This window comes from Pseudomonas sp. CFBP 5748 (genome assembly GCF_053850495.1).
Window position 1 is genome coordinate 227435 of sequence record NZ_JBSPTN010000002.1, and the last position, 57671, is coordinate 285105.

At 62.4% G+C, this 57671-nt stretch carries 46 protein-coding genes and 1 pseudogene (2 of these 47 running past the window's edge); 21 read left to right on the forward strand and 26 right to left on the reverse strand.

The window, feature by feature from the left end:
- The 6 genes from gspE to gspG all read right to left on the reverse strand — a co-directional run.
- A protein-coding gene (gspE, locus tag ACWNZ1_RS05645) for a type II secretion system ATPase GspE (RefSeq protein ID WP_135845114.1) crosses the window boundary here: on the reverse strand, positions 1 to 604 show its 5' end (the start). The gene continues 815 nt to the left of window position 1, outside the view; 604 of the gene's 1419 nt are visible here — the first part of the coding sequence; it begins with the start codon at positions 602 to 604; its stop codon lies beyond the left edge, outside the window.
- A gap of 139 nt (positions 605 to 743) precedes the next feature.
- Positions 744 to 3107 (reverse strand): type II secretion system secretin GspD, encoded by a 2364-nt coding sequence (gene gspD, locus ACWNZ1_RS05650; protein WP_256452725.1) that lies wholly within the window; start codon positions 3105 to 3107, stop codon positions 744 to 746.
- Entirely contained in the window at positions 3104 to 3679 is a 576-nt protein-coding gene (gspM, locus tag ACWNZ1_RS05655) for a type II secretion system protein GspM (protein WP_456027471.1), read from the reverse strand. Before gspM ends, gspD begins: the two co-directional genes overlap by 4 nt.
- On the reverse strand, positions 3672 to 4853 hold the full coding sequence (gspL, locus tag ACWNZ1_RS05660; protein ID WP_456027472.1) for a type II secretion system protein GspL: 1182 nt from the start codon (positions 4851 to 4853) through the stop codon (positions 3672 to 3674). Before gspL ends, gspM begins: the two co-directional genes overlap by 8 nt.
- Positions 4850 to 5836 (reverse strand): type II secretion system minor pseudopilin GspK, encoded by a 987-nt coding sequence (gene gspK / locus ACWNZ1_RS05665; RefSeq protein WP_456027473.1) that lies wholly within the window; start codon positions 5834 to 5836, stop codon positions 4850 to 4852. The genes gspL and gspK overlap by 4 nt, the downstream gene beginning before the upstream one ends.
- Before the next feature lie 8 nt (positions 5837 to 5844).
- Positions 5845 to 6294 carry a type II secretion system major pseudopilin GspG gene (gene gspG, locus ACWNZ1_RS05670; RefSeq protein ID WP_046062736.1) on the reverse strand — a complete coding sequence of 150 codons (450 nt, stop codon included), beginning with the start codon at positions 6292 to 6294 and terminating at the stop codon, positions 5845 to 5847.
- Positions 6295 to 6443: 149 nt separating this feature from the next.
- On the opposite strand from gspG, the gene gspI reads away from it, so the two are divergent.
- Positions 6444 to 6818 (forward strand): type II secretion system minor pseudopilin GspI, encoded by a 375-nt coding sequence (gspI, locus tag ACWNZ1_RS05675; protein ID WP_135845109.1) that lies wholly within the window; start codon positions 6444 to 6446, stop codon positions 6816 to 6818.
- A 172-nt stretch (positions 6819 to 6990) separates the two neighbouring features.
- On the opposite strand, the gene ACWNZ1_RS05680 is transcribed toward gspI, so the two are convergent.
- Positions 6991 to 7419, reverse strand: a complete 429-nt coding sequence (locus ACWNZ1_RS05680) for a type II secretion system protein N (protein WP_135845108.1) — start codon at positions 7417 to 7419, stop codon at positions 6991 to 6993.
- A 114-nt stretch (positions 7420 to 7533) separates the two neighbouring features.
- Here ACWNZ1_RS05680 and gspH point away from each other — a divergent pair, with 114 nt between their 5' ends.
- On the forward strand, positions 7534 to 7986 hold the full coding sequence (gene gspH / locus ACWNZ1_RS05685; protein WP_135845107.1) for a type II secretion system minor pseudopilin GspH: 453 nt from the start codon (positions 7534 to 7536) through the stop codon (positions 7984 to 7986).
- Complete coding sequence (locus ACWNZ1_RS05690; protein ID WP_256452721.1) at positions 7983 to 8594, forward strand: type II secretion system protein GspJ; 612 nt, start codon at positions 7983 to 7985, stop codon at positions 8592 to 8594. The genes gspH and ACWNZ1_RS05690 overlap by 4 nt, the downstream gene beginning before the upstream one ends.
- Before the next feature lie 84 nt (positions 8595 to 8678).
- Here the strand turns inward: ACWNZ1_RS05690 and ACWNZ1_RS05695 are convergent, their stop codons facing one another.
- From ACWNZ1_RS05695 to ACWNZ1_RS05705, 3 genes are read right to left on the reverse strand one after another with little or no spacing between them, the layout of a single operon-like run.
- Positions 8679 to 9620: a FecR family protein gene (locus ACWNZ1_RS05695; protein WP_256454395.1), complete on the reverse strand. Its 942-nt coding sequence runs from the start codon at positions 9618 to 9620 to the stop codon at positions 8679 to 8681.
- Positions 9621 to 9657: 37 nt separating this feature from the next.
- A complete protein-coding gene (locus ACWNZ1_RS05700) occupies positions 9658 to 10203 on the reverse strand; it encodes a sigma-70 family RNA polymerase sigma factor (protein ID WP_135845105.1) in 546 nt (181 codons plus the stop codon).
- Positions 10200 to 10844 carry a TonB C-terminal domain-containing protein gene (locus ACWNZ1_RS05705; protein ID WP_406550167.1) on the reverse strand — a complete coding sequence of 215 codons (645 nt, stop codon included), beginning with the start codon at positions 10842 to 10844 and terminating at the stop codon, positions 10200 to 10202. The genes ACWNZ1_RS05700 and ACWNZ1_RS05705 overlap by 4 nt, the downstream gene beginning before the upstream one ends.
- A 193-nt stretch (positions 10845 to 11037) precedes the next feature.
- On the opposite strand from ACWNZ1_RS05705, the gene ACWNZ1_RS05710 reads away from it, so the two are divergent.
- Positions 11038 to 11379 carry a hypothetical protein gene (locus tag ACWNZ1_RS05710; RefSeq protein ID WP_256452720.1) on the forward strand — a complete coding sequence of 114 codons (342 nt, stop codon included), beginning with the start codon at positions 11038 to 11040 and terminating at the stop codon, positions 11377 to 11379.
- 71 nt (positions 11380 to 11450) lie between these two features.
- On the opposite strand, the gene ACWNZ1_RS05715 is transcribed toward ACWNZ1_RS05710, so the two are convergent.
- Positions 11451 to 11891 carry a carboxymuconolactone decarboxylase family protein gene (locus tag ACWNZ1_RS05715; RefSeq protein WP_135845103.1) on the reverse strand — a complete coding sequence of 147 codons (441 nt, stop codon included), beginning with the start codon at positions 11889 to 11891 and terminating at the stop codon, positions 11451 to 11453.
- Positions 11892 to 12088: 197 nt separating this feature from the next.
- Here ACWNZ1_RS05715 and pdxR point away from each other — a divergent pair, with 197 nt between their 5' ends.
- The 3 genes from pdxR (at position 12089) to ACWNZ1_RS05730 (ending at position 14592) form a co-directional block, all read left to right on the forward strand.
- Entirely contained in the window at positions 12089 to 13522 is a 1434-nt protein-coding gene (gene pdxR, locus ACWNZ1_RS05720; protein ID WP_135845102.1) for a MocR-like pyridoxine biosynthesis transcription factor PdxR, read from the forward strand.
- Between the two features lie 123 nt (positions 13523 to 13645).
- The gene (locus tag ACWNZ1_RS05725; protein ID WP_135845101.1) at positions 13646 to 13927 is read left to right on the forward strand and encodes an antibiotic biosynthesis monooxygenase family protein; all 282 of its coding nucleotides are present in this window, start codon (positions 13646 to 13648) and stop codon (positions 13925 to 13927) included.
- 260 nt (positions 13928 to 14187) lie between these two features.
- On the forward strand, positions 14188 to 14592 hold the full coding sequence (locus tag ACWNZ1_RS05730; protein ID WP_135845100.1) for a cupin domain-containing protein: 405 nt from the start codon (positions 14188 to 14190) through the stop codon (positions 14590 to 14592).
- A 108-nt stretch (positions 14593 to 14700) separates the two neighbouring features.
- Here ACWNZ1_RS05730 and ACWNZ1_RS05735 read toward each other — a convergent pair whose 3' ends face one another.
- A complete protein-coding gene (locus tag ACWNZ1_RS05735) occupies positions 14701 to 19569 on the reverse strand; it encodes an NAD-glutamate dehydrogenase (protein WP_135845099.1) in 4869 nt (1622 codons plus the stop codon).
- Between the two features lie 444 nt (positions 19570 to 20013).
- Here ACWNZ1_RS05735 and ACWNZ1_RS05740 point away from each other — a divergent pair, with 444 nt between their 5' ends.
- A complete protein-coding gene (locus tag ACWNZ1_RS05740; protein ID WP_256452718.1) occupies positions 20014 to 20367 on the forward strand; it encodes a hypothetical protein in 354 nt (117 codons plus the stop codon).
- Positions 20368 to 20465: 98 nt separating this feature from the next.
- On the opposite strand, the gene ACWNZ1_RS05745 is transcribed toward ACWNZ1_RS05740, so the two are convergent.
- Positions 20466 to 22619, reverse strand: a complete 2154-nt coding sequence (locus ACWNZ1_RS05745; RefSeq protein WP_320109836.1) for a WG repeat-containing protein — start codon at positions 22617 to 22619, stop codon at positions 20466 to 20468.
- 172 nt (positions 22620 to 22791) lie between these two features.
- On the opposite strand from ACWNZ1_RS05745, the pseudogene ACWNZ1_RS05750 reads away from it, so the two are divergent.
- The 10 genes and pseudogenes from ACWNZ1_RS05750 to ACWNZ1_RS05795 form a co-directional block, all read left to right on the forward strand.
- Positions 22792 to 22899, forward strand: a pseudogene (locus tag ACWNZ1_RS05750) (NAD(P)-dependent oxidoreductase); the annotation flags it as partial.
- A gap of 401 nt (positions 22900 to 23300) precedes the next feature.
- Positions 23301 to 24260, forward strand: a complete 960-nt coding sequence (locus ACWNZ1_RS05755; RefSeq protein WP_025213310.1) for an AAA family ATPase — start codon at positions 23301 to 23303, stop codon at positions 24258 to 24260.
- A 9-nt stretch (positions 24261 to 24269) separates the two neighbouring features.
- Positions 24270 to 25214, forward strand: a complete 945-nt coding sequence (locus ACWNZ1_RS05760; RefSeq protein WP_135845095.1) for a DUF58 domain-containing protein — start codon at positions 24270 to 24272, stop codon at positions 25212 to 25214.
- Positions 25211 to 25705 (forward strand): DUF4381 domain-containing protein, encoded by a 495-nt coding sequence (locus ACWNZ1_RS05765; protein WP_135845094.1) that lies wholly within the window; start codon positions 25211 to 25213, stop codon positions 25703 to 25705. Before ACWNZ1_RS05760 ends, ACWNZ1_RS05765 begins: the two co-directional genes overlap by 4 nt.
- Complete coding sequence (locus tag ACWNZ1_RS05770) at positions 25698 to 26777, forward strand: vWA domain-containing protein (RefSeq protein WP_256452716.1); 1080 nt, start codon at positions 25698 to 25700, stop codon at positions 26775 to 26777. The genes ACWNZ1_RS05765 and ACWNZ1_RS05770 overlap by 8 nt, the downstream gene beginning before the upstream one ends.
- The gene (locus tag ACWNZ1_RS05775; RefSeq protein ID WP_456027474.1) at positions 26774 to 28510 is read left to right on the forward strand and encodes a tetratricopeptide repeat protein; all 1737 of its coding nucleotides are present in this window, start codon (positions 26774 to 26776) and stop codon (positions 28508 to 28510) included. Before ACWNZ1_RS05770 ends, ACWNZ1_RS05775 begins: the two co-directional genes overlap by 4 nt.
- A complete protein-coding gene (locus ACWNZ1_RS05780; protein WP_135845091.1) occupies positions 28507 to 30144 on the forward strand; it encodes a BatD family protein in 1638 nt (545 codons plus the stop codon). The genes ACWNZ1_RS05775 and ACWNZ1_RS05780 overlap by 4 nt, the downstream gene beginning before the upstream one ends.
- Before the next feature lie 155 nt (positions 30145 to 30299).
- The gene (locus ACWNZ1_RS05785) at positions 30300 to 31544 is read left to right on the forward strand and encodes an exonuclease SbcCD subunit D C-terminal domain-containing protein (RefSeq protein ID WP_135845090.1); all 1245 of its coding nucleotides are present in this window, start codon (positions 30300 to 30302) and stop codon (positions 31542 to 31544) included.
- Positions 31541 to 35182, forward strand: coding sequence for an AAA family ATPase (locus ACWNZ1_RS05790; protein WP_256452715.1), 3642 nt, complete (start codon positions 31541 to 31543; stop codon positions 35180 to 35182). Before ACWNZ1_RS05785 ends, ACWNZ1_RS05790 begins: the two co-directional genes overlap by 4 nt.
- Positions 35179 to 35781, forward strand: coding sequence for a glutathione S-transferase (locus ACWNZ1_RS05795; RefSeq protein WP_256452714.1), 603 nt, complete (start codon positions 35179 to 35181; stop codon positions 35779 to 35781). Before ACWNZ1_RS05790 ends, ACWNZ1_RS05795 begins: the two co-directional genes overlap by 4 nt.
- A 145-nt stretch (positions 35782 to 35926) precedes the next feature.
- Here ACWNZ1_RS05795 and ACWNZ1_RS05800 read toward each other — a convergent pair whose 3' ends face one another.
- The 7 genes from ACWNZ1_RS05800 to ACWNZ1_RS05830 all read right to left on the reverse strand — a co-directional run bounded on the left by ACWNZ1_RS05800 (position 35927) and on the right by ACWNZ1_RS05830 (position 42284).
- Entirely contained in the window at positions 35927 to 36052 is a 126-nt protein-coding gene (locus ACWNZ1_RS05800) for a hypothetical protein (protein ID WP_003180680.1), read from the reverse strand.
- Between the two features lie 159 nt (positions 36053 to 36211).
- The gene (locus ACWNZ1_RS05805; RefSeq protein WP_018611529.1) at positions 36212 to 36391 is read right to left on the reverse strand and encodes a hypothetical protein; all 180 of its coding nucleotides are present in this window, start codon (positions 36389 to 36391) and stop codon (positions 36212 to 36214) included.
- Positions 36392 to 36547: 156 nt separating this feature from the next.
- Positions 36548 to 37723 carry a lactonase family protein gene (locus tag ACWNZ1_RS05810; RefSeq protein ID WP_256452713.1) on the reverse strand — a complete coding sequence of 392 codons (1176 nt, stop codon included), beginning with the start codon at positions 37721 to 37723 and terminating at the stop codon, positions 36548 to 36550.
- Positions 37710 to 38051: a DUF5629 family protein gene (locus tag ACWNZ1_RS05815; RefSeq protein ID WP_135845086.1), complete on the reverse strand. Its 342-nt coding sequence runs from the start codon at positions 38049 to 38051 to the stop codon at positions 37710 to 37712. The genes ACWNZ1_RS05810 and ACWNZ1_RS05815 overlap by 14 nt, the downstream gene beginning before the upstream one ends.
- A gap of 165 nt (positions 38052 to 38216) precedes the next feature.
- Positions 38217 to 39797: an aldehyde dehydrogenase (NADP(+)) gene (locus tag ACWNZ1_RS05820; protein ID WP_135845085.1), complete on the reverse strand. Its 1581-nt coding sequence runs from the start codon at positions 39795 to 39797 to the stop codon at positions 38217 to 38219.
- A gap of 12 nt (positions 39798 to 39809) precedes the next feature.
- Entirely contained in the window at positions 39810 to 40802 is a 993-nt protein-coding gene (araD1, locus tag ACWNZ1_RS05825; protein WP_135845084.1) for an AraD1 family protein, read from the reverse strand.
- Positions 40803 to 40961: 159 nt separating this feature from the next.
- Complete coding sequence (locus tag ACWNZ1_RS05830; RefSeq protein ID WP_123341408.1) at positions 40962 to 42284, reverse strand: MFS transporter; 1323 nt, start codon at positions 42282 to 42284, stop codon at positions 40962 to 40964.
- A 193-nt stretch (positions 42285 to 42477) separates the two neighbouring features.
- On the opposite strand from ACWNZ1_RS05830, the gene ACWNZ1_RS05835 reads away from it, so the two are divergent.
- The 3 genes from ACWNZ1_RS05835 to ACWNZ1_RS05845 all read left to right on the forward strand — a co-directional run bounded on the left by ACWNZ1_RS05835 (position 42478) and on the right by ACWNZ1_RS05845 (position 50000).
- Entirely contained in the window at positions 42478 to 44214 is a 1737-nt protein-coding gene (locus ACWNZ1_RS05835) for an IlvD/Edd family dehydratase (protein WP_256452712.1), read from the forward strand.
- A 238-nt stretch (positions 44215 to 44452) separates the two neighbouring features.
- Complete coding sequence (locus ACWNZ1_RS05840) at positions 44453 to 45172, forward strand: FadR/GntR family transcriptional regulator (protein WP_135845082.1); 720 nt, start codon at positions 44453 to 44455, stop codon at positions 45170 to 45172.
- A gap of 142 nt (positions 45173 to 45314) precedes the next feature.
- Positions 45315 to 50000 (forward strand): hypothetical protein, encoded by a 4686-nt coding sequence (locus ACWNZ1_RS05845; RefSeq protein WP_456027475.1) that lies wholly within the window; start codon positions 45315 to 45317, stop codon positions 49998 to 50000.
- A 105-nt stretch (positions 50001 to 50105) separates the two neighbouring features.
- On the opposite strand, the gene ACWNZ1_RS05850 is transcribed toward ACWNZ1_RS05845, so the two are convergent.
- From ACWNZ1_RS05850 to ACWNZ1_RS05875, 6 genes are all read right to left on the reverse strand, one after another.
- Positions 50106 to 52481, reverse strand: coding sequence for an efflux RND transporter permease subunit (locus tag ACWNZ1_RS05850; protein ID WP_135845080.1), 2376 nt, complete (start codon positions 52479 to 52481; stop codon positions 50106 to 50108).
- A gap of 43 nt (positions 52482 to 52524) precedes the next feature.
- Entirely contained in the window at positions 52525 to 53577 is a 1053-nt protein-coding gene (locus tag ACWNZ1_RS05855; protein ID WP_135845079.1) for a YCF48-related protein, read from the reverse strand.
- A 255-nt stretch (positions 53578 to 53832) separates the two neighbouring features.
- Positions 53833 to 56490 carry an aminopeptidase N gene (pepN, locus tag ACWNZ1_RS05860; protein WP_256452710.1) on the reverse strand — a complete coding sequence of 886 codons (2658 nt, stop codon included), beginning with the start codon at positions 56488 to 56490 and terminating at the stop codon, positions 53833 to 53835.
- Between the two features lie 13 nt (positions 56491 to 56503).
- A complete protein-coding gene (locus ACWNZ1_RS05865; protein ID WP_135845077.1) occupies positions 56504 to 57334 on the reverse strand; it encodes a DUF2797 domain-containing protein in 831 nt (276 codons plus the stop codon).
- Positions 57331 to 57591 carry a YeaC family protein gene (locus ACWNZ1_RS05870; protein ID WP_135845076.1) on the reverse strand — a complete coding sequence of 87 codons (261 nt, stop codon included), beginning with the start codon at positions 57589 to 57591 and terminating at the stop codon, positions 57331 to 57333. Before ACWNZ1_RS05870 ends, ACWNZ1_RS05865 begins: the two co-directional genes overlap by 4 nt.
- A gap of 45 nt (positions 57592 to 57636) precedes the next feature.
- Positions 57637 to 57671: the final stretch of a rhomboid family intramembrane serine protease gene (locus ACWNZ1_RS05875; protein ID WP_135845075.1), read on the reverse strand. The gene runs 838 nt beyond the window's last position; 35 of the gene's 873 nt are visible here — the last part of the coding sequence; its start codon lies off the right edge, out of view — the gene reads right to left on this strand; its stop codon occupies positions 57637 to 57639.

Sequence of the window (57671 nt, forward strand, 5' to 3'; positions counted from 1 at the left end):
CGCCATGGCCGGTGGGCACCGTCGAGACACGGATGTCGATCGGTCGCCCGGCCACGCGCAAGGCGATGCGCCCGTCCTGGGGCAGGCGTTTTTCGGCGATGTCGAGCTGGGCCATGATCTTGATCCGCGACACCAGCGCGCCGTGCAGGGCCTTGCGTGGCGAAACCACGTCGCGCAGGGTGCCGTCGACCCGGTAGCGCACCACCGAATGGCTTTCGTAGGGCTCGATGTGAATGTCGCTGGCCTCGTCCCGTGCGGCCTGGGTCAGCAAGGCGTTGATCATGCGGATTACCGGCGCGCCGTCCTGGGTATCCAGTAGGTCGGTGATCTCGGGTATGTCCTGCATCAGCCGGTCGAGGTCCACCTCGTTCTCCGCCGCGCCCACCACGGCGGCGGCGCTGCCGGTGTCGGCGTAGGCCGTATTGAGCAACCCATCGAGTTCCTCGTCACGCACCCGCTCCAGGCGTACCTCGCCGAACTGGCGACGTACTTCACTGATGGACCAGCCCGGCGTGGACGGACACACCATCAACACCGCGCCGTCGTCGGACTGACGCAGTACCAGGCGCTGGGCCTTGGCCCAGGCGTATGGGAGGGTGTTCATGCTGACACCTCAGACCCAAGAAACACACATGTCCCCTGTGGGAGCGAGCTTGCTCGCAATAGCGGCGTGTCAGTTTGCATGAATGTTGACTGGGCTGCCGTCATCGCGAGCAAGCTCGCTCCCACAGGATGAGTGTTCATCAGCGAGCGCCTCCTTCGATCGGCACTGCCTTGATCACCGCCCTCGGCGTTTGCAAGCCAACCGGCGCCGCCCCCGGAATCGCCCGGGCCGAGGCCGGCAGTTGCGGCGCCTGCATGTCCGGCATCGCCCAACTGCGATCCGGTTGCAGCAGGCCTTGGGCGCGGCGCATGAAGTCGTAGCGGTTGAGGGTGATGCCGCGTCCCGCCGCCGTGTCGCGGATGATGTACGGCCGCAGGAACACCATCAGGTTGGTCTTGGTGATCTGCCGCCGCTCGTTGCGAAACAGCGCACCGACACCGGGGATGGTCGACAGCCACGGCACCGCGTCATTGCTCTGGCTGTAGCCGTCCTGCAGCAACCCACCGAGGACCATGATCTGCCCGTCGTCCAACAGGATGCTGGTGTCGATGGCGCGCTTGTTGGTGACAATCCCGGTGGTGCTCGAAGCGCGGTTGTCGACGCTGCTGACCTCTTGATAGATATCGAGCTTGACCGTGCCGCCCTCGGAAATTTGCGGCCGGACATTGAGCTTCAAGCCGACCTCTTCGCGGGTCACGGTCTGGAACGGGTTGTTGCTGGTGCCACCGCCACCGGTGACATAGCTGCCGCTGACAAACGGAATGGTCTGGCCGACAAAAATGCTCGCCGCTTCGTTGTCCAGGGTCAGTAGGTTCGGCGTCGACAACACATTGGTGCCGCCCTTGCTCTTCAACGCCCGGGCCAGGACCTTGAGGTCGAGGATCTTGCCGATGCCGGGAATGTCCACGGTGCCGTTGACCACACCGAGGTTCAGGCCCTGGGGCAGCACGTCGATGCTGGTCTTGCCATTGAGATTGAGCCCCGTGCCGCCGAGATTGACCCCACCGATCACGCCGCTGCCGCCCAGGTTACCGCTCTGCCATTGCACGCCGAACTCGCTGGCGTCGTCCTCGCCGACCTCGACGATCAAGCTCTCGATCACCACTTGGGCGCGGCGCTGGTCCAGCAGGTCGATGACTTCGCGCAGGTTGCGGTACAGCGGATCCGGCGCGGAGATCAGCAAGGTGTTGGTGGTGGCGTCGGCCTGGATGGTCACGCCGCCAGCGCTGAAGGCGGTGTTCTGCTCGTTCTGCGTCGAGGCGGAAGTCTGCCCGTTGCCGCTGCCCTGGGCGTAGCCGTTGCCGGTGGTCGAAGCACTGCCGCTGGTGGTGCTACTGCTGCCATCGCCGCTGCTGCCCTGCCCACTCTGGCCGCTGGTGCTGGCGCCCATGCCGCTGAGCACCGAACGGGCGTTGTCACTGCCCTCGCCTTCGCTTTCCCCAGTGAGCAAACCGCGCAGGGACTGGGCCAGTTTGCCGGCCTGGGCATTGCGCAAGTACACCACGTGCAGGTTGCTCGGGTTGTTCTGGGCGTTGTCGAGCTTGTAGATCAGGTTGCGCGCCAGCTCGGTGCGCTCGGGACTGCCGGCGCGGATGATGATGGAATTGGAACGCGGGTCACCGATCACGTTGATTTTCTGGGTCTGGTCGCCGCCCTGGGTTTCCAGCAAATCGGAAACCATCTGCGCGATGTCCACGGCGATGCCGTTGTGGATCGGCACCACATCGGTGTCGATGGCGCTGGGGGTATCGATGCCTTCGATGAGCTGCGCCACCCGTGACAGGTTCTCGGCATAGTCGGTGACGACAATGGTGTTGTTGCCCGGGTAGGCGTTGATCGGGTTGTTCGGCGACACGATCGGGCGCAGCACCGGGATCAGGTTCACCGCGTTTTCGTATTGCAAGCGGAAAGTGCGGGTCAGCATGCCGTTGCCGGCCGGTTTATCGGCGCTGTAGATCGGCCCGCCCAGCAGCTTGGCATCGGCCTCCGGCACCACCTGGGCCACGCCGCCAACGTCCACCACGCTGAAGCCTTGCATGCGCAGCGCGGCCAGCAGCATGTCGTAGGCCTGATGAGCCGGCACCTGGCCTTCGGACACCAGCGTCAGGTTGCCCTTGACCCGAGGGTCCACCAGAAACTGTTGGCCGGTGGAGCGGGACAAGGCCCGCACCACAGCCTGAATGTCGGCCTCGACAAAATTCAGGGTCACCGGTTGATCACCCAACGGATTGCTCGCCGAAGGACTGGCGCGAGGCGCGCGGGCCCGGGCGGTGAGATCGACCTGATGCCGCACCGCAGGTTTCTGTTCACGCAAGTCCTGGGCCCGTTGACGATCCAATAGCGCATCGCCGCTGCGCTGGGTACTGCCCAACGGAATGCCCAGCTCACTGTCCACCAACAACGGTGGCTGCGACGCTGGCGGCGTGCTGTTGCACGCGCTCAATGCAAGCAACAGCAACGGCGCGGCCTTGCGCCAATGACGTGGGTAGCTGGCACCCTTCATGAAGCTTCCTTAGCGCCTGGCGCCTGATTCATGCGAACGGTTCCGGACAGTGTGCCGGCGGTAATGTCAGTGTTTTCGGCGTTGCCAGAGGTGGCCGTGGCCGACCGTTGCAAACGGGCCTCGATCACTTCCAGGGAAAATTGTGCCGGGCTGCTCAACAGCCAGCCGATCACCCCGTCGGCCGGGGCGTCGGTGAAGGTCAGCTGCCAGGCGTTGGGGGGCTCGGCGCCTGGCGCCTGCAATTGGTAATGCGCATTCAGGCCACTGGCGTCGAGGGTCTGGCGCAGGGCTGCTTCAAGAGGTTGGCCCTGCGCCGGGCCGCCGATGTCGCGCAGCAGCACTTCCAGGGCTTCGGTCTGCGAGCGCAGCTTCGGGGTTTCGGTCTGCCAATAAGCGATGGTCTTGAGCGGCGGCTCGATCAGCGCCAGCCAGACCAGGCAACCGCCCAGTACCAGCGCCGCCAGGGCCACGGCACGTTGTTCGCGCACGGCCAGGCCCTGCCAGGACGTCCGGCAACGCGTGCGAAGGGTTTGCCAGCGCGCCCACAACAAGGCCAGGGATTGCTTATTCATCATCGGCTTCCGGGGTTTCGTCAGGGTTGTCCTGCGCACCCTGCCCGGCCGGCGCCACCCGCAGGGTCCAACCCTGGTCATTGGCCGCGACGTCGATACCGGCCTGGCCCAGGGGGATTTTCCAGGCATCTTCAGCAGCGTTTTTTTGTGCCTCGGCCACGACCTCCAGACGCAACTCACCGCTCTCGAACACCAGCGCCTGCAGGTTGCCGCCCATGAACGGCATGGCGCTGCCCGCCTGTTGCACCAGACTGGCGAAGCGCTGGGCCGGGTCGGCCGCCGTACCGTTCTGGCGCGCGCTGATTTGCTGGCGAGCCTGCTGCAAGGGGTTGAGAATCACCGGCAACTCCGGAAACGCCTGCTTCACCCGCTGGCTCATCTGCGCCTTGAGCCGCTGGCCCTGGGCCGCTTCACGGGCGGCGTAGAGATTCAGGCCAACGACCCACACCGCCAACGCCACCGTGCAGAGGGTCACCGCCCGGCCCCACCCGCCGCGCTCAGCGACGCCGTGCGCCAGGCCGGTGTGCAAGCCCCAGCCGGGGGCGACACCGGTCCAGCGCTGGGTGCCGGGCAAGGTCTCAACCGAGGCCGGCGGCGGCGACTCGCCGACCCAACGCAGCCCGGCGCCTGTCTGCAGCAACCATTCATCCAGTGCCCCGTCCAATAACGGTTGCACCACGGCGTGCTGCACGCTGTGGCGCACCAACAAGTGTCCGTCTTCGATGCAGGCCACCGGCCCGGACAGCACCGCTAAGGCATAGGACGCCGGGTATAGGCCGCGCAGATTCATCCCGGCCTGACGCAGCATCCGGCCCAGGGCATCGAGTGACTCCCGGTCCAGCCAGGCGATCTGCACCTGCCCGTCGGCACCGCGCGGGCTGTGGGCGACCTGCATGCGCTCACTGGCACCGAGCATCAGCGCCTGGGCCGCGCAATTCACCGCCGCGGTGATTTTCGCCGCCGGCAACAGCGGCAGTTCCAGGGTGGTCAGCAAGCTGTCACGGGGATGGAGGAAACATTCGACCCGCAGGTTCTTCCTCCCCTGACCGAGGGCCCGCAGGCTGCTGTGCCCTTCTTCACGAACCTGGCCCTGGCGATCCAGCCAGGCAAACGCCACCGGGCTGTCAAGGTTCAGACTGGCCAGCGGCGTCAGTGCTATGCGCAAAAGAGTCATACGCCCACCCGTGACCAGATCACCTGGGGCAAACGGTCCTGGCTGCGTTGCAGCAAAGCATCGATCTCCACCCGCCGTTGCCCGCTGCGCGCCTGGCCCCGCAGGCGGAACCAGTCGCTGGTGATACCGACCTTGACGGAGGTCATTTCCAGCTCGGGCATGCGCAGGCGATTGACGAAATCCCCACGATTGATAAACCAGTGGCCACCGTCTCGCTCGCGGACCAGCGCCTGGGCCCGTTGCAGCGACAGCCCCGGCACGTAGGCCGCCAGCACCGAGGCACTGGCGGTGTTGCCGTTGAGCCAGGTATTGGTCGGCAGAATCGTCACATAGGGCGCCAGGGTTTCCAGCAACGCCTCGGTGACCCCCTTGACGCCGCGCAGGTCTTGCAATGTGCGAAGCATGGGCCGTGTCGGTGCCAGTGGTGCATTGGAGGCGTCCGGCGAGGTGTCGCGGCCGCTGTCGAACGAATTGCTCACTGGCGCCTTGTCCGCCAGTTCCGGATTCAACACCCGCGGGTACGCAGCAATCACCCGCTCGACGATGCGCGCACGTACTGTCGCGGCGACGCCAAGCTGATCGCACAATCGTTCGAAGGCGCGTACCTGCTCCTGGTCCACCCGTTCATTGGCGACCAGGTTGCGCAGGTTGAATTTGCCTTGCTCGTCTTCCAACTGCCCTTCGAACGGCGTGTCGACCAGGTTCGAGCCTGGCATCACGATGGGGTTGGCCCACGGCTGGCCGAAGCGTGTCAGGGGGTCGCGCTGGCGGGCATCCGATAGCAACTGGCGACTCAATTGCAGGCCACCCTGCAACCGCGCCGTGCCCTGGATGCGCAGCTGCTCGGCTTCCAGGCTGCGGGTGAACAGGGTCTGGCGGGTGAGCATGCCGCCGGCGATCACCGCCACCACGGCGGCGATCAGCAAGGCACTGATGACCGCCATGCCGCGCTGCTTCGCCGCAGTGGGCGAATTCGTTCGCATCACGGCCCTTATAGCTGCCAGGAGCCAATGTCGGCATTCACGCCGTCGCCGTCAGGCTGGCCGTCGGCACCGAGGGAAAAGATATCGACTTCGCCATTGGCACCGGGGTTGAGGTAGTTATAGGGACGGCCCCATGGGTCGTTGGGCAGGCGTTCCAGGTAAGAGCGCCAGGTGCTGTTTTTGGCGTCGGCAGGTTTCTCCACCAGCACCTTGAGGCCCTGGTTCATGCTCGGGTAGCTGCCGTGATCCAGGCGGTAAAGCTTCAAGGCTTGCATCAGGCCGCCAATGTCCTGTTTCGCCGCCGTTGCCCGCGCCTGGTCGGGACGGTCGAGGACCTTGGGCACCACCATCGCCGCCAGGATACCGAGGATGACCACCACGACCATGATTTCGATCAGGGTGAAACCCCGCTGCCCGCGTGGGCCTTGGGAACGGGCGTTGTAACGGGCGATCTGCATCTCGACGGTCCTTCGCTGGATTCGATTCGAGGCGCAGTGTTGCAAGAAAATATGTCAGTGATATTGAAATTGCTCAGGAGCTTACGTCGTCAATCGGTCACGAACGTGGACTAGCCTTGGGGGCTGCCCCCGCCCATCGAGCCCGCGCCATGCCACGCCCTGCTCCGCAAGCCGGCTTCACCCTGATTGAAGTGCTGGTGGCACTGGCGATCATCGCCGTGGCCATGTCGGCAGCGGTGCGCGTGGCCGCGGTGATGACCCAGAGCAACGGCTTGTTGCGAGACAAATCCATCGCCCTGCTGGCGGCCCGTAGTCAACTGGCGCAGTTACGCCTGGAAGGACGTTTTGCCCAGGGTTCGAAAGTGTTCGACTGCGATCAGGGGCGGTTGCTGCTGCGTTGCGAACAGAACCTGCGCCCGGCGGAAAATGGCCGGATGTTGCGGGTTGAACTGACCGTGTCGGATCGCAGCCACGACGCACCGCCGTTGGCGCGATTGGAGACGTTGGTCAGCCGGGGAAAATAGCGGCTGAACACAACCCCTGTGGCGAGAGGATTTATTTGTGGGAGCAAGGCTTGCCCGCGGTGAAGACGACGCGGTCTGCGAGGAAACGAGGCGCCTGCATCGCGATCGCGGGCAAGCCTTGCTCCCACAGTGGGGCGGTGCGACGTTTCGCTAAATCCCCTCGCCACAGTTTTCAGCGGGTCAATGAGGGCAAAGCCACCGAATCCGGCAACCGTGCGAGCGCCAGCCGGGTCTGCTCGGTACCGCGCTCGATTACCACCGCCTGCGCCTCGATCGACACCAGCCGCACCCCTTGGGCCACCCGTTCACCCACCAGGAAACTGCGCGGTGGCCCGTCGTTGAGGCTGAGGATCGCCACCGCCCCACGGGCGCCGGCCATGACACCGCTGACCTTGATCCGCACCGGCGCCGGCTGGTTGGAAAACCACTGCAGCGCCGGGTTATCGGAACGCTCGGCCAGACGTTGCGGGGCGACGTCCGGGGTGCGGGACTCGGCGGATGTCAGCAACAGCGAAGACCAGGTCGCCACCCCGGCCAACGCCGCCAACAAGCCGAGTACCTGCACGATTTGCGCCGGGGACACACGCTCGATGAATGCCATGGCCTGAATCTCCTTTTTTATTCCAGCCACCAGCGTACGCGTCAATTCTCTCCGTTTTATTTCACATGCTTATCATCTTCACCGTGCAGGATGGTCCGACGCAAAGGAGCGCGCATGAACGTCGGCAAGCAACGCGGTTTCACCTTGATCGAATTGATGGTGGTGCTGGTGATCATCGGCATCGCCAGCGCCGCCGTGAGCCTGAGCATCAAGCCGGACCCATTGAAGTTGCTGCGCCAGGACGCCGGGCAATTGGTGCAACTCCTACAGCTGGCCCAGACCGAAGCCCGTACCGATGGCCGGCCGATTACCTGGCGCTGGGATGCCAAGGGATTTGCCTTCACCCGTCGCAACGATCATGGGGCTGGGCTGGATCGGTTCAAGGACGACCCGCAGCTACATCCGCGTCGCTGGCAGAGCCCATCGATGGAGATTCGTGTCGAGCCCAGGCAGCGGGTCGTGCTGAATGCCGAATGGATCGGTGAGCCCTTGCAGATCCGCCTGTCGGACGGCCAGAACAGCCTCAACGTGCAACGCAGTGCCGCCGGCCGGATGCAAATCCAATGAACGGCCGGCAGTCGGGTTTCACCTTGCTTGAAGTCATGGTGGCGATCCTGCTGATGGCGGTGGTCAGCCTGATCGCCTGGCGCGGGTTGGACAGCGTGACCCGGGCCGACACCCATCTGCAGGCCAGTACCGAACAGACCGAAGCCTTGCTGCGGGTGTTGAACCAACTGGAGCGCGACGTCGCCCTGCGCGCCAGCGTCGAGTTGAGCGAACCGGTAAAACCCGGGGGCGACGACGCCCCTTCAACCGCCCCACCCGCCCTCACCGTGCGCAGCACCGAGGGTCAAGGGTTCCGCCTGGACGTGATCCGCGTGGCCGCCACTCAGGAAGGCGAGCTGCAACGGGTTCGCTGGTGGCTCAAGGGCGACACCCTCTACCGCGCCCAAGGCCAGGCCCGCAGCCGCTACCCCTTGCCGGCACCCGGCGCGGGAGTGGCCGTGCTCAGTGAAGTCAGCGATGCAGGGCTGCGCTTCTGGGATCAGGAAAAAGGCTGGCGCAAACTCAGCGGCAACCGCCAGGAAAACCCGGCAGGCATCGAAATCAGCCTGAGTCGGCGGACACCCCAAGGCGTTGAAAAGTATCGGCAGGTGCTAGGGCCACTGGAGTAAGCCGAACCCTTCTGTCACGGTCAATGCATAACCCGTGTGGGAGCGAGCCTTCTCGCGACGAGGCCCACCCAGGCAACGTGAGTCTCAGCTCAACACCACCACCCCACCCGGCAACTCGGTGCATTTGGCGCCGTAGGCATCGCGGATCAGCAGCGCCACGCCCGCCAGTTGATCGAGACGGAAACGTGCCTGGACCTTGCGCAAGCCCAGTTCGCGATTGAGCAACAGCAACATGCCGGGCCGGTAGCGGTTGATTTCATCGATGACCCTGGCCAGGGTCGCGTCGTTGAACACCAGCACTTGATCGCGCCAGGCAACGGCTGCCGACACATCGGCATGCTGTGGGGTGCCGACCCGGCCAGTGTCGTAGGTCAATTGCATGCCCGGTTCCAGGCGAAAACTCTGGCCTTGCACTTGCACTTGCACGACGCCTTCCAGGCAGGTCGCGCAGACACTCTGGTCGGTATAACGAACGTTAAAACGTGCCCGGGCGGCACTGATCCAGCCGGCGCCGGCCTGGACGCTGACCGTCTGTGGGCTGCGCCCCTGCACTTCGATCTCACCGCTGAGCAATTCCAATCCTTGCCCACCATCGTTCAACGGAAGGCGGCTGAGGCGGGTCTGGGTGTTGAGTTCCAGGCTGATGCCATCCGCCAGTTCAACCCGGCGCTGTTCGCCGACTTCAGTGATGTAATCGGCTCCCAACCCTGAAACACCACCAGGCACCGTGGCCCGGATCAGCAGGAAACCGACCGACGCTGCAATCGCGCCGCCCAGCAACGCCCGCCGCCCGAAATGGCGCGGCGCCTGCAACGCCTGGGCCGCCGGTTGCAGCCCATGCCACAGCGCCTTGGCCTGTTCGAATGCCCGCGCATGCTCGGGGCTTTGCCCACACCACTGGCGCAAGGCCCGGGCATCGGCCACGGTGGCGCGTCCCGAGGTCAGCAGGATCAGCCAGTCGCGGGCCTCGCCATCCAGTCGGGCCTGGGGCGTGGCGTCAGGGGAAGTGATGCTGAAGATGTTCAAGCGCACACACACTCACAAAATGGTCTGGTCTCTACTCTCAAGACGGTTTTCCCGCGCCGGGACCGAACCGCTGAATGACTTTTCTTTCCAGGCGCTGGGCGCAATGTCCCAATGCAGCCTTGATTTCCTTCTCTACCATGCGCGTGGAAATGCCAAAGCGCTGGGAGATTTCCAGGTGTGGCGCTTCCTCCAGGCGCGCCGCGATGAAAATCCTGCGGCGCCGTGCCGGCAGCTCATACAAAGCCTTGAGCAGGACCTGCAGCTCCTTTTGCCCACCCACCACCCGGGCCGGATCCAGCGCTTCATCGGAGATCTGCAGCAACTCCTCGATTTCATCGCCAGTGAGCAGGCGCGCATCGGCTTGCCGACGGTCGGCGGCAATGTTCAGGGCCATGCGATACAAATAGGCGTTGGGCTGGGCAATGTCCGGCGTATCGCCCATCCGGTCGACCCGCAGGTAGGTTTCATGCAGCACATCGTTGGCCAGTTCCTCGGAGCCCAGGCGCCGGCGCAGACGCACCTTGAAATCCTCGTAAGAGGTGAGGAACAACTTGACCATCGGGCTGCGACCAGTGTCTTTCATCGCCCGGACACCCCTTCCCCTGCTGTGCATTCCATGCTTTTTCCTGATGAATCGGGTAACAAAAGCAGGGTCACCGGCTGGCGCAACGAACTGGGCGCCGGGCGGTCGATCCTGAGGTTTTGCAAGCTATTGACCAAGGCTCTGTCACGCATCAGATCGCCGGTGGAACTGACCAGGCGGCTGTGCTGGACCACGCCGTCGCGGCCGATCCACACTTGCAGCACTGCCCGAAAACTTCCCGGGCGGGTCAGCGGTGAACGACATAAGTTGCGTTGGATAACCGTCTGGATCGCTGCCGCGTAATTGCTGTCACTCAAGCTTGGGGTGACGCCGGGAGGCAGCGGTACCTCACGGACCCGCACCGGCTGCAACGTGAACGCATCCGCCCGGGCATAATGCGCCGCAAGCCCAGTGCCGCTGAGCAACACATTCAACCCTTGGGAGGGTGTGAATAGCCCCTGGACCCCCAGCGTGTGGCGCTGACTCGACAACCGGTGATCGACCAGCACCGCCATGCCCGTCGCACGACTGAACAACTCCAGTGCCGTGGTCAGTTCCTGGGGCGCGATGTCCAGATCCACCAGATCACCCGCCTGGATCGGCCCGGCCAACAGACACAACAACACCGTCAGCCACCCCAAGGGCGCCCTGGTCAATCCACGTCTGCGTCCGCCCCCGGCTTTGCCCTGCTGCACGACTGACGTATCCGTTGAAAACCGTCATCCTGAGGGGAGTTTATGAATGTCGTATGACAACTGATACAAATCCCCCGGGCCGCACTAGACTGATGCTCTGACAACGAACCGTCCGCTGTGACGGGCCAGGAGGTCGGTGATGAAACAGTGGATGAGAATGACGGCAGGCCTCGGACTGCTCCTGGCCCTGCCCTGGGCCCAGGGCGAAGAGGCGCCGGCGTGTATCGAGGTGACGGTTGGCGGCTACAAGACCCCGGACTACAACTGCCTGAGCCGGCAGATGGGCAACGACCCACAAGCGGCGGCGGCCGCGCAACGGGCACAGGACGCCTTGAATGTACCCGTCAACGAACGCGCGCCAAACAGCATCGGCCTGGCGACCCCGGCGGCCACCAGCGTGCGCATGGGCAATACCTTTGGGACGTCGGTCAAGCCGCAAAGGCCGCCGGTTCCGGCTAACAATTCACCGTTGCCCAAATGACGGTTCTGCCTCTGTGGCGAGGGAGCTTGCTCCCTCGCCACAGGAACGCATTCAGGCTGGATGAATGAACATCAGCCACCAGGACTCTGGCGAAAACTCACCGCCAGCCGGTTCCAACTGTTGATGGTGCTGATCGCCAGGGTCAGGTCCACCAGTTCCTCTTCGCTGAACTCGGCACGGGCCTGGGCATAGATCTCATCCGGCACCTGGCTTTCGGCCAACAGCGTCACCGCCTCGGTCCAGGCCAGGGCGGCGCGTTCGCGAGGCGTAAAAAAGCCGCTGTCGCGCCATACCGCCACGGCGTAAAGGCGCCGCTCGGTCTCGCCCAGGCGGCGCGCATCCACCGAATGCATGTCAGTGCAGAAGGCGCAGCCATTGAGTTGCGAGGCGCGGATCTTGATCAGGTGCAGCAGCGCCGCTTCGATACTCAAGCGACTCGTCAGAGCTTCCAGGCCGATCATGGCTTTCATCGCCCCGGGGGACGCACTGTAGTAATCCAGACGCGGGCTCATGGCTGGGCTCCGTGGCGATTGGGACCTTCACGGTAGGCCTTGGGGTCGGTGAGCGACAGGTCCAATTCGTCGAAAAAACCGGGGCCAACGTGCACAAGACCAATGGACGGGATTTCCTCCACGCAACTTCTATGCAGTCGCACAATGCAGGTAATCTTGCGCCTTTGACGCTTGCCGCCAAACAGGAGCCTGCGGGTATGGAACTTCATGTTGTCATCAACGGCCGCAAGGACCTGGCGGGCCAGTTGTATCAACAATTACGCAGCGCCATCGAAAGCGGTCGCCTGGCCGCCGGCACGCAACTGCCGCCCAGCCGCTTGCTCGCCGAACAACTGGGCATCTCGCGCAAGACCGTTTCCGACACCTATGCGCAACTGACCTACGAAAACTTCCTCACCGGCATCATCGGCAAAGGCACCTACGTCAATGCACGACCTGCCAGGAACGTGCGAAAACAAAGCCACCACGAGCTGGCCGGAGCCGATGTCGTCGAAGCCTGGCGCAACATGCCGGACCTGATGCGTCATCCCACCCTTGAAGGTGCGCTACGTTACGACTTCATCGGTGGCGCCATCGGCAAGGGCCAGTTTCCCCTGGATGACTGGCGCCGCTGCACCGCCCATGCCCTGCGCCAGATCGCCAGCGCCAAGGGCTTCTACAGCCAGCCCGAAGGCTTGCCGGCGTTGCGCAATGCCATCGCCCGGCACATCGCGTTTTCCCGCGGGGTCAATTGCCAGGACGCTGACGTGGTGGTGTGCAACGGCGCGCAACAGGCCCTGGACCTGATCTCGCGGGTGTTGACCCGTCCTGGCAGTCTGGTCGCCATGGAAGATCCGGGTTATCCGCCGGCGCGACTGCTGTTTGGCTCCCACGGCGCCACGGTGGCCGGGGTGCCGGTGGATGAGCAAGGCATGCGCGTGGAGCTGATCCCTGACGGTACGCGGCTGATTTATGTGACGCCTTCCCACCAGTTCCCCTTGGGCATGCCCATGAGCCAGGCCCGCCGCGAGGCTTTGCTGGCGCGGGCCTACGAGTTGGGGGCGATCATCATCGAAGACGATTACGACAGCGAATTCCGCTACGAAGGTCGGCCCGCCGACTCGCTGCAGAGCATGGACGAGCGCGGGATCGTGGCGTACGTCGGGACCTTTTCCAAGACCCTGCTGCCAGAGCTGCGCCTCGGCTACGCGATCCTGCCACCGGCAATTCTCGAAGCGGTGATCCTGGCCAAACGCCTTACCGACCAGCACACCTCCACCCTGCCCCAATGGGCGCTGGCCAAGTTCATCGCCGAAGGCTGCCTGCTCAAGCATATCCGCCGCTGCCATACCCTGTATGCCGGTCGGCGTGAGCGGATCCTGGCACGCATGGCCGGGGACTTGTCGCCCTGGTTCGAGGCCGTGCCCACCACGGCGGGCTTTCACATGGCAGTGCTGTGCAAGGTGCCAATCGACCTGGCCCTGGTGATCGAGCTGGCGAAAAAAGCCGAAGTCGGGCTCTACAGCCTCGCTGGTTTTTTCAACGATACCCCGGTGCGACCGGGTCTGTTCTTCGGTTTCGGTGCCATCGAAATCCTCGACATCGACATCGCCCTCGACCGCTTGCGGGACATTTTGCAGCAGGTCGCCTGAGCGATTGGACTGGGCATTTATCCGCCCATTGGCTGTTTGAGCCTCGCCCCGACAGGCCTATCCTGCACGGGTGTCGTTGAATGTTGAGCAACCCCCATTCGACTTGATTCAGGAGCCTGAACAATGTCTCGCCAAGTGATCAATACCGTCCAGGTGCAGGCCGCCGCCGGGCGCTCGGAAGAACTGGGCCGGCAGTTGCAGCAAATCGTCGAGACCCTGCGTGCACAGCCGGGGTGCGATGCCTACATGGTCGACCGTTGCCCGGAGGATGGCGACCGCTGGAACGTCAGCGCCCGCTGGCAATCGGAAGCGGCGATGCAAGCCCACTTCAACTGCCCCGAGGTGCAGGGCTTTATCGGCCTGATCGACAACCGCCTGGCCCGCAGTGTCGACTTCAACAGCTGACACCCCGAGCCCGTAGGAGCTGCCGAGTGCAACGAGGCTGCGATCTTGTCCAATCCAATTGAATCTCAAGCGAAAGATCAAAAGATCGCAGCCTTCGGCAGCTCCTACAGGGGGTTACCTTTCGAGTTTGGTGGATCGCGGCATTGGTCTACCCGCCTTCCGAAAGATTGGACGTTTGTTTGCCTCAACGTGGGGCTTAGGGTGACTTCATCATCGCGGCAACGCGAACTCACTCAAAAAACCCACGAAGGTAACCTGCCATGAAAGCCCTCTATCTGATCGCCGCCCTCAGCCTGCTGCCCATCACCCACATCTACGCCCACGAAGCCGCGCCCTCGGAGAAGGTCAACGTGTTGCAGGAGCAGATGTTGAAAAACGCTCCCGGGAAAAAGGCCATGATGCTGACCGTCGACTACGCCCCCGGCCAGTCGTCCATCGCCCACAAACATGAGGGCACGGCCATGGCCTATGTACTGGAAGGCGCCATCACCTCACAGGTCAAGGGCGAGCCGGCGATCACCTACAAGGCGGGGGAATTCTGGTACGAAGCCGCGGGGTCCGAGCACCTGGTTTCGAAAAACGCCAGCGCGACCGAACCGGCGAAGTTGCTGGTATTCATGGTGATGGGCAAGGATGAAGCGGTGTTGATTCCGCTGAAAAACTGACCAGCCACACCGCTACGCCTCTGTGGGAGTATCTTTACCTAAGGAGCAACTGCACCAATAAAAAAGCCCCGCATCTCTCAATGCGGGGCTTTTTTATTCAACGCCGGATCAGTTGGCCGTTACGACCGCCTGACCACTCATTGCCAGGTCCAGCAATTCGCGGTTGGCGACCGCGTACATGGCGTAGTCGGTGCCGCTGGCGGCACGGATGTCCACCAGCATCGCGCGCCAGCGCTCGACCATGCTGTGATGCTGCTCCAGCCACAGCGCCAGGCGGGTTTCCACCTCCTGGCTACCGTCACCCTCCTGCAGGACCGAGATGGTGATCGCCCGTTGCTGCCAGTCGACGTCATCGCGGAACGCTTCGCGGGCCAGGGCCTGCCAGTTGTTTTCCACCGGCAGAGCGCTGATCTGTTGCAGGTACCAGGTAATGTCCAGGGCGCTGCCGACGGCGAAGTAAGCCTTGGCCACATCGGCGGCGTTCTGGCCGGTCACGTCGGACGCCTCGATGATCGGCAGCAAGGTGTACAGGTGCGTGGTGCCTGCAACCATGCGCGCCAGCAGCTCAGGCACGCCGGCCGCCACGTAGGCCTGGTAACGGGTCTGCCAGCCTTCGCGGGTCGGGCCTTCCAGCAGTTCGTCGAGCTTGAGGCCCAACGCCGCCAGGTGCGGACCGAAGTGCGCGACGTCACGGGCAGCGTTCTGCTCGTTGCGACGGCTGCGCAGGAACCAGCGCGTGGCGCGACGGCCCAGGCGCATCAGCTCGTCCATCAGCTCCAGTTGCACGTCGGCCGAGACCTGATGGTCCAGCGCTTCGATCTGCCGGAACCAGTGCGGGAGATGGAAGATATCGCGCACGATCACATAGGCACCGGCCACGTTCGCCGGGCTCATGCCCGTAGACTCCTTGAGCCTTTGAACGAAGGTGATGCCCATGTGGTTGACCAGGTCGTTGGCAATCTGGGTGCTGACGATCTCGCGCTTCAGGCGATGGCGACGCATGGCCTCGGAGAACTGGTTCACCAGCGTCGGCGGGAACGCGGTTTCCATGTCACGGGTCAGGTAATCGTCGTCCGGTACCAGGGAGTTGAGCAGCGCTTCCTTGAGGTCGATCTTGCTGTAGGAGATCAGCACCGACAGTTCGGCACGGGTCAGGCCATGGCCCGCCGCGACACGCTCAGTCAGCTGTTCTTCGGTCGGCAGGAACTCGATGGCGCGGTCCAGCTTGCCCCGGGCTTCCAGGTCGTTCATCAGGCGCTTGTATTCGGCGATCCGCACGAAGGCGCGACGGGCCGCCAGGGACAGGGCCTGGGTCTGCTTGTAGTTGTTGCCCAACACCAGGCCACCGACTTCGTCGGTCATGCTCGCCAGCAACTGGTTGCGTTGCTTGTCGGTCATGTCACCGGCCTGCACCACTTCGTTGAGCAGGATCTTGATGTTCACTTCGTGGTCGGAGCAGTCCACGCCGCCAGCGTTATCGATGAAGTCGGTGTTGGAACCGCCGCCATTGAGGCCGAACTCGACGCGACCCAGCTGGGTCATGCCCAGGTTGCCGCCCTCGCCCACCACTTTGCAGCGCAGTTCGTTGCCATTCACCCGCAGTGCATCGTTGGCCTTGTCGCCGACATCGGCGTGGCTTTCGCTGCTGGCCTTGACGTAGGTACCGATACCGCCGTTCCACAACAGATCCACCGGTGCCTTGAGCAAGGCATTGAGCAGTTCGGTCGGGGTCAGTTTGTCGGCCTTGATGTCGAAGCGCTCTTTCATCTGCGGCGAGATGGCGATGCTCTTGGCGCTACGCGAGAAGATCCCGCCGCCTTCGGACATGATGCTGGCGTCGTAGTCGGTCCAGGCCGAACGCGGCAAATCGAACAGACGCTTGCGCTCGGCAAAGCTGCTGGCGGGCTCCGGGTTCGGGTCGATGAAGATGTGCAAGTGGTTGAAGGCCGCGACCAGTTGCAGCTTGTCGGACATCAACAAGCCGTTGCCGAACACGTCGCCGGCCATGTCGCCGACACCCACCACGGTGATGCTGTCTTCCTGGACATTGATGCCGCGCTCGCGGAAGTGACGCTGAACGCCCACCCACGCGCCCTTGGCGGTGATGCCCATTTTCTTGTGATCGTAGCCGGCCGAACCGCCGGAGGCGAACGCATCGCCCAGCCAGAAGCCGTAGTCGATGGCGATGCCGTTGGCGATGTCGGAGAAGGTCGCAGTGCCTTTGTCCGCCGCCACTACCAGGTACGGGTCATCGTCGTCATGCCGCACAACGTTGGCCGGCGGCACCAGCGCGCCGTCCTTGAGGTTGTCGGTGATGTCCAGCAGGCCCGAAATGAAGATGCGATAGCAGGCGATACCCTCGGCCGCGATCTCGTCCCGGCTGCCGCCCAGCGGCAGGCGACGTGGCAGGAAACCGCCCTTGGCGCCCACCGGCACGATCACCGAGTTCTTCACTTGCTGGGCCTTCACCAGGCCGAGCACTTCAGTGCGGTAGTCTTCTTCACGGTCGGACCAGCGCAGGCCGCCGCGAGCAACGTTGCCGAAGCGCAAGTGCACGCCTTCGACCCGTGGCGAGTAGACGAAGATCTCGAACTTGGGCACCGGTTTCGGCAGTTCCGGGATCAGGTGCGGGTTGAACTTGAAGCTGAAGTAGGACTTGTTCTGGCCGTTGGCGTCGGTCTGGTAGAAGTTGGTCCGCAGAGTCGCCTTGATCAGGTCCAGGTAGCGACGCAGGATGCGGTCTTCGTTGAGCACCTGGACGTCGTCCAGCGCCGTGAGGATCGCCTGTTCCAGACGCAACTGCTTGTCTTCCAGGTCATCGCCGCTGAGTTTGCGCGCCAGGTAGAAGCGGGTCTTGAACAACCGGGTCAACTCGCGAGCGATGTCGGTGTGGTTGTTCAGGGTGCTGGCGATGTAACCCAGGTCAAAGCCCAGGCGGATCTGCTTCAGGTAACGGGCGTAGGCACGCAGCAGCGCGACGTCACGCCATGGCAGGCCGGCGGTCAGCACCAGGCGGTTGAACGCATCGTTCTCGGCATCGCCACGCACGATGTGGACGAAGGCGTCCTGCAACGTGTCGTTGAGCTGCTGGATGTCCAGGTCCAGGCCTTCGGCGGCGGTGAACGCGAAGTCATGAATCCAGAATTCGCGGCCATTGGTGTGGCGCAGGCGGTACGGGAACTCGCCCAGCACGCGCAGGCCGAGGTTTTCCAGGATCGGCAGGACGTCGGACAGCGCCAGCGGCGTGTCGGCGTGATACAGCTTGCAATGCAACTCGCGCTGGCCGGATACCTGGCCCAGCGGCTGGTAGAAGCTCATCACCAGCGGATTCTTTTCGCTCAGGCTCAGCAGGTGCTGCATGTCGACCACGGCCGAGTGCGCGGCAAAACGCTCACGGTAGCCGGCCGGGAAGCCTTTCGGGAAATCCGACAGCACGTTGGTGCCCTGGGCTTCGCCGAAGCTTTCGATCACCAGGTTGGCGTAGTCGTCCTTCCAGCTGCGGCAGGCCTGCACCACTTCTTTTTCCAGCAGGACCGGATCGATGTCGAGACGGTTCTTCGGGTCCACCCGCAGAATCAACTGCACGCGGGCCAGCACGGATTCGGAGAAGAAGGTCCAGAACTCGCAATCCGAGGCCTTCAGGCGATCCATCAGCACTTGCTGGATCTTCTGGCGCACTTCGGTGGAATAGATGTCCCGCGGCACGTAGGCCAGGCAGTAGCAGAAACGGCCATACGGGTCTTTGCGCAGGAACACACGGATCTTGTTGCGTTCCTGGATCTGCACGATGGACATGACGGTGCTGAACAGCTCGTCCACCGGGGTCTGGAACAGGTCGTCACGGGGCAGCACTTCGACCACCTGGGCCAATTCCTTGCCCAGGTGCGCCTTGGCCTGGAAGCCCGAACGACGCTCGACTTCCTCGACCTTGCGACGGATGTACGGGATGACCCGCACGCTCTCGCCATACACCGAGGAGGTGTACAGGCCCATGAAGCGGCATTCCTTGACGACCTTGCCATTGGCGTCGATCACGCGGATCGACACGTAGTCCGGGTAGGCCGGACGGTGTACGCGGCTCGGGTGCGCGGCCTTGGCGAACGACAGCAGGGTCGGTTCGCGCAGGTAGTTGACGGCGTAGTCTTCGATGCGCAGGTCATCGGCGGTGAGGCCGGCGCGCAGCAGTTTGGTCAGGCCGAGGAACGAATCGGGGTTGTATTCGATGTGGCCGCCATCGGCTTCATCACGCACCACGAACTCTTCGTAGCCGAGGAAGGTGAAGTGGTTGCCCACCAGCCATTCCAGGAAGCTCTTGATTTCGCTTTTTTCGTCGGCATCGATGGCATAGGCGCTTTCGTCCAGGCCGATCAGGATTTCCTGGACCTTGGCTTTCATCGGCTCGAAATCAGCCACCGCCACCCGCACTTCGCCCAGCACTTGCTCAAGTTCCTTGCTCAGGACATTGAGTTCGGCGGCGTTGGCGCAGCGGTCGATTTCCAGGTACATCAACGACTCTTGCAGGATGTCGTCGCCCTGGGTGCCCTTTGGCAGGATTTCCAGCAACTCGCCCTTGCTGCCGCGACGCACGCTCAGCACGGTGGTTTGCAGGGTATGGATGCTGTAGCCGCGACGGTTCAGTTCGGTACGGACCGAATCCACCAGGAACGGCAGGTCATGGTGCAGCACTTCCACGGCCGTGTGGGTCGACTGCCAGCCGTGGCGTTCGTAATCGGGGTTGTAGACACGCACCTGCGGTTGCGCGTGATCGAAGCGCTCAAGCAGGCGCCAGGCAGACAGGGTGCAGCCGGCGAGGTCGGACAACCGGCGCTGGGTGAGTTCATCGAGGGAAATGATGCCGAAGAATTGTTCAGCGAACAGCGCCACTTGTGGCAGTGCCTGTTCACTGATGTGCTGCGCCAGTGCCGCTTGCAGTTGATGCTGGAAGTCGGCTTTGCTGGCTGCGGTGAAGAACGCCATCTGTGGTACTCCGCTTGGGCTTGTTATTGATGAAAGCGTCGCGTGCAACCCCTTGCGGGGCTGTCGGCCATCCCGTTCCTGATTCTCGGGCAGAGGAAACAGGATGACAGGTGGGTGAAGCTGGACGCGACCCGCAGGTCACATCCGTTTCCATGTAATTTCATGTCATGGGCACCTGCAAAAAGCACCTCGGGGTGGCCTTTGCAGGTGCACATCCGTTGCGCAGCTTAACGAGTGCGACAATATGCCTGCTTGCGGCGCTGCGACATATTCGGTCATCGGCAAGCTAAACCGGCCCGTGTTCATCGAACAACCCTAGCAGCCCAGGGGCCAAACGGCACCTGGCAGGGTGAAATCGCAGCCAGATTGCGGTAATCCAGCGCAAAGTCTTCCAGGCTGGCAAAATCCACTTTTTTCGGCTCATCGAGCCAGGAGCCCATCACCATGCAAATGACCACCGCCCTGCTGATCGCCAACCCGTGCGACGAAGAAGAAGACAACATCGCCATGCTCTGCTGCCACAGCGCCCAGGGCGAAATGTTCCTGATGACCCGCTACCCCGACGAAGACGAACTGGAAATCGCCCTCGATGGCGAGCCTTCGACGCTCGATGGCGTGAAAGTCACCCTCAGCCCTACCCGCCTGCTGATTGAAATTGCAGCGGCCGATGCCGATGCGCTCAATGGCGACGATGTACTGGAAATCACCCATGACACCGATGCGGCGGATCTGGTGGAAGTGGAACTGACGTTGCAGAACATCCTCAAGGGGACGGGCACCTATATAAGCCAGCTCTGATTCCAAAGGCGATAGCTCCCCTGTGGCGAGGGAGCTTGTTCCCGCTCGACAGCTCCTACACCTATAGCTCCCTCGCCACAGGTTCAGTGCATCAGCGCCTATTCGTCTTTCTGCACGAGATTGCCATCGGCGTCATAGACCAGGTACTCGTCACTATTACTCGGATCCCTCACGTAGTAACGGGCTTCATTGCCGTTATCCGGCACCTTCAGGCTGGTGTAGGAACCCAATTCCTTGATCAACTTGTTGGTTTGACTGATCAGGACCAGCCCGGAACCACCGCCGGCCCGGATGGCCGCTGCGTAACGGGTCTGGAACGCGTTGATCTGGGTGTAATCCAGTGGGACCTGCAACGTGCCCGCCAGGTCGATGGCACCGTAGCTGCCATTGCGCCCGACCACCGCCATGCCGTTGGAAAACGGCGCCACCTCGTCATACGGCAATTTGATGGGTAGCCGCGCGCCCTGGCGATTGATAAAAGCGAATTTCCTGCTTTTAGTGTCCTGCACCAGTAACGGTTGCTGCCCCACGAATCGACCTATCACGTTATAACCCTGAAGATTGATCCGTTTACCTTCCAGGTCGAAAACGTCCTGTCGGCTCCGATCGGCGGAGCTGGTGTAAAGGAAACCCTCGCTGTGCTCGATCCCCGAGAATTGCGTCGGCAGGATTTCCTTGCCATCCAGGGTATAGGCACCGTACAGGCCTTCCATGACATCGGTTCGCTTGCCGAGACGGGCGATGAACACATTGTCGGTCACGGTGGGGTTGACGAACTTCATCGGTAATATGAAACGATGACTCCTGGCGTCGTAAAGCCCATAAGGTCCGTTGGTTTCCCGTTCCACCAACAGCAGGCCATTGCTCAACGCCTCGGTGATGTATTCGAACGGCAGGTCCACGAGCTTGTTGCTGCCGGCGGGAAAATAGGCGAGTTGGCTGCGCAACGCCTGTCCGTCCGACTCGGGGTCGCTGGATTTTTCCGGGGTAAACAACGTGTAGGTATCGGCCATCAGGCTATCTTGCACCTGCACCCAACGGGGTTTGATCACCCACTGGCCGGCCTGATCGATGAAGCCATAGCGCTCGGCGCTCCGGTCCAGAGCGATGTAACGCGCTTGTTCCGCGAGGACGTTGTCGACCTGGGTGAACTCAACGGTGTTGTCTTCCAGCGGATCAAGTACATGAATGACGATGCGCTGCGGGGTAGCCTCGAAGTGGTAGTCGGCCTCGGTGTTCTTCAGCGGCCCCACCCCGGTGACAAGCGCCTGGGTCACCTGCTCCAGCCGCTGCTGCACAGCCTGACCGGTCTTGAGCTGCGCGAGATCCTTCTTGGTCTCGAGCAGCGCAGCGTGATAGTCACGCAACGCCGCAATGTCCTCGTCCGAGGGGAAGGAACGAGTGTTGTTCCCGTTGCTGTAGAGCGCCTTGCCCGCCTCGGTCACCCCTTGCACCACCAAGGTCGACGTTTTCAGCGTACTCAGCCGCAATGAGGCGCTGTCATCACCCAGGGCCGTGAGCTGGAAAGATTGACCGTCGTCCAGGGCAACCTTGGGGTGGTCCTTGTCCAGAACGACTTTCTTGAACCCCGGGTAGCTGCGGTAAGCGATCGTCAGGCCGAGACTGGCCAAGGGTTTGTTGACCGAAAGTGCGATCGTTTCACGGGGCGACAGTATCTCGTCCGACTCAATCTGGGTCGGCGCCGTGAGATCGGCAAAGTTTTTTTCGCTGCCGTCGCGAAAACGCAGGCGCTCCGGCCGGTACTGCGCAGCCACCGGCTCATCCGGCGTGGCCGCGCGCTTCCAGAGCGGATCAAGGCTGCTGGTATCGAGCCTCACTTCGGAACCATCGGCAAACAGCTTCTGGGCGAAACGCAGGTCCTGGACCGACGCCAGTGCGGTTTTCAGCTGCGCACTGGTGAACGGGACAAACAGTTCCTCGTATTGCAACGCCTGCTCGCTGGCCGGCTCGGTTGCGCCAATAGTCAGGCTCAATTGCGCGTCCATGACCAGCGCCAACGACCTGAGGCTGTCACCCGTGTCATGGATCAAGTAATTCAAGCGCTTTTCCACCTCGGGCAGCGCCAGCGTACCGATGTCTTCTATACCGCCTTCGTTCATGTCCTCGGCGCTAAAGCCTTCATCTGCCGGTGCACCGTCCGGGCGAAGCAGGTAGTAGGCCGTACAGCCCAGGATTAACAGAGTCACACTCAGTATCGACAGCAATCTCAAACGAGGCTGGGTAAAGTTCATAAGGGCTTCGGTAGTCAAAGGGCCGGGAAATGCAGGCAGCTAAGCACACGGCCTTGCGCTCTGCAAATCGCCTGGACGGTGCTGATCTGGCGCTTCACAGCAGGAGCCACATGACCTCTGCACCGGCTGTTTGACTGAGACGAGCCATCGTCGTCGCTCTAGTGTCGGGAATCCCGTTACGGCTGAGACACAAGGAGTGATCGGCGCCTAAGTGTTCGCACGGATGTATCCCGAGAGCATCTTCATCAAGATCTCCCGGGGCAAGGTGGTGGATGAAGCCGGGCGCAGTTTTTGTGGCGAGGGGATTTATCCCCGCTGGGCTGCGCCGAGCTTGCTCGCGATAGCGGTGGGTCAGGCTGCATTGAGGTTGAATGTGCCGCCGTCATCGCGAGCAAGCTCAGCTCCCACACTGGTCTGGGGCATTCATAGAATCGTTGCTCACCCAAGATCCCCTGTGGGAGCGAGCTTGCTCGCGAAGGCTTAGTGTCAGGCAACCTTTTCATCGACTGACACACCGCTTTCGCGAGCAAGCCCGCTCCCACAATGAATCCAAGTCGATCACAATTCCGCATGCCAGACAAAATCCCGTTAGTCGCCACACCCCGCCATGCATTAAAGTAACGACCCCAGCCCCGGCGTTATCCGAACGCCCGGGGCCACCCTTTCCAGGAACAGTCACCGATGGAACATCGTGAAGCGCTGCTTGCGCTGCGAACCTTTCTTTCAACGCAGATTCTCGGCCAGGAAAAACTCATCGAGCGCCTGCTCATCGCCCTGCTCGCCGACGGCCACATGTTGGTGGAAGGCGCGCCGGGGCTTGCCAAGACCAAGGCCATCAAAGAGTTGGCCGAGGGCATCGAAGCGCAATTCCATCGCATCCAGTTCACCCCCGACCTGCTGCCTGCCGACATCACCGGCACGGAAATCTATCGCCCGGAAACCGGCAGTTTCGTGTTCCAGCAGGGGCCGATTTTCCACAACCTGGTGCTGGCGGACGAAATCAACCGCGCCCCGGCCAAGGTCCAGTCGGCCTTGCTCGAAGCCATGGCCGAGCGGCAGGTCAGCGTCGGGCGCAGCACCTATGAACTGTCGCCGCTGTTCCTGGTAATGGCCACGCAGAACCCGATCGAGCAGGAAGGCACCTACCCGCTGCCCGAAGCCCAGCTCGACCGCTTCCTGATGCACGTCAAGATCGGCTTCCCGGACGCGGCGGTGGAGCGCCGCATCCTGCAGCAGGCCCGGGGTGAAGCGCTGAACGGCGAAACCAAGCCCGAACGCCGCGTCAGCCAGCAGGCGATTTTCTCCGCGCGCAAGGAAATCCTCGGTTTGTACATGGCCGATGCCGTGGAGGAATACTTGGTGCAACTGGTCATGGCCACCCGCACACCGGCCAAGTTCGACCCGGAGATGGCCGAGTGGATCGCCTATGGCGCCAGCCCGCGGGGCTCCATCGCCCTGGACCGTTGCGCCCGTGCCCACGCCTGGTTGGCCGGACGCGACTTCGTCAGCCCGGAAGATATCCAGGCCGTGCTATTCGACGTGCTGCGCCATCGCATCATCCTGTCGTTCGAAGCCGAAGCCGCCGGCATCGACCAGGACCGGGTCGTGCAGCGGATTCTCGACGTCGTCGCTGTCGCTTGAGTATGAGTCATGAATAACCCACTGGCGCCCGCACCGGGCATCCGCATCAGCCTTTCGGAGCTGATCGAGATGCGCCATCGCGTGCGCGAGGTGCAGTTGTTTTCCACCCCCGGCCAGCGCAGCCCGCTGATCGGCCTGCACCATTCCAAGCTGCGCGGGCGCGGGGTGGATTTCGATCAAGTGCGGGTCTATCAGGCCGGCGACGATGTGCGCACCATTGACTGGCGCGTCACCGCGCGTACCCAGGAGCCCCACACCAAACTGTTCCACGAAGAACGGGAACGGCCGATTTTCATCATGATCGAGCAAAGCCACCGGCTGTTCTTCGGCTCCGGGCTGATGTTCAAGTCGGTGCTTGCCGCACAGGCCGCCAGCCTGATCGGCTGGGCCGCGCTGGGGCACAATGACCGGGTCGGCGGGCTGGTGTTCGGCGACAACACCCATTACGAGGTCAAGCCCCGGCGCAGCAAACAGAGCCTTCTGCAACTGCTCAACCGCCTGGTGCGGGTCAATCAGTCGCTGCACACCGAAGGCGAGCCGGACCGCGATTCGTTCGGCATTGCCCTGCGTCGGGCCCGGGAAGTGCTGCGGCCCGGCAGCCTGGTGATCGTGATTTGCGACGAGCGCGCGCTGTCCGACAGTGCCGAGCAACAACTGAGCCTGCTGTCGCGCCATTGCGATCTGTTGCTGCTACCCCTGTCGGACCCACTGGATCACGCCCTGCCCGCCGCCGGCCTGCTACGTTTTGCCCAACGCGATTCGCAGCTGGAGCTCGACACCCTGAACTTCGAACTGCGCCAGGCCTATCGCGCCCAGGCCGAGGCACGCCAGGAGCGCTGGGAGATACTGGCGCAGAAACTGCGGATCCTGATGATGCCCCTGAGTACCCAGGGCGATATGGTCGAACAACTGCGCGAATACCTGAACCCCAAGCGGGCCGGGAAAAGCCGATGAGCAACCTGGATCAATTGCAGCCGCTGATGGCGCCGCCCCCCATAGGTTTCTGGCCTCCCGCGCCAGGCTGGTGGTTGCTGCTGGTGTTGATCCCGTTGCTGGGCCTGGGCTTGTGGCAGCTACGTCGATTTATCCCCGCCAAGCGCAACGTCGCCCGCGCCGAACAACCCCTGGACCCGGTGCGCCTGGCCGCCCTGGCCGAGCTCGCCTTGCTGCCCAAACCTTATGACGGAGCGCCGGCCGGGGCCTGGCTGCAACAACTCAACGGGCTGCTCAAGCGACTGTGTCGCAACCACTACCCCTACAGCCAGAGCCACACCCTCAACGGGCGCAAGTGGCTGGCCTTCCTGGATAACCGCTGCCCCGCAGCCGGCCTCACTCGTTGGATGGTGCTGGTGGAAGGTGCCTACAAGCCCGAATGCAAACTCGATGACAAAGCCATCGCCGGCCTGACCCAAGCAGTCGAAATCTGGATTCGCAAACATGTTTGAATTCGCCTGGCCGTGGGTGTTCGCCCTGTTGCCGCTGCCCTGGCTGATGCGCCTGGTATTGCCGGCGGCCGATAGCGGCGAGCCGGCGCTCAAGGTCAGTTTCCTGGGCGACCTCGAAGGCCTGGTGGGGCGTCGGGCCCGGGCCAATCTGCCGAGCTGGCGTCAACAGGCACCCTTCATCCTGCTCTGGCTGCTGTTGTTGATGGCCGCCGCCCGCCCTCAATGGCTCGGCGAGCCGCTGCCAATTGCCGCCAGCGGCCGTGACCTGCTGGTGGCGGTGGACGTTTCAGGCTCCATGGATTTCCCCGACATGCAGTGGCGGGACGAAGAGGTCAGTCGCCTGACGCTGGTGCAGCATATGCTCGGGGATTTTCTCGAGGGCCGCGAAGGCGACCGGGTCGGCCTGATCCTGTTCGGCAGCCAGGCCTATCTGCAGGCACCACTGACCTTCGATCGCCGCACCGTGCGACATTGGCTCGACGAGGCGCGTATCGGCATCGCCGGCAAGAACACCGCCATCGGCGACGCCATCGGCCTGGCCCTCAAGCGCCTGCGCCAGCGTCCGGCCCACAGCCGGGTGCTGATCCTGGTCACCGATGGGGCCAACAACGGCGGTGAAATCGACCCACTGACCGCCGCGCGACTGGCCGCCGACGAAGGCGTGAAAATCTACCCGATCGGCATCGGCGCCGACCCGGAACAAAGCGGCACGACGGGCTTGCTCGGCATCAACCCGAGCCTGGACCTCGACGAGCCGACACTCAAGGACATCGCTCATGTCACGGGCGGCCAGTATTTTCGCGCCCAGGATGGTGAACAACTGCTGGCGATCAAAACTGCCCTCGACCAGCTCGAGCCGGTGACCCAGCAACCGACCCAGGCCCGCCCTGCCCTGGCGCTTTATCACTGGCCCCTGGCCCTGGCGTTGCTATTGAGTGTGTTGCTGGTGGTGTGGGAGCGCTGGCCGGACAATCCACTGCAGCGCCTGTTCAATCGGCCGCTGTTCCAGACCAGCCAACATGCCGAGTGGCGTCAGCGGCTCAAGCGCCTGCGCTTGCGGAGGCGTCGATGATCGCCCTCTGGCCGCACTGGCTACGCCCCTGGTTCATCTTGCTGTTGCCGTTGCTGGGCTGGTTGCTCTGGCAACTGTGGCATCGGCAGAAACGCGTCGGGCGCTGGCAGATGATCTTGCCTCCGGCCTTTCACGCGGTGCTGCTCAGTGGCGGCAGTGGCCGTGAAAGCAGGCTGCCGTGGATTGCCCTGGGCCTGGGTTGGCTGTTGATGCTGCTGGCGTTACTGGGGCCTAGCTGGGCGCGGGTTGAACAGGCCAGCCAGAAACCCGCCGATCCGCTGGTGGTGGTGCTGGAACTGACGCCGGAGATGCTCGCCACCGACGTCCCGCCCACACGACTGGAGCAGGCGCGACGCAAGGTCCTGGACCTGCTGCACAACCGCAGCGACGCCCAGACCGCGATCATCGTCTATGCCGGCAGCGCCCACACGCTGGTGCCACTGTCCGACGACCTGTCCACCAGCGCCAACCTGCTCGAAGCCCTCGCGCCGTCGATCATGCCGCAAAGCGGCCATCGCGCCGACCTGGCGGTCAACAAGGCCATGGCCCTGCTGGAGCAGAGCGGGTTAGGCCATGGCCGGATCCTGCTGATCGGTTCTTCGTTGAACGAGCAGGAACGCGAGCACATTCGCCAGATCATGGACGGTTCTGCCACGCGCTTGCTGATGCTGGGCATCGGCACCCGGGAAGGCGCGCCGGTAGCCCAGGAGGATGGCAGTTACCTCAAGGACGCTCAAGGCGCGACTCTGGTGCCGCGCCTGGACAGCCCAAGCCTCAAAGCCTTTATCAATGAGCTGGACGGTCGTTACCGCCCGGCACGGCTGGACGACAGTGACCTGCGCGGCCTGGGCCTGCTGGACGGCCCACGCCATCTGCGCAGCGACGGTCAGACCTTGCGCCTGGACAGCTGGGCCGACCAGGGCTACTGGCTGCTCCTGCCGCTGTTGCTGCTGGCCGCCTGCGCCGGACGTCGAGGCTGGCTGTTCTGCCTGCCGCTGCTGTTCGTGTTGCCGCAAACCGGGCACGCCTTTGAGTTCCAGGATTTGTGGTTGCGCCCCGACCAACAGGGCCAGCACTTGCTCAAGCAGAAGCGCCCGGCCGAGGCCGCCGAGCACTTCGAGGAGCGCCAATGGCAAGGCGTCGCCCTGTACGAAGCCGGTGACTACAGCGAAGCCGCCCGGCGCTTTGCCGAGGGCACCGACGCCCGCGCCCATTACAATCGTGGCAACGCCCTGGCCAGGAGCGGCGAACTGGAAGCCGCACTGGATGCCTATGAACAGGCCCTGGAGTTGCAACCGGACCTGCGCCCCGCCCAGACCAACAAGGCGCTGGTGGAAAGCTTGTTGAAAGAACAGGCACCACCACCGGAAGAACCCAAGCCTGCCGAAAGCGAGGAACCGGGTCCAGCGGAGCAAGCGCCGGATACCGAGAGGCAAAGCCAGTCTTCGGAACAGGGACAGCCCTCCTCCGAAACGACCGAAGCGCCGGACGAGGCCCAGGCGCCGCGCACCCCGCCAGCGCCCGGCGCCCAGGATGTGCCGGGCAGTGAGTTGCCGGACGAGCAGACCACCACGCCACCGCTGCGCCCCGCCGCCGGCCAGCGTAACGAAGAAGAACAGCGCCAGGCACTGGAACAATGGCTGCGCCAGATCCCGGACAACCCAGGGGAACTGCTCAGGCGTAAATTCTGGTATGAACAGCAAAGCCATCAGGCCCAGGGAAAAACCCCATGACCCGCTTCACCGCCTACCTCCTCGTGTTGCTGCTCTGGGCCTCTGGAACCCAGGCAGCACAGCTGACCGCCAGTGTGGATCGCGGCCGCCTGAATTCCGGGGAAACCGTGGAACTGACCCTGGAGTCCAATGACGCCACGCTGTTCGGCAAACCCGACCTGAGCCCACTCCAGGCACTGTTCGACGTGCGTGGCACCCGCCAGGTCAACCAGCTGACCACCCTCGACGGCGAGAACCGCGCCACCACCCGCTGGATCGTGACCCTGCTGCCACGCCAGAGCGGCACCGTGACGATTCCGCCGTTGCAACTGGGAGAAGTGAGCAGCCAACCGATCACCCTGCAAGTGATCGAAAGTGAGACCCGCAATGCATCCGGCAACCTGGCGCCGGTGTTCATCGAGGCCAGCCTCGACCAGACCCAAGTGTATGTGCAGGCCCAGGCAATCCTGACCCTGCGCATCTACCACTCGGTGTCGCTGTACGACGACAGCAGCCTGACACCGCTGCACATCCCCGACGCTCGCACCGAACAGCTCGGCGAGTCGCGCACTTATGAAAAGGTCATCAACGATGTGCGCCACGGCGTGATCGAACTGCGCTACGGCATCTACCCGCAGCGCAGCGGCGAGCTGACGATTCCGGCCCAGACCTTCAGCGCCACCCTGGTCGAGCCGGTGGCCCAGGGCGCGGTGCCTTCGGGGCCGAAACCCGGCCAACTGATGCGCGTCAGCTCCGAGCAACTGCAGCTGACCGTCAATCCCAAGCCAACCAGCTACCCGGCCGATGTGCCCTGGTTGCCAGCACGCAGCCTGTCCTTGAGTGAAAGCTGGAGCCCGGAACCGACCCACAGCCAGGTCGGCGACTCCCTGACCCGCAGCCTGACCCTGGAAGCCGAAGGCCTGGCCAGCGCCCAGTTGCCGCCCCTGCCGGCCACGGAGATCAATGGCCTGCGGCGCTATCCAGACCAGCCGGTACTCAGCAGCCGCAGCAGTGAACGCGGGCTGGTGGGCAGCCGCGAAGACCGTGAAGCCCTGGTGCCCAACCGCAGCGGCACCATCGAGCTGCCGCCGGTGGAAGTGGTCTGGTGGAACACCCTGGAAAACCACCTGGACCGTACCAGCCTGCCGGCGCGAACCCTGCAAGTGGCGAACAATCCGAGCCTGATGGTGGATACGCCGGCGGGCACGGCGCAGATCGTGACGACCGTCGAGAGCGACAGCCTGTGGTATTGGCAATTGAGCAGCCTGATCCTGGCCTGCACCACGCTGCTCGGCTTCGGCCTGTGGTGGCGAGCCCGCTCGCAGCCCGCCGTCCTGCGCGCGACCCAGGCCGGCCCCAGCCCGCGCACCCTGCTGGATGATCTCAAGCGTACCTGCCTGGCCAACGACCCCCACGCCACCCGCCAGGCCCTCGACGCCTGGGCCCGCCAGCAACCGGAAACCCTGGCCGACATGGCGGCGCGCTTCGTACCGCTGTCCGACGCCCTCGACGGCCTCAACGGCGCACTCTACAGCGAGACCGGCCAGCTCTGGCAAGGCGAGGACCTGTGGCGGGCCATTCGCACCATTCCCACCGCAGAACGCTCCCAGGACCCACTGGGCGACAGTGGATTGCCGCCGCTTTACCCCAAATAACCCTTTTTGCGGCACATAGAGCTTTTTGTGGCGAAGGGACGGGTACCAGCTCAACCGGAGAAGTTGCACGGGTCCTCTCTGCTGTTTCCCAGTAAACTCCTTCTCTTTTAGCCGCCCATCTTCCCGCGGCCATCATCTGTTTTCTGGAGTTCACCTTGCGTCTGTTTCACACCTCCGACTGGCACCTGGGGCAAAACCTGCACGGCCAGGAGCGTGATTTCGAACACGCCTGTTTCCTCGAATGGCTGCTGCGCCAACTGACCAGCGAAAAACCCGACGTGCTGCTGATCGCCGGGGATATTTTCGACACCGTCAACCCGCCGGTCAAAGCCCAGGAACGGCTGTACGACTTCATCGTCAACGCCCATGAGCAAAATGCCAACCTGACCATCGTGATGATCGCCGGCAACCACGACTCCGGCTCGCGGATCGAACTGCCCGCGCCGCTGATGCGCCGCTTGCGCACCCATGCCCTGGGCCGGGTGTTGTGGCTGGACGACGGGCAGTTGGACGTCGAACGCCTGCTGCTGCCATTGCCCGACGCCAAGGGTAAGGTCAAGGCGTGGTGCCTGGCCCTGCCGTTCCTGCGGCCCGCCGAAGTCACCGGCGCACAACTGGGTGACGACTACTTGCGCGGTATCGGCCAGGTTCATGAATGGCTGATCGCCGCCGCCAACAGCAAACGCAAGAAAGGCCAGGCGCTGATCGCCATCAGCCATGCGCACATGGCCGGCGGTTCGGTGTCCGAAGACTCCGAGCGCAGCCTGATCATCGGCAACGCCGAGGCCCTGCCCGCCAGCCTGTTCGGCCCGAGCATCAGCTACGTCGCCCTCGGCCACTTGCACAAGCCGCAGAAGGTCAACGGTGAAGAACGGATCCGCTACAGCGGCTCGCCGATTCCGCTGTCGTTCTCGGAGATCGGCTATCAGCATCAGATCCTCGACATCACCCTGGACGGCGACACCCTGGTCAAGGTCGAGCCACGCCTGATTCCCCGGGCCGTCAACCTGCAACGCCTGGGCCCGGCACCGTTGGCCGATATCCTGGTACAACTCAAGGACCTGCCGGACATCGACCTGTTGGCCGATGTCCAGCGTCAGCCCTGGTTGGAAGTCCGGGTGCGCCTCGACGAGCCGCAACCGGACCTGCGTCACCAGGTGGAAACCGCGCTGCAAGGCAAGGCCGTGCGCCTTGTGCGGATCGCCGCCGAGTACGCCGGCAACGGTAGCACCGGCGGTGCCGATGATGGCGCGGCGCTGATCGAGTTGGATCAACTCAGCCCGCAGGAACTGTTCAGCCGTGCCTGGCAGGACACCTACGGCAACGAAGTGGATGAACAGACCCTCAAGGATTTTGCCGTGCTGTTGCAAGACGTGCAGATGGAGAGCGAGCAACCATGAAGATTCTCGCGATCCGCCTCAAGAACCTCGCCTCCCTGGCAGGGCCTTTCGAAATCGATTTCACTGCAGAACCCTTGGCCAGCGCCGGTCTGTTCGCCATCACCGGTCCCACGGGCGCCGGCAAGAGCACGCTGCTCGATGCCTTGTGCCTGGCGCTGTTCGGCGCCGTACCGCGCCTCAACAACACCGGGCGTGACGCCAAGGTGCCAGACGCCGACGGTGAAATCGCCACGGGAGACCCGCGCACGCTGTTGCGCCGCGGCACCGGCGATGGCTATGCCGAAGTGGATTTTCGCGGCATCGACGGGCGCCGCTATCGGGCCCGCTGGGAAGCCAATCGCGCCCGGGAAAAGGCTGGCGGCAAGCTGCAAGCCAGCCGCCAGAGCCTGCGAGACCTGGACAACGATCAACTGCTGGCGAGCCAGAAAGGTGAATACAAGGCCCAGCTCGAAGCCGCCCTGGGCCTGAACTTCGAACAGTTCACCCGCGCCGTGCTGCTGGCTCAGAGCGAGTTCAGCGCGTTTCTCAAGGCCGATGACAACGACCGCAGCGAACTCCTGGAAAAGCTCACCGACACCGCCCTGTACACCCGCCTTGGCCGCCGCGCCTTCGACAAGGCCAAGCAAGCCAAGGAAACCCACAAGCAGTTACAAGACCAGGCCACCGGCGTCACCCCACTCGCCCCCGAGGCCCGGGCCGAGCTGGACCAGCGCTTCAACGACGCCCAGCAACAACTCAAGGCCCAACAGGCGCAACTCAAGCAATTGGAGCAACAACACACCTGGCTCAAGGACCTGCGCCTGTTGCAGGACGAACAGGCCAGCGCCGCCGAGCAACTGCAACAGGCCCAGGCCGATTGGGACGCCCTGGCAGATCAACGCCTGAAACTGACGCGCCTGGAACAACTGGCGCCCCAGCGCCATCAATTCATCCGCCAGACGGAACTGACCCGTCAGCTTGAACCGTTGGCGGTGCAGATCCAGCAGCTCACCCAGCAGCAAATCGACCTGCATGAACAACAGGCCGCACTGGAAAAAGGCTTGAGCGCCGCACAACTGGCGCTGGCCACCGCCCGGCAACAAAGCAGCGACAGCGCGCCGTTGCTGCGCCAAGCCTTTGAAGAGCAGAGCACCCTCGCTCGCCTTGCCCGGGACGCGAGCCAGGGCGCTGAGCGCCAGGAGCAAGCGCAACAGGCTTGCACCGAGGGCCAGCGCACAATCGACACCTTGCTCGAACAGCAAAAACAGGTGGCCGCGCGCTTGCAGCGAATCGCCGGCGAGCTTGCACAAAGCACCCACCTTGCACCACTGAGCGACGCTTGGAAGGCCTATCGCGATCGCCTCCAGCAGTTGATGCTGATCGGCAATCGCCTGAACCAGGGCCAGGCCGAACTCGCCACCCTGGAGCAAAGCGCCGCCCGCACCGCCGAGGACCTGGCAACCCGCCGGCAAGACCTCGAAGTGCTCTACAAAGAAGCCGGCGCCGAACCGGACGCGGTGGCCGAACAGATCCAGTTGCTCGGCAACCTGTTGCAAGACAACCGCAAGCAATTGCGTGCATTCGAAGACCTGACCCGGCTGTGGGCCAGCCAGCAGGAACTGGACAAACGTGGCGCCGATCTGGAACAACGCCAACAACGGGCGTTGCAGGAACGTGACCGGCTGGTGCGTGAAGGCGGTGAAGCCAAAGCCGAACTGGCGATTGCCGAACAGACCCTGACCGTCACCCGCGAACTGCTGGAACGTCAGCGCCTGGCCCGCAGCGAAAGCGTCGAACAACTGCGCACGCAACTGCAGGACGACCAGCCGTGCCCGGTGTGTGGCAGCATCGAACATCCCTATCATCAGCCCGAAGCCCTGCTGCAAAGCCTCGGGCGCCATGATGAAAGCGAAGAGGCCAATGCCCGCAAAGCCGTCGATCTGCTCAATGAAAAAGTCATCGACCTGCGGGCGCAATACAGCGGCGTCATCGCCCAGCTCAAAGAGCTCAAACAGCAGCAGGAACAACTCGCCGGCCAGCAACAGGGCCTGGCGCCCAGCCTTGAGGCCCACCCACTGTCGGCGCAGCTGCTGGCCCAGGATTCTGGCAATCGCGATGCCTGGCTGGCGCAACAGAACAGCCAGCTGCACCAACACATCAGCCAGGACGAACAACGGCAAACTGCCCTGCTGACCCTACAGCAGGACGCGGTGCGCCTGACGCAGCAACTGCACAATGCCGAGACGGCGAGCCAGCAAGCGTTACAGCACCTGAACAACCAGCAACAGGAACTGGCCCGTGATCGCCTGCGCCTGGATGACGAGTTGAGCCACTTCAGCGCCTTGTTGCCGGCAGACACGCTACAGGCCTTGCGCAGCGAGCCGGCCGCGACCTTCATGCAGCTCGACCAGCAGATCACCCAACGGCTGGAGCAATTGGAACAGCAGCGCGACGAACTCAGCGAACAGCTCCAGCGCCAGCAGACCCTGGAGAAGGAGCAGGACCGCCAGCAAACCCGCGTGCAGCAATTGGCGTCGGCGCAACAGCAATTCAGCGCCCTGACCGAGCAACAGCAGGCCTGCCAGCAAAAACTCACGCAGCTGCTGGGTGAACACACCAGCGCCGAACAGTGGCAGCAACAAATCGACCAGGCCCTGGAACAGGCTCGCAATGCCGAAGCAGGAGCCAATCAACGCCTGCAGGAACTGCGCAATAACCTGGTGCAGTTGGCCGCCGAACTCAAGGCCCGGCAGGAGCAGGCACAATCCCTGGACAGCGAACTTCAAGCGCTGGCGGCCGCCATCGCGCAGTGGCGCACCACACATCCTGAATTGGACGACGCGTCCCTCGAAGCCTTGCTCAGTCTCGACGAGCAGCACGTCAGCCAGTTGCGCCAGCGCTTGCTCAACAGCGAAAAAGCCATCGAGCAAGCCCGCGTCTTACTCACCGAACGTGAGCAGCGCCTGCAAAACCACCAGGCCCAGCACAACGGCAACCTGCTGCCCGAACAGTTGGCACAAGCCCTCACCGAGCTACAAGCTCAATTCGCCGTCAGCGAACAACACTGCGCCGAACTGCGCGCCGAACAGGCCGAGGACCAGCGGCGGCAGAACGCCAACCAGGCCCTGGCCCAGCAGATCGAACAGGCCTACGCCGAATACCAGCGCTGGGCACGCCTGGATGCGCTGATCGGCTCGGCCACCGGCGACCGCTTCCGCAAGCTGGCCCAGGCCTACAACCTCGATTTGCTGGTGCACCACGCCAACACCCAATTGCGGCAACTGGTGCGTCGCTACCGGCTCAAGCGCGGCGGCAGCATGCTCGGGCTGCTGGTGATGGACACGGAGATGGGCGATGAACTGCGCTCGGTGCATTCGTTATCCGGCGGCGAGACCTTTCTGGTTTCCCTGGCCCTGGCGTTGGGCCTGGCCTCGATGGCGTCCAGCACGCTGAAAATCGAGTCGTTGTTCATCGACGAAGGCTTTGGCAGCCTCGATCCCGAGTCGCTGCAATTGGCGATGGATGCGCTTGACGGATTGCAGGCCCAGGGCCGCAAGGTCGCGGTGATTTCCCACGTGCAGGAAATGCACGAGCGAATCCCGGTGCAGATCCAGGTCCGCCGCCAGGGTAACGGGTTGAGCACGGTGGAGGTGAAATGAGCCGTGCCACGCTCTACTCCTTCCGTCGCTGTCCCTACGCGATGCGGGCGCGCATGGCGTTGCGTCACAGCGCAATCGAATTGGAGATTGTCGAAGTCAGCCTGAAGGCCAAGCCACCCGAAATGCTCGCGCTTTCCAGCAAAGGCACGGTGCCGGTGTTGCAGGTTGAGGGCCGGGTGATCGATGAAAGCCTGGAGATCATGAGCTGGGCCTTGGCACAGCAGGATCCGGATAATTGGAGATTGCTCGGCGACCCCGAAGGTCAGGTGTTGACGGCAGCGTTGATCGAGGAAAACGACCAGGTCTTCAAGCTTCATCTGAACCGCTACAAATACCCTGAGCGCCACCCCGAACACGCGATGGAGCACTATAGGGCCGAGGGCGAGGTCTTTCTGCGCAGGCTGGAAGCATTGCTTGCTACCGGGCCATTCCTGGCGGCGAATCACCAGAGCCTGGCCGACGTGGCGCTGATGCCGTTCGTGCGCCAGTTCGCCCATGTCGACCGAGAGTGGTTCGCCCAGGCGCCCTACCCGCGGCTACAGGACTGGTTGCAGAGGTTTCTGGATTCCGAGCTGTTCGTGGCGATCATGGCCAAGTAACTGCCAGCACACAGCCCTGTGGCGAGGGGCACTTCTGTGGGAGCAAGGCTTGCCCGCGATGCAGGCGCCTCAGTCCCTGAAAAGAACCGCGTCATCGTTCATCGCGAGCAAGCCTTGCTCTCGCAAAATCTCTAAGCAGACCCACTCAGTCACTCAGCAAACTCAACAATCGCTCACGAGCCACTTCCAACTCGCCGGAATCCGGCTGAGCGGCTGAAACAATCGGGGTGGAATAGAGAAACAGCAGCATCACTGCCAGACGCATCGCCATGATGTCGATCCTTATGGGAGAAGGAGTCAATTTAATAGCGTCAAATTTAAACACATGGCCAAGTGATATTACAGTGGGATTTGTTCAGAAACGGCGAAGCCTGCGATCTTTTCTCTCCTTGAAGATGAAAAGATCGCAGGCTTCAATCGTCAAAACCTTTCAGTGCTGGGTCTTGTGGTCCAGCGCGGCGTAGAAGTTGGCGCTCTGCTGCAGGTATTTCTCGGTGTAGCTCTGGGTGCGGTTTTTCTTGTCGCTGATTTCGATGCTGGCACTGGCTGGCAGCGCCACGGTGGCAGAGATGGCGGAAGCAGCGATCACAGAGAAGAGATTCAGATTCATGGCGGTAATCCTCGGATTCAGTTGGCTGGCTTGCCCGGTGGGGCCGTGAAGCAAACTTACGCGCCGAGGCGTCCTGCCTTGAAATGCTTTGCATGACTAACGAATATCAGTCTCGTTGATACAACCACGAAGGCCCCGAAAAACGGGGCCTGCGGTCTATTGACGGACGATGAACTTCAAATCGCTCGGCGCATCCATCGCCAGCTTCTGCACAGTTTTACCCAGCAGACCGGTCTTGGGATCGCGCTCGAGCACCACGATCTGATTGCTCTTCTGGTTGGCGATCAACAGGAATTTCCCACTCGGGTCGAGGCTGAACTCCCGGGGGTGATCACCTTCAACCGAGCGGCGCTGAAGCTCTTTCAGTGTGCCAGCGGCCGGGTCAATGGCAAACACCAACACTTCGTTGGTGGTGCCACGGTTGCTGACATAGAGGAACTTGCCATCCCTGGAGGCATGCAGCGCAGCCGCCGCCCTGCCCGGTTGAGGCTTGCCAGCCGCCAGGTCGACCAATTGGCGCTGGGTCAAGCGTCCATCCTGATAATCGAACACCGCCACTTGTGCGGTCATCTCCATCGTCAACCAGGCGTGCTTGCCGTCGGCGCTGAACAGCAGATGACGCGGGCCGCTGCCGGGCGGCAACTGCACGAAGGCCGGATCGGCGGCGGTCAGCGGCAGCTCGGGGTTGGCCTTGGGGTCGTAGCTGTAGACGAACACCTTGTCCGCCCCCAGGTCGTTGGCGAACACATACTTGCCATCCGGCGAAGAGACTGCGGCGTGCACGTGGGCCGACATCTGCCGCTCGGGATTGACCCGGCTCGGCTGATGGCTGCTCAACTGCACCGGGGGTGACAACTTGCCGTCGGCGGCCACCGGCAACACCGCCAGGGTGCCACCCGGGTCTTCCACCACCGAGTAGTTGCTGACCAGCAGATGCCGGCCATCACCACTGAGGCTGGAATGGGTCGGCTCGTTGCCCAGGGACTGCACTTGGTTGATCAGGCTCAGTTCATGGGTTTTCGGGGCGATGGCGTAGCTGCTGACCTTGCCCACCGGGTCTTTCTGGCCCGGCCCGTTTTCGTTGACCACGAACAGCCGGGTCATGTCCTTGGAAAGGGTCAGCCACGAAGGATTGTCAGTCTTGATCACTTGCAATGGGTTGGCGTCGAGCTGGCCGGTGCGGCTGTCGAATTGCAGCCGGTAGATGCCTTGACTCTGGCCGGCGGTGTAGGAACCTACCAACAGTTGATGACGTTCATCAGTTTCTGCCTGAACGCCCATGGCGCCCACGCTGCCGGCCATCAACAACGGCCAGAGACTACGCATCTTCATGTTCGTCGTCCTCATCATCGTCGTGGCCTCTGGTCGCTTCCACGCACTCCAGGTGGTGATCACCCGAATCGCTGGTGATGATCCAGTGCTTGGAGGCTTTGTCGAACGTCGCGGCCTGCATCTGCGTCGGCGTGAAACGCCAGTGTTCGAGGGTGCGGCCATTCATGCACTCGACGTGCAGCTGATCTTGCTCATCGAGGGAAAAATCGAATGCGTACAACCCGTCAATGATCAGCATGTCGCAGGATTCGAGGGCGTGCAGCAGGGTGTCGGTAACGGCAGTCATGGTGATCAGTCGGTCATTGGGAAAGTTGCCATGATAACCCAATGTGGGAGTGGGCCTTGGGCCATAACTTCAGACTCGATGTTGACTGGGCGATTGCCTTCGCGAGCAAGCTCGCTCCCACATGGGAACGCATTCCGATGTGGGAGCGGGCTTGCTCGCAAAGAGGCCGGTACATTCAACCTCAATGTAACGGCCTGACCGCGATCCTCAGACCGCCTCGCGCCCCGGCACCCCATCCACCAACCGCAGGATCCCCAACGGGTTGGCGTTCTTCAGCGGCTCCGGCAGCAGGCTGTCGGGATAGTTCTGGAAGCACACCGGACGCAGGAAACGATCAATCGCCAAAGTCCCCACCGAAGTGCCACGGGCATCGGACGTCGCCGGGTAAGGGCCGCCGTGCACCATCGAATCACACACTTCCACCCCGGTCGGATACCCGTTGAGCAGGATGCGACCGACCTTCTGCTCCAGCAACGGCGTCAATTCGCTGAACCGTTCGAAATCCGCCGGCTCGCCGATCATTGTCGCGGTCAGCTGGCCGTGCAGGCCGTTCAGCGCGGCAGAGAGCTGGGCTTGGTCCGCCACTTCGACAAACACCGTGGTCGGGCCGAACACTTCTTCCTGCAACGCCTCGTCGCCGTTGACCAACAGGCTGGCATCGGCCTTGAACAACTGCGGCTGGGCCTGGTTGCCCTGCTGTTCACGCCCGGCCAGATGCTCGATGCCGGGGTGGGCCAACAATTTCTGCAGGCCCTTGCCGTAGCTTTGCAGCGTGCCGGCGTTGAGCATGGTTTGAGGGGCCTGGTCGCCGATCAACGCCGCCACTTGTTGAGTGAACGCAGTGAACTGCGGCGAACGGATACCGATCACCAAACCGGGGTTGGTGCAAAACTGGCCACAACCCTGCACCACCGAGGCGGTCAAATCGCGGGCAACGCTCTCGGCGCGATTCTCCAAGGCTTGCGGCAACACGATCACCGGGTTGATGCTCGACATTTCGGCGAACACCGGGATCGGCTGCGGTCGCGCGGCGGCCATGTCGCACAAGGCACGCCCGCCCTTGAGAGAGCCGGTGAAGCCCACGGCCTGGATCGCCGGATGCTTGACCAGCCATTCGCCGACGCCACCGCCGTAGATCATGTTGAACACACCGGCTGGCATCGCGGTCTTTTCAGCCGCACGGATAATTGCATCGGCCACGTGCTCGGCGGTCGCCATGTGCCCGCTATGGGCTTTGAATACCACCGGGCAGCCGGCTGCCAGGGCCGACGCCGTGTCGCCACCGGCCGTGGAGAACGCCAGGGGGAAGTTGCTGGCACCGAACACCGCCACCGGGCCCAGGCCGATGCGGTACTGACGCAGGTCCGGACGGGGCAACGGCGTGCGCTCCGGCAAGGCCCGGTCGATGCGCGCGCCGTAGAAATCGCCACGGCGCAAAACCTTGGCGAACAGGCGCATCTGACCGCTGGTGCGACCGCGCTCACCCTGGATCCGCGCCGCCGGCAATGCGGTTTCACGGCAAACCACAGCCACGAACTCATCGCCCAAGGCATCCAGTTCATCGGCAATGGCTTCGAGGAACTCGGCCCGGCGCACCGCGCTCAGGCTGCGATAGGCCGGATAAGCAGCGGCGGCAGCCTTGGCGGCGGCGTCGACTTCTTCTGCCGTGGCCTGGATGAAATCATGGGGCAAGGCTTCGCCAGTGCTGGCGTCGATGCTCTGCAGGCGAGTCTGGCCGGCCGCGCTACGCGCCCCGCCGATGTAGTTGTGGCCAAGGATCTGGTTCATCGCAAGTCTCCTTTAAAGTGTGCCGATAGTACCCGGGTTGAACACCGCGTCCACCGGGGCAATGCCGTTGACCAGCGGCGCGCCGAATTCGGCCTGACTGATCTCGAACACATCCCCCGGCTGAGTGCGAATGCCGTCGGCGAACGACAGCGTCGCGGTGCCAAAGAAATGAACGTGTACATCCCCCGGGCGCAGGAACTGACTGTACTTGAAGTGATGGAATTCCAGGTTTTCGAGGCTGTGGCACATGTTCGCCTCGCCGCTGAGGAATTCGTTCTGCCACAGCACTTCGCCGTTGCGCAGGATACGACTGGTCCCGGACAGATGTTGAGGCAGTTCACCCACGCGAAGTTCCGGGCCAAAACTGCAACTGCGCAATTTCGAATGGGCCAGGTACAGGTAATTCTTGCGTTCCATCACGTGGTCGGAGAACTCGTTGCCCACCGCAAAGCCCAGGCGATAAGGCTTGGCGTCGTGGCCGATGACATACAGGCCGCTGATTTCCGGCTCCTCGCCCGCGTCTTCGGCGAACGGCGGCAGCGGGAACGGATGGCCCGGACGGACGACGATGCTGCCGTCGCCCTTGTAGAACCATTCCGGTTGCACGCCGGCCTGCCCGGCCTCGGGTTTGCCGCCCTCCACGCCCCACTTGAAGATGCGCATGGTGTCAGTCATGGCGCTTTCGTCGCCGGCCTGCTGGTGCATCTTGTCCCGGGCCGAAGCACTGCCCAGGTGGGTCAGGCCGGTGCCGCTGACCAGCAGGTGCGCCGGGTCTGGGTGATCCAGCGGCGGCAGGATGCGCAGTTCACCGAGCAACCGGGCGTAGTCATGGCTGGCGCCCAAGCCCAGGCTATTGACCTGTTGCTCAAGCTTGACGCCGGCCTCGATGGCCGCCAGCGCCAGGTCGCGCACGCTCCCCGCGCCCTGCACTTCCCGCACTTGCTCGCCGTCGACCACACCGACGCGGCGTTCACCGTCAGGCAATTCAAACTGAACTAAACGCATATTCTTCTCCCTGCAAACATAACTTGAATTACACACTGATCCCTGTGGAAGCGAGCTTGCTCGTGATTGCAGTCTGACAGTCGACATCATGGGTGAATGTAAGACCGCTATCGCGAGCAAGCTCGCTCCCACAGTTGATCGGGGTTACCCCTGAAATTTTTATGTACGCGTAGCCCCCCGGGCACTGGCCGCGAACTGATCCGCCGGCAGCACATGCTTGCGCTCCAGCAGACGATAGACCACGCCGGTCAACACCAGGCCAAAGACCATCACACCCGACAGGAAGTACAACCCCGACGCCAAATTTCCGGTGTATTCCTTCAGCGCACCAATCACGAACGGCCCGATGTAGCCACCCAGGTTGCCCACCGAGTTGATCAGCGCGATACCCGCCGCCGCACTGGCGCCGGCAAAAAAACGCCCGGGCAAGGTCCAGAACACCGCGGTGCAGGAAAACAGCGCAAACGCCACCAGGCACAGCGCCGCCAGTTGCAACACTGGCACCGACAGCCAGGCGCTGAGGAACAGGCCGATGGCGCCCAGCACATAGAGCACGGCCAGATGACCGTAGCGGTCGTTCAAGCGGTCGGAACTGCGGGGAATGATCAGCAGGCCGATGATGCCGAAGATGTACGGCACCGAAGACACAAAGCCGGTAACCAAATCACTGCCGCCGAACTGCTTGATCAGCGTCGGCAACCACAGGCCCAGGCCGTAGATGCTCAGGGTCACGGGCAGGTAGAACAGCGCCAGCAGCAGGACACGCTTGTCTTTCAGGGCGTGCAGCGGGTTGCCATGGCGAGTCTGGCCGTATTCCTGCAAGTCTTTTTTCAGCTCACCCGTCAGCCAGTCCTTCTCGGCCTGGTCCATCCATTTCACTTGTTGCGGGCCATCCGGCAAATAACGCAGCACCGGCCAGGTCAGCAGTACCGCTGGCAGGCCAATGACAATGAACAGCCACTGCCAGCCGTGCAGGCCAAGGATGCCGTCCATGCCCAGCAAGCCACCGGACACCGGGCCGGTGATCATCATCGCGATGGGTTGGGAAAGAATGAACAGGCCCAGGATCTTGCCGCGATGGCGTACCGGGAACCATTGAGTGATGTAGTACAGCACGCCCGGGAAGAACCCGGCTTCCGCCGCGCCCAGCAAAAAGCGCATCACATAGAAGCTATGCGGACCTTGTACGAACGCCATGCCGATGGTGATGGCGCCCCAGGTGATCATGATCCGGGCGAACCAGCGCCGGGCACCGAAGCGTTCGAGCATCAGGTTGCTGGGGATCTCCAGCAGGAAATAACCGATGAAAAACAGCCCCGCGCCCAAGCCATAGGCCGCATCGCCAATGCCCAGGTCAGCCCCCATGTGCAGCTTGGCAAAGCCCACGGCGGAACGGTCCACGTAGGCGATCAGGTAAAGCAGAATCAGGAAGGGAATCAGTTTCAGCGTGATGCGACGAATAAGCCGCAATTCCTGGCTCATGGGACTGTTCTCCAATTGTTGTTGTTATAGAACCTCGGGGGATTTCTCTCGCCAATGACAGCCAGGACAACCCCTCCGTTAAACCGGACTATATAGTAATACTATTTACCAAACAACACTTCCAAACCGCGTAAATTGCGCTTATGTTACCCTCACGCTAGAACAATATAGTCATACAATAAGAGAATCGATCATGTCTGATAAGAAACCCTCCCTGCGCTCGGCCCAATGGTTTGGCACCGCCGATAAAAACGGCTTCATGTACCGCAGCTGGATGAAAAATCAGGGCATCGCCGACCATCAGTTCCATGGCAAGCCAATCATCGGCATCTGCAACACCTGGTCGGAGCTGACGCCGTGCAACGCGCATTTCCGGCAGATCGCCGAGCACGTCAAGCGCGGCGTGATCGAGGCCGGGGGCTTTCCGGTGGAATTCCCGGTGTTCTCCAATGGCGAATCGAACCTGCGCCCCACCGCCATGCTGACCCGCAACCTGGCGAGCATGGACGTGGAGGAAGCGATTCGCGGCAACCCGATTGACGGCGTGGTGCTGCTCACCGGTTGCGACAAGACCACCCCTGCCTTGCTGATGGGCGCCGCCAGTTGCGATGTGCCGGCCATCGTCGTCACCGGCGGGCCGATGCTCAATGGCAAGCACAAAGGCCAGGACATCGGTTCGGGCACGGTGGTCTGGCAATTGAGCGAGCAGGTCAAGGCCGGCACGATCACCATTGACGACTTCCTCGCGGCCGAGGGCGGCATGTCTCGCTCGGCCGGTACCTGCAACACCATGGGCACCGCCTCGACCATGGCCTGCATGGCCGAAGCCCTCGGCACCTCCCTGCCGCACAACGCGGCGATTCCGGCCGTGGATGCACGCCGTTATGTGTTGGCCCATATGTCCGGCATGCGCGCGGTGGAAATGGTCCGTGAAGACCTGAAGCTGTCGAAGATCCTGACCAAGGAAGCCTTCGAAAACGCCATCCGCGTCAACGCGGCCATCGGCGGCTCGACCAACGCGGTGATCCATCTCAAGGCCATTGCCGGGCGCATCGGCGTGCAACTGGACCTGGACGACTGGACTCGCATCGGTCGCGGCATGCCGACCATCGTCGACCTGCAGCCGTCCGGGCGCTTCCTGATGGAAGAGTTCTACTACGCCGGTGGTTTGCCCGCCGTGCTGCGTCGTCTCGGTGAAGCGAACCTGATCCCCAACCCGAATGCCTTGACCGTCAACGGCAAGAGCATCGGCGAGAACACCAAGGACGCACCGATCTACGGCCAGGACGAAGTCATTCGCACCCTGGACAACCCGATCCGCGCCGACGGCGGCATCTGCGTGCTGCGCGGTAACCTGGCGCCACTGGGCGCGGTGCTCAAGCCGTCCGCCGCCACCGCCGAACTGATGCAGCATCGCGGTCGTGCCGTGGTGTTCGAGAACTTCGACGAGTACAAGGCGCGGATCAATGACCCGGAGCTGGATGTGGATGCCAACTCGATCCTGGTGATGAAGAACTGCGGACCCAAGGGTTATCCGGGCATGGCCGAAGTGGGCAATATGGGCCTGCCGGCCAAGCTGCTGGCCCAGGGCGTGACCGACATGGTGCGGATTTCCGATGCGCGCATGAGCGGCACCGCCTACGGCACGGTGGTGTTGCACGTGGCACCGGAAGCGGCAGCCGGCGGGCCCTTGGCGGCAGTGAAGGAAGGCGACTGGATCGAGCTCGATTGCGCCAGCGGCCGCCTGCACCTGGACATCTCCGACGCCGAACTGGCCGCGCGCCTGGCCGACCTGGTTCCTCCGCAACAACTGCTGGTGGGCGGCTATCGCCAGCTGTACATCGACCATGTCCTGCAAGCGGACCAGGGCTGTGACTTCGACTTCCTGGTCGGTTGCCGCGGCGCCGAGGTGCCACGCCACTCTCACTGACACCACCCATCGCCCTGTGGGAGCAAGCTTTTGTGGGAGCTGAGCTTGCTCGCGATAGCGGTGTAACAGACAACAGAGATATTGACTGGAAGGGCCTCATCGCGAGCAAGCTCAGCTCCCACAAAAGCCCGCTCCCACAATGGACCGGTGTCCACATCAAGTTCGCACTAGCGACCCGCCATCGCCGCGCCTGCTATCATGCGCAGCATCCCCTACGCACAGGATCGCGCCGCGCCCCATGGATTACCGTAAACCCTCCGACCGCAAGAGCATGCACTCGCGCATTGTCCAGGAACTGGGCATGCAGATCGTCTCCGGGCGTTTCAAGCCGGACGACAAACTGCCCGCCGAAGCCCTGTTGTGCGAGGAGTACGCCGTCAGCCGCCCAGTGCTGCGCGAAGCCACGCGGGTGCTGGTCGCCAAGGGCCTGGTGTATTCGCGCCCGCGGGTGGGCACGGTGGTCAAGGCCCGGCGGGAATGGCACATGCTCGACCCGGATGTGCTGCACTGGCTGATGCAGAGCAGCCCGCAGAATGAATTCTTCAACTTGCTGACCAGTGTGCGCAGCATCATCGAACCGGCTGCCGCCGCCCTCGCCGCACAGTTCGCCGACGCCAGCGACATCGCCGCCATCCGCGAAGCCTACCAGCGCATGGAAGCCGCGCCGACCCCCGAGGCCGTGCTGCAACCGGACCTGGACTTCCACAGCCGCATCGCCGACGCCACCCACAACGACTTGCTCGCCAACCTGTGCAACATGTTGTCGGTGGCCATCGCCGAAGCGCTCAAGCACTCCAACCAGCGGCCCAACCTGCATGAACTGGCGATGCCGCGCCACAAGGCGATTCTCACCGCCATCGAGAACCGCGACGCCCTCGGTGCCCGCCACGCCACCCTGGTGCAACTGGATGATGCCCGCAGCGCGCTGAATGTGGTGCTGGGCGCCGACCCTGCCTGATCCCCCCTTAGCCAAAAGACGAGTCCTGGCATAACCCACATCCGCCCGGGTGGTATTTATTTACCGCCCTCGCGGAAGCGGGATGTCGATACTTCCCTCGTCGTCACTCCCGGCGGCCATGAACTTATGAAAAGGATTTCATATGACCGCAGCCACTCCGACCAATACTCTCCCCGCGCTTGCACAAAGGGTCAGCCTGCTATTTGCCAGCCGCCCGACCTTCGAAGAAGTCGCGCAACGCATGCTCGAACAAGCCATCAAGGAAAAATATCCCTCGTTGAGCTTCGACCTGTCCAAGACCAAATTGGCAACGCCGGATCCCGCCTCTCGTGGTTTCACGCTCCAACCGTTCATGCCCCGCGTCCTCGATTACCTGGCCTTGGGCACCCCTCTGGATTTCACGGAACGCGGTGGGCGTCGCTGCTTTCTTTCCGACGCACCGCCCCGCGAGCTCTCACCGCAAGACGACAAGCTGGACATCAAGGTCATCGAAAAACTGCTGCTTGAACTGCCCTGGACCGTACCGATCGGGCTGGAGGATGCGCTGACCCGCTATTGGAACGCCGGCATCGACACGGGTAATGACATCAGCCGCTGGCGCTGGCTCAGCGATGCACTCAAGAACACGCTGTCTATCCGCAGCCTGCAACAACCCGACCTCACTGACCCGGCGCGCGAAGCCCTGGACCAAATCGTCTGCTGGCCGGACCGCGAGCAGCGATTTCGCCGCACCAACCTATCCCCCGTCTACGCCTACAGCCTGGAAACCAAAGTCACCCGAAACGGCTCCAGCAGCGTGCTGATCGGCAGCGAAATGCTCCTGACCTATTGCAAAAATGGCGCTACCGTCTTCCTGCTTTGCAGTCCGGGCGGCGCCGTGCAGTCCTTTGCATCCCTGGAAGAATTCAATAGCCATTGGGGCGCAGGGATTGCCAGCCGCTACATCGTCGACACCCTGTCTTGCCAACGCAACGAGATCAGCAGCAATGCTTTCGACACCCAGGCCGCCATGCTGCTGGAGCAGCAACTGGCCGACCTGAACGCAGTGCAGTTGCCCGCGCGGATTGGCCTGCCAGACCTGTCGACGCTCTACCAGGAGCTGAGCGACCCCGCCCGTTATCTGCTTGACGCACCGCATCTCACGCCCGAAACGGCGGCACGGATCGAGCCGCTGTTGCCCGACTGGTTGAAACAAGCCTCTATCGTCGATCAAACGAAATTCCAGCATTACAGCCTGGCACTGGCCAGCGCAAAAAAACGCCACCAGGGCCGCACCTTTCTCAGCGACATCGAGGACATCAAGGCCTTTGCCGCCGACGCCCTGCTCAAGCAGATGCAGCAAACCAACGACAGCCAACCTGACAAGGCTCAAACCAACCAATACCAGCCCGACGATGTAGAGCTGACTTTCACCGTGGCAGCCGGTTATCCCGGAACCATCGGGATCATCGAGAAACGGAAGATGAGCCTGACCGAACTGGCCATCAACAACCTCGTCGCTCGACCGAGTGCAAACCTGGTCCTCAGCCATCGCCTGGGCCTGACGCTGCCCCGGTGGCTGACGCCGGATTTCATCACTCGCAAGAACGGGCTGATCGAACAGGTCGACATTGGCACGACCTATCCTCGCTACCTGCAACAACGCCTGCTGGATGATTTGACCCAGGCCCAGGAACGCCAGCGACTGTTTGCAGAACAGATCCCGGCGCAGTTGTCGCTTGAAGCCCTCAAGCAAATGCTCAACCATGAAAACGGCGTGACCCGCCAAGGCCTGGGCCTGGTTGAAGCCCTGCTCAACCCCGACGCGAGCAGTCAACAGGTCGGCGGCCAGTCGGTGGTCATTCGCCACCTGGCCTTCCTGCGCAAACCCGAAGCCCATCCCGACATCGTGGGCAACATGTTCATCATTGAGCCGGCGGATGTCCAAACCGGACCGCACCTGCTGTATCGCCCGCTTTACGCGCCCTCGTTGCAAGAGCTCCCTACGCGCGAGGCACTGTTGAAGGCCATCGTCACTCCTGGGGATCTGCAAAAGAGCATCCTGACCTGGATGTCCGACGCCGCGCGCCCGATCTATGCCGATGGTGGTTTCCAGGAGCCGCACATCGTGCGCTTTTTCCAGGGCGATGAGTTCAGCCTCCCCGCCAAGCCTGCCCCCGCAACGCTGGCCATTGACGGTACAAACGACGAACTGCGGCAGTTCCTGCACAACGGTGAACTGATGCAGTATCTGTACGGCAGTAATGCCCGCGCTCTGGTCTCCCAGGCCGACCATGATTCGGTCTCCAACAGCGAGAGCCGCTGGGCAGTGCTGCTGGAAGGCGGCAGCCTGTTGTTCAATACGCTGCTGATGCCCTTGCTGCGCGGCCCAGTCATGACCACGCTCTGGCTGTGGAGCCTGATGGGCAGTGCCAGTCATGATATTGCGGCCCTGAGCAGCGAAGACCCGGTGACCCGTGAACTGGCCGTCGTCGACCTGCTACTCAACCTTGGCATGCTGGCGCATCAATTTCCCTCCATCAGCGCCTTGTCCCATGCACCGGTGCCCCATGCACTGAAGGAACAGGCGATGCGTCCCCCAGCACCGCGCGTCATCCCTGAGCAGTGGCCGACGCCGGTGCCGCCCAGGATTCTCGAAGGGCCGGTGGGCTTGCCCGGCGAACACTCGCAGGGCGCCCTGGACCTCAGTTTCGCCAGCACCGGGCAGCGCCTGACGCAGGAGCAACGTAACCGGCTGCAGCGGCTACAGGTGCCACGCCCCACTTCAATGCCTGAACCGATCAAATATGGCCCCTACACAGGCTTGTACGTCATCCAGAACAAATGGTACGCACTGGTGGAAGACAAACTGTATCGGATCAGTCCGGAGCCGGACGGCAACACGGTGATCGTCGACCCGCAGGCTCCACGAGACCCGGCAAAAAATGGTCCGGTGTTGAAATCAGATATCCAGGGCAACTGGTCCATGGACCTACGCCTGCGTCTGCGCGGGGGCATGCCCCCAAAGCGGGTGGCCGAACTGCGCAAGCTCAGGGCCCAGCGGGGGATGGAACTGACCCAGGAGCTGAGGAATTATCACGCACAGGAAGCCGATAAGCTAAAGGCCGTGCAAGTTGCCCAGGAAGTCTTGAGCAGAACCCAGGAAGGCGACTTTACCGAGGAACAACGTGCGGCAAAACGTGCGCAGTTTTATGAATTGCTCCAGGACCAGACTGACGACTATCTGCGGCTGCTGAACAAAGCAACGGAATATGCCAGCCTTGACATGACATTGCCCCCGGAACTGCTTCGCGCACTGATGGAAAATGTGATCAACAACGCCCGTAAGGCCTTTCTTGTCGTCGAGTTGGATTTAGTGGCCCTGGATGCCGCCAATATCCACTTCATGAAAAATGGACCGGCGTTGAAGGAGGCTGTCGCCGACAACCCCGTAGGCTACTTTGCGTACCTCGACGCAATGAGCGTCATCAACGATCGTACTATCTATTGGCTGGAACTCGAGGAGCGGCACCTGGACGCGTTATTGAACCTGGACGCCGAAGGCGCGCAGATATTCGAGCGGCTGACCAAGGATCGTCCCCAGGAAGAAAGATCTGCGCTGGCCACCAAGTCCTTGCAGTTACCCATACTCGCCGCCCTGCTGGTCAAAAACCCCGAGTCCGACCTTCCCGCCAGTCTGCATAATTTCATCAAGCTCTTGCTGGAACAGGTGCGCTCCCACTCCGACCTGGGAACATATGACCTGCCCCCTTCGGAGCGGCTTGAAGTGCTGGAAAGTCTGACCGAAAACTATGGTGCTTCCCTAGATGCCATGCAGGGCATCAAGGCACTCAATGCCAACGACATTGACCCATCCTATTTCGCCAGGCTGTTCAAGCTGATCGAACATCTCTATGACGACGTCTCCAAGAAATTGTCCGCCGAGCTCAAACCCGCGCCGCAGCCGCGCAAGCGTCCGCAAAAACGCACCAAAACGGCGAGCGGGCGCCCGCAAAAAAAGGTGATCAAAACCCGGAAGGGTGGCGTCTTGATTGGTGATCTGAAACCCGCCGGCACCTCCCTGCCGATTGAAGTCGTCGAGCTACGCTCCGAAGTCGATGACGAGTTACTCGCCACCTATTCACAGCACGACGACGTCTGGGACATCGTCGAAGTACAACGACCGGCTCCACCACCACGCACCAGAGCGATCAAAACGATCAAGGGCGATGCGCGCAAGCTGCTGGATCAACTGGAGAACAGTTTACTGAGCGCAGAGCGGTATAAAACCCAGTGCCGCTTTCCCCAGGAAATCGAGGAGATCATGAACAATGAGGCGAGTCGCTACCGCAAACGCTGCGAAGAACTCGAAAGAGCCTTCACCGCCTCGACAAAACCGCGCACAGCAGCGGATCAGACATTGATCGATGAACTGTCAAACGCAGCTTCCCGCCTGACCACCCGGGGCAGTGAACTGCGCACCGAACTGAGCCTGAAGTTGCCGCCCACCGACAGCAATCTGCGCTACCTGTTCGCAAAGAACCTGATACAAGTCGCACGGCTCGGCGAACGCAAAGCCTTGAAAGGCGAACGCAAGGATTTCCTCCAGGAATACGCCATCAACGACCGCGACGGCTGGACGCTCTGGTACGCGCACTTTCATTACGAGACGGTCGACACGCTGAAAACGGACTACAGCGTTGCGCATTTGAAAACCAAGGAGCAACGCCGGGAGCACTACCACTCGATGCTGGCCAAGGCGAAGAGCCCTTATGCAGTGGTGAATGTACATCGAGGGCAGATCGGCAGGTCGTTGGCGCAGAGCAAGTTCTTGCCGTTGGCGCCGTGATCACCGCTCAAAGGCTGGCGTAATTCATTGTGGCGAGGGAGCAAGCTCCCTCGCCACATGTATTTCAAGTCCATTGAGGGGACAGCATTCCCCTCCAGCAACCCATCAATGAGCAAACAACGAATTACCCTTCTGCCCCGCCAACTTCTCCGGCTTGATCAGGAACCGCGCCAGCGCCGGCAGCAGCCACAACGCACCGAACATGTTCCACAACAACATGAACGTCAGCATCAGCCCCATGTCGGCCTGGAACTTGATGGCCGAGAAGATCCAGGTGCACACGCCGATGGCCAGGCACAGACCGGTGAACAATACGGCTTTACCGGTGGATTTGAGCGTCTGGTAGTACGCCTCCTGCAACGGCAACCCGGCCCGCAGGAAGCTCTCCAGGCGGCTATAGATGTAGATGCCGTAGTCCACGCCAATCCCTACGCCAAGGGCCACCACCGGCAGGGTCGCGACTTTCACGCCAATGCCCATGAACGCCATCAGGGCGTTGCCCAGCACCGAGGTCAGCACCAGCGGTAGCACGATGCACAGCGTCGCCGCCCAGGAACGGAAGGTGATCATGCACATGGTCGCCACGCAGATGTACACCAGGATCAGGATGATCAGTTCCGATTCCTTGATCACTTCGTTGGTAGCCGCCTCGATGCCGGCGTTACCGGCGGCGAGGATGAATTCCAGACCGTCGCGGTTGTTGTCCCTGGCAAAGTCCTGCACCGCCTTCACCGCACGGTCCAGGGTCTCGGCCTTGTGGTCGTTGAGGAACACCAGCACCGGCGCCAGGGAGCAGCTGTTGTTGTACAGGCCATCGGCCCGGGCAATGGAGTTGTTCAGCACGTCAGGGTTGCGCGACAGGGTTTCCCATTTCAGGTTGCCCTCGTTCATGCCCTTGATCATTTGCTTGGACACGGTCACCAGGGAAATCGCCGACTGCACGCCCTCGGTGTTCTGCATCTTCCACATCAGCTCGTCGATGGGCGCCATGGCTTCATAGCGCGAGCAGCCCTCGGCCTTGGTCTTGACCATCACCACCAGGACATCGGAGCTGGTGGAGTAGTTGCTGATGATGAAGTTGTTGTCCTGGTTGTAGCGCGAGTCCGGACGCAATTCCGGCGCGCCCTGATCGAGGTCACCGATCTTCAGGTTCTGGCTGTACCAGAGGCCACCACCGAAAGCGATCACCGCCAGGGCAATGGACACCGGCGCGACCTTGGCGCTGGCGAAGTTCGACAACGTGCGCCAGAACGGGTGTTCACGGGTCGCGTCTTTCTTGCTGCGCTCGACGGCACGTTTGCTGATGCCGACATAGGAAATCGCCACCGGCAGCAGGATCAGGTTGGTGAACACGATCACCGCCACGCCGATGGACGCACCGATGGCCAGTTCGCGGATCACGCCGATGTCGATGATCAGCAAGGTGATGAAGCCGACGGCGTCCGCCAGGATCGCGATCATCCCCGGCAGGAACAGCTGGCGGAAGGTGCGCCGCGCGGCCGTCAGGGCGTTGTCAGCTTCGCCGGACTGCAAGGCGATGCCGTTGATTTTCTGCACGCCGTGGGAAATGCCGATGGCGAAGATCAGGAACGGCACCAGCATCGAATACGGATCGAGACCGAAACCGGCCGCGTGCATCAGCCCCAACTGCCAGACCACCGCCACCAATGTGGTGCTCAATACCGCGATGGTGCTGCGCATGCAGTTGGTGAACCAGTACAGCAGGATCAGGGTGATGACGAACGCCACGCCGAAAAACATCACCACCATGACCAGACCGTCGATCAGGTCGCCGACCTTCTTGGCAAAACCGACGATATGGATCTGCACGTTGGGGTTCTGCGCTTCAAACTTGTTGCGGATCTTGTCTTCAAGCTCGTGGGAAAACTTCCGGTAGTCGAGGGCGAGCAACTTGCCCTGGTCCTGTGGGTCCGGATAGGACTCCAGCAACGGGATATCGATGATGCTCGACTTGAAATCGTTGGCCACCAGACGCCCGACCTGGCCGGACTTGAGTACGTTGTTGCGCAGCAGATCCAGGCTGTCGGCTGAGCCGTTGTAGCTCTGGGGGATCACCTCGCCACCGGCGAAGCCCTCCTCCGTCACTTCGGTCCAGCGCACGCTCGGGCTCCACAGCGACTTGAGCCCGGAACGGTCGACCCCGGAAATGTAGAAGACCTCGTCGTGAATCTGGCGCAGGGTCTCCATGTATTCCTTGGAGAAGATGTCGCCATTGGTGGCTTCCACGGAAATTCGTACCGTGTTGCCCAGGTTCGCCAGGTCATTGCGGTGCTCGAGCATCTTCTCGATGAAGGGGTGCTGGAGCGGGATCATCTTTTCAAAACTGGTGGACGGCCGGATCAGCGTGGCCTGCCAGAACAGGAAAACGCTGACCAGCAGGCAAATGACGATCACTGCCGGGCGGTTGTTGAAAATCAGGCGTTCGAGGAACGTCGCCTTGTCTTGATGATGACTGCTCATGGGGTCCGCCTTCTTGTTTTTATGCCCGTCTTGCAGGCGTGACTCATTTGCTCAGTTCGGCGCCAGTGGACGTGGTGGCGCGCACGCCCCCTTGCCCCGCCAGGATCAGGTTGCCGTTGCCCGCCGCCGTGACGGCCGCCACGGAGATTCGGTCCGGGCGGTTGAACACGCTGAAGGTCACGCCGTCGTCGGTACTGCGCACCACACTGCCGCCGTTGCCGACGATCACGATGGAACCGTCCGGCAACAACGTGGCCCCAGACAGGCCGAACTCCAGGGCACCACGGGCGGCCTTGAGTTCGACCTGTTCCCAGCTGCCACCGAAGTCGGCGGAGCGATAAAGGTTGCCGCGCAAGCCGTAAGCCAAAAGTGTCGAAGGCTCGGCGGTGCCGATGACACCGAACAGCGAGCCTTCGTAGGGGCCTTCGACCTTTTCCCAGGTCTGGCCCCAGTCGGCGGAGCGGAACATGCTGCCGGCCTCGCCAACGATGAACAGCCCGGCGTCTTTCACCGCAGCTATGGCATTGAGGTGGAACTGGTCTTCGTTATCGAGGCGGTCACTGGCGTCTTCCCAGTGCTTGCCGCCATCGGTGGTTTCGAGCAGCGCACCGTAGGCGCCCACGGCAAAACCGTTGCTGGCGTCCTTGAACCAGACATCCAGCAGCGGCGATTCACGGGCCAGGTCTTCGAATTGCTTGGTCCAGGTGCTGCCACCGTCGTCGCTGGCGAGGATCTGTGCGTCATGCCCCACCGCCCAGCCGTGCTTGTCGTCGACGAAAAATACGGCGGTGAGCAGTTGGCGGGTTGGCACTTTGGCCTGGGTCCAGGAACTGCCCTGGTCGTCCGAATAGACAATGTGCCCACGGTCACCGACCGCCACCAGGCGCTGGCCGGCGTGGACCACGTCAAGCATCAGGGTTTTGCTGGCCTTGGGCGATTCGACGGAGTAGATGACATCGGACGTCGACGCCGCAACCGCCATCACCGGTGCCGACAACACGGCAGAGCCCAGCAGCGAGAGCACCGAAGCCAGCAACGCGACTCTGCGCAGCACCGGCGGGCGGCAGCACCCCACAGCCATGACAGGCTCACTCATAGACCTTTCCCCCATTATTATTGTTAGGCTTTGTACGTCGCCAGTTCTGGAGCATAGTCCTGAAACCTGCAATCTAGAGCCACTTCGGAAGCTGACCTATCCTATCGGGCTTTGGAAAGGTCTGACAATCGATGGCGCGTTATCTTTTGTTAACCGGGGGGATATAGGCCAAGGGCGAATAAGAAGACATTCGTGAGGGTGATGAATGTGGCGAGGGAGCAAGCTCCCTCGCCACAAAGGTAAGGCAGTGTCTGTTTATGCCAGGCTCTTGCTCACCACTTCAAACACATCGCTGGACAGCCCGCCGGACGCCAGGATGCGCTCCAGTTCGGCTTTCATCAGCGCCTGGCGGGCGCTGTCGTATTTGCGCCAGCGGGTCAGCGGCGCCAGCTGTCGCGAGGCGATCTGCGGGTTGAAACCATTGAGCTGGATCACCAGGTCCGCCAGGAAGCGATAGCCCGAACCGTCGGCGGCGTGGAAGTTGATCAGGTTCTGCCCGGCGAACGCACCGATCAGCGCCCGCACCTTGTTCGGGTTCTTGATGTTGAACGCCGGATGCTCCATCAATGCCTTGACCCGCGCCAGGCCACCTGGCAGCGGGCTGCCGGCCTGGACGCTGAACCATTGGTCCATGACCAGCGGGTTGCCCTTGAAGTTTTCCGCGAACACTTCCAGGGCCTTGGCCTTCTCGGCTTCGAACGGCGAGTTGACCAGCACTGCCAGCGCGGTGAGGCGCTCGGTCATGTTGTCAGCCGTATCGAACTGCTCCAGGGTCGCGCTCAGCACCTCAGGCTTGTCGGTGAGCATCAGGTACGACAATGCGATGTTCTGCAATGCGCGCCGGGCGAAATGCTCGGCCTCGGCCACATACGGCGTGCGTTTGGACAGGTCGCGGTTGGCTTCGTAGCGAAGCCACAAGGCCTCGAACAGGTTCTCGGCCAACTGCCGACGGGCGAACTCGCGGGCGGCATGGATCGCCTCGACGTCGGCCACTTCGCTGATTTCGGTCAGATAGGCCTCGCCTGGCAGCGAGAGCATTTCGGCGACCATGGCCTGGTCCAGGGACTCGTCCGACAGCACCGTGCGCAAGGCGCTGACCAGGCGAGGATCCAGCACCAGGCTCGTACCCTTCTGATGCTGGGCGATCAGTTCCTGCAACACCTGCACCGACAACTGCTGGCCGGCATCCCAGCGGTTGAAACCGTCACTGTCGTGCTGCATCAGGAACATCAGTTGGTCGCGGGTGTACGGGAAGCTCAGTTTCACCGGCGCCGAGAAGCCGCGCAGCAGCGAGGGCAAGGGTTGTTCGGCGATGTCGACAAAGGTGAAGGTCTGCTCGGCTTCGGTCACCGAGATCACCCGGGACGTGCCGTCTGCCGCCGCTTCCCCGGCCAGGCGCAGAGGGATCTCAGCGCCCTTGCTGTCGAGCAGGCCCAGTTCCACGGGAATCACGAACGGCAGCTTTTCCATCTTGTCCGGGGTCGGCGGGCAACTCTGGCTGAAGGTCAGGCTGTAGGTCTTGGCCGCGGCGTCGTAGGACTCGCTCACCGCCAAGCGTGGCGTGCCGGCCTGGCTGTACCAGCGCTTGAACTGGCTCAGGTCGACGCCGTTGGCGTCTTCCATGGCCTTGATGAAGTCATCGCAGGTCACGGCCTGGCCGTCGTGGCGCTCGAAGTACAAATCACTGCCCTTGCGGAAACCCTCAGGCCCCAGCAGCGTGTGGATCATGCCGACCACTTCCGAGCCTTTTTCGTACACGGTCAGGGTGTAGAAGTTGGAGATCTCGATAAAGCTGTCCGGCCGCACAGCATGGGCCATGGGGCCGGCGTCTTCGGCGAACTGGTGAGTGCGCAGGTAGGCCACGTCCTGGATGCGCTTGACCGTGGCGGAGTTCATGTCGGCCGAGAACCCCGCATCGCGGAACACCGTAAAACCTTCCTTGAGCGACAGCTGGAACCAGTCGCGGCAGGTCACGCGGTTGCCGGACCAGTTGTGGAAGTACTCGTGGGCAACGATCGCCTCGACCCGCTGGTGCGCAGCGTCGGTGGCGGTTTCGGCGCGAGCCAGCACGGCGCTGGAGTTGAAGATATTGAGGCCCTTGTTCTCCATGGCGCCCATGTTGAAGTCGTTGACCGCGACAATCATGAAGATGTCCAGGTCGTATTCACGCCCATAGACTTCTTCGTCCCAGCGCATCGACTTCTTCAGGCTGGTCATGGCGTGCTGGCATTTGTCGATGTTTTCCGGCTCGACATAAATGCGCAACGCCACGCTGCGCTCGCTCATGGTGGTGAAGGTGTCTTCGACGCACCACAGGTCACCGGCCACCAGGGCAAACAGGTACGCTGGCTTCTTGAACGGATCTTCCCAGGTCGCCCAATGGCGACCGTCTTCGCCAGGACCGCTGGCAATCGGGTTGCCGTTGGACAGCAGCACCGGATAGCTGTGCTGCTCGGCCACCACGGTGGTGGTGAACTTGCTCATGACATCCGGGCGGTCGAGGTAATAGGTGATCTTGCGGAAACCCTCGGCCTCGCACTGGGTGCAGAACATGCTGCCGGACTTGTACAGGCCTTCCAGGGCCGTGTTGGTTTCCGGGTGGATCCTCACGGTGGTGTCAACCGTGAAGGCCTGGGTCTTGGGCTGCAGGGTCAGGTGGCTGTCGTCCAGCTGGTAATCGCCCTGCCCCAGGTCGGCGTCGTCGAGCTTGATCGAGACCAGCTCCAGATGCTGGCCATCGAGCACCAGGGGCGGCAACCCGGCCCCGCCCTCGGGGTTGCGGCGCATCACCAGTTGCGCATGGACCAGGCTGTGGTCCTCGAACAACTCGAAGGTCAGGTGCGTCTCGTCGATCAGGTACTCGGGCGCCTGATAGTCCTTCAGGTAAATCATCTTCGGTTGTTCGGTGCGCATAGGTCGAATCCTTCTACTGATGCACGGCGAGCTGGTAAGCCGTGTATTTACGAATATTGATCACGCCGGTGTCGAAAATCAGGTACTGGCCCTTGATCCCCAACAGCGTACCTTCGGCAATCGGGTTCTTGTCCAGGTTGAAGCTGACGATCTTGGCCGGGTATTGCTCCACCGGATAACGGATCTCGAGGGGTTCGACGTCCGCTATGGTCTGGATCGCCTGCAAGCCGAATCGTTCCTGCAAGCCCTGCAATCCCTCGGCGCAGCTTTCGAACAGTGCATCGCGGATCCGTGGCAGATCCACCGCGACGGCATCGCCCTTGAGCAAGGCGCGCCAGTTGGTCTTGTCCGCCACCTGGCTGCGAAACAGGTCTTCGACAAACCCCGACTGCTGGCGGGTGGCGACCCGCAGGATCGGCAGCGCCTGGCTGGCGCCCTGGTCCAGCCAGCGGGTCGGCAATTGCGTGGCACGGGTAATGCCGACCTTCACGCCCGAGGAGTTGGCCAGGTACACCACATGATCGGTCATGCAAAACTGCTCGCCCCAGGCCGGCTCACGGCAGGTGCCGGCCTCGAAATGGCAGCGCTCGGGGCTCATGATGCACAGGTCACACTGGGCCAGTTTGGTCATGCAAGGGTAGCAATAACCCTGGCTGAAACTGGTCTTGGTCCTGCGTCCGCAATGGCTGCAGTGGATCGCACCGAGAAACTCCAGGCGTACCGTGCTGCCAATCAACGGGTTGACCGGCACCTCGGTATCGCCCAGGCGAAAGGCGTATTGAACGGTCGGCCCGTCAAGGCGCGCCGACATCTTGCTGATTGCACCGCGGCCAATCTCGATCAATGGATGGCGTCCGACTTGAACAGGATGTTCGGCACTTCAGTCGCCTTCGACTGGCACTCCTGCGGGCCCATGTAGCCAGTGCGTTCTTCTTCAGGCAGGTTCTGGATTTCCCAGGCAATCATCGCCTGCAGCGACAGCTCGCGCTGCTCGGCGGTGAGTTTGTTGCCATCGGCCCATTTACCGATTTCCACCGCCAGTTTCAGGCTTTTGTAGATGTCAGGGGTGATGTTCTGGATCATTTCGTTGAACGAGGACATGGGTTCTCCGCGCAATTGCGCATATTCAAGAGGCACAGGCGCCTGTCAGAGGGTCATTTTACGGCGAGCGAACAGCCCAC

Coding starts and splice junctions, on each gene's coding strand:
- gspD (WP_256452725.1), bottom strand. CDS start 3,107: ATGAAGGGTGCCAGCTACCCACGTCATTGGCGCAAGGCCGCGCCGTTG.
- ACWNZ1_RS05835 (WP_256452712.1), top strand. CDS start 42,478: ATGTCTGATAAGAAACCCTCCCTGCGCTCGGCCCAATGGTTTGGCACC.
- ACWNZ1_RS05800 (WP_003180680.1), bottom strand. CDS start 36,052: ATGGCGATGCGTCTGGCAGTGATGCTGCTGTTTCTCTATTCCACCCCG.
- ACWNZ1_RS05780 (WP_135845091.1), top strand. CDS start 28,507: ATGACCCGCTTCACCGCCTACCTCCTCGTGTTGCTGCTCTGGGCCTCT.
- ACWNZ1_RS05830 (WP_123341408.1), bottom strand. CDS start 42,284: ATGAGCCAGGAATTGCGGCTTATTCGTCGCATCACGCTGAAACTGATT.
- ACWNZ1_RS05725 (WP_135845101.1), top strand. CDS start 13,646: ATGTCTCGCCAAGTGATCAATACCGTCCAGGTGCAGGCCGCCGCCGGG.
- ACWNZ1_RS05765 (WP_135845094.1), top strand. CDS start 25,211: ATGAGCAACCTGGATCAATTGCAGCCGCTGATGGCGCCGCCCCCCATA.
- ACWNZ1_RS05715 (WP_135845103.1), bottom strand. CDS start 11,891: ATGAGCCCGCGTCTGGATTACTACAGTGCGTCCCCCGGGGCGATGAAA.
- ACWNZ1_RS05820 (WP_135845085.1), bottom strand. CDS start 39,797: ATGAACCAGATCCTTGGCCACAACTACATCGGCGGGGCGCGTAGCGCG.
- gspL (WP_456027472.1), bottom strand. CDS start 4,853: ATGACTCTTTTGCGCATAGCACTGACGCCGCTGGCCAGTCTGAACCTT.
- ACWNZ1_RS05770 (WP_256452716.1), top strand. CDS start 25,698: ATGTTTGAATTCGCCTGGCCGTGGGTGTTCGCCCTGTTGCCGCTGCCC.
- ACWNZ1_RS05730 (WP_135845100.1), top strand. CDS start 14,188: ATGAAAGCCCTCTATCTGATCGCCGCCCTCAGCCTGCTGCCCATCACC.
- ACWNZ1_RS05690 (WP_256452721.1), top strand. CDS start 7,983: ATGAACGGCCGGCAGTCGGGTTTCACCTTGCTTGAAGTCATGGTGGCG.
- ACWNZ1_RS05745 (WP_320109836.1), bottom strand. CDS start 22,619: ATGAACTTTACCCAGCCTCGTTTGAGATTGCTGTCGATACTGAGTGTG.
- gspI (WP_135845109.1), top strand. CDS start 6,444: ATGCCACGCCCTGCTCCGCAAGCCGGCTTCACCCTGATTGAAGTGCTG.
- ACWNZ1_RS05710 (WP_256452720.1), top strand. CDS start 11,038: ATGAAACAGTGGATGAGAATGACGGCAGGCCTCGGACTGCTCCTGGCC.
- ACWNZ1_RS05870 (WP_135845076.1), bottom strand. CDS start 57,591: ATGTCCTCGTTCAACGAAATGATCCAGAACATCACCCCTGACATCTAC.
- gspG (WP_046062736.1), bottom strand. CDS start 6,294: ATGCAGATCGCCCGTTACAACGCCCGTTCCCAAGGCCCACGCGGGCAG.
- araD1 (WP_135845084.1), bottom strand. CDS start 40,802: ATGCGTTTAGTTCAGTTTGAATTGCCTGACGGTGAACGCCGCGTCGGT.
- gspM (WP_456027471.1), bottom strand. CDS start 3,679: ATGAATAAGCAATCCCTGGCCTTGTTGTGGGCGCGCTGGCAAACCCTT.
- ACWNZ1_RS05810 (WP_256452713.1), bottom strand. CDS start 37,723: ATGAAGATGCGTAGTCTCTGGCCGTTGTTGATGGCCGGCAGCGTGGGC.
- ACWNZ1_RS05700 (WP_135845105.1), bottom strand. CDS start 10,203: ATGAAAGACACTGGTCGCAGCCCGATGGTCAAGTTGTTCCTCACCTCT.
- gspH (WP_135845107.1), top strand. CDS start 7,534: ATGAACGTCGGCAAGCAACGCGGTTTCACCTTGATCGAATTGATGGTG.
- ACWNZ1_RS05755 (WP_025213310.1), top strand. CDS start 23,301: ATGGAACATCGTGAAGCGCTGCTTGCGCTGCGAACCTTTCTTTCAACG.
- ACWNZ1_RS05740 (WP_256452718.1), top strand. CDS start 20,014: ATGCAAATGACCACCGCCCTGCTGATCGCCAACCCGTGCGACGAAGAA.
- ACWNZ1_RS05735 (WP_135845099.1), bottom strand. CDS start 19,569: ATGGCGTTCTTCACCGCAGCCAGCAAAGCCGACTTCCAGCATCAACTG.
- pdxR (WP_135845102.1), top strand. CDS start 12,089: ATGGAACTTCATGTTGTCATCAACGGCCGCAAGGACCTGGCGGGCCAG.
- ACWNZ1_RS05790 (WP_256452715.1), top strand. CDS start 31,541: ATGAAGATTCTCGCGATCCGCCTCAAGAACCTCGCCTCCCTGGCAGGG.
- ACWNZ1_RS05850 (WP_135845080.1), bottom strand. CDS start 52,481: ATGAGCAGTCATCATCAAGACAAGGCGACGTTCCTCGAACGCCTGATT.
- ACWNZ1_RS05840 (WP_135845082.1), top strand. CDS start 44,453: ATGGATTACCGTAAACCCTCCGACCGCAAGAGCATGCACTCGCGCATT.
- ACWNZ1_RS05775 (WP_456027474.1), top strand. CDS start 26,774: ATGATCGCCCTCTGGCCGCACTGGCTACGCCCCTGGTTCATCTTGCTG.
- ACWNZ1_RS05760 (WP_135845095.1), top strand. CDS start 24,270: ATGAATAACCCACTGGCGCCCGCACCGGGCATCCGCATCAGCCTTTCG.
- ACWNZ1_RS05680 (WP_135845108.1), bottom strand. CDS start 7,419: ATGGCATTCATCGAGCGTGTGTCCCCGGCGCAAATCGTGCAGGTACTC.
- pepN (WP_256452710.1), bottom strand. CDS start 56,490: ATGCGCACCGAACAACCGAAGATGATTTACCTGAAGGACTATCAGGCG.
- ACWNZ1_RS05795 (WP_256452714.1), top strand. CDS start 35,179: ATGAGCCGTGCCACGCTCTACTCCTTCCGTCGCTGTCCCTACGCGATG.
- ACWNZ1_RS05805 (WP_018611529.1), bottom strand. CDS start 36,391: ATGAATCTGAATCTCTTCTCTGTGATCGCTGCTTCCGCCATCTCTGCC.
- gspK (WP_456027473.1), bottom strand. CDS start 5,836: ATGCGAACGAATTCGCCCACTGCGGCGAAGCAGCGCGGCATGGCGGTC.
- ACWNZ1_RS05855 (WP_135845079.1), bottom strand. CDS start 53,577: ATGAGTGAGCCTGTCATGGCTGTGGGGTGCTGCCGCCCGCCGGTGCTG.
- ACWNZ1_RS05845 (WP_456027475.1), top strand. CDS start 45,315: ATGACCGCAGCCACTCCGACCAATACTCTCCCCGCGCTTGCACAAAGG.